At 29.9% G+C, this 57,671-nt stretch carries 47 protein-coding genes, 1 other RNA gene and 1 other annotated feature (1 of these 49 running past the window's edge); of the genes, 7 read left to right on the top strand and 41 right to left on the bottom strand.

Annotated elements, in window-relative coordinates; translation table 11 throughout:
• The 5 genes from AACQ14_RS09820 to rnpB all read right to left on the bottom strand — a co-directional run.
• Window positions 1-13, bottom strand: the 5' end (the start) of a protein-coding gene (locus AACQ14_RS09820) for a Ger(x)C family spore germination protein (RefSeq protein ID WP_339363403.1). It extends 1,163 nt beyond the left edge of the window; only the first 13 of its 1,176 coding nucleotides appear in the window; the start codon lies at window positions 11-13; the stop codon falls past the left edge of the window.
• Entirely contained in the window at window positions 3-1,100 is a 1,098-nt protein-coding gene (locus AACQ14_RS09815) for a GerAB/ArcD/ProY family transporter (protein ID WP_339363402.1), read from the bottom strand. The genes AACQ14_RS09820 and AACQ14_RS09815 overlap by 11 nt, the downstream gene beginning before the upstream one ends.
• 23 nt (window positions 1,101-1,123) lie before the next feature.
• Window positions 1,124-2,689 (bottom strand): spore germination protein, encoded by a 1,566-nt coding sequence (locus AACQ14_RS09810; protein WP_339363401.1) that lies wholly within the window; start codon window positions 2,687-2,689, stop codon window positions 1,124-1,126.
• A 127-nt stretch (window positions 2,690-2,816) separates the two neighbouring features.
• On the bottom strand, window positions 2,817-4,310 hold the full coding sequence (locus AACQ14_RS09805; RefSeq protein WP_339363400.1) for a polysaccharide deacetylase family protein: 1,494 nt from the start codon (window positions 4,308-4,310) through the stop codon (window positions 2,817-2,819).
• Between the two features lie 137 nt (window positions 4,311-4,447).
• Window positions 4,448-4,801: RNase P RNA component class A (rnpB, locus tag AACQ14_RS09800), an RNA gene on the bottom strand.
• Between the two features lie 380 nt (window positions 4,802-5,181).
• Here rnpB and AACQ14_RS09795 point away from each other — a divergent pair.
• The 3 genes from AACQ14_RS09795 (at window position 5,182) to AACQ14_RS09785 (ending at window position 7,819) form a co-directional block, all read left to right on the top strand.
• On the top strand, window positions 5,182-5,673 hold the full coding sequence (locus AACQ14_RS09795) for a hypothetical protein (protein WP_339363399.1): 492 nt from the start codon (window positions 5,182-5,184) through the stop codon (window positions 5,671-5,673).
• Window positions 5,674-5,685: 12 nt separating this feature from the next.
• Window positions 5,686-6,372 carry a response regulator transcription factor gene (locus AACQ14_RS09790; protein WP_339363398.1) on the top strand — a complete coding sequence of 229 codons (687 nt, stop codon included), beginning with the start codon at window positions 5,686-5,688 and terminating at the stop codon, window positions 6,370-6,372.
• Window positions 6,373-6,574: 202 nt separating this feature from the next.
• Window positions 6,575-7,819 (top strand): sensor histidine kinase, encoded by a 1,245-nt coding sequence (locus tag AACQ14_RS09785; RefSeq protein WP_339363397.1) that lies wholly within the window; start codon window positions 6,575-6,577, stop codon window positions 7,817-7,819.
• A gap of 43 nt (window positions 7,820-7,862) precedes the next feature.
• Here AACQ14_RS09785 and AACQ14_RS09780 read toward each other — a convergent pair whose 3' ends face one another.
• The 17 genes from AACQ14_RS09780 to AACQ14_RS09700 form a co-directional block, all read right to left on the bottom strand.
• On the bottom strand, window positions 7,863-9,527 hold the full coding sequence (locus AACQ14_RS09780) for a nucleoside kinase (protein ID WP_339363396.1): 1,665 nt from the start codon (window positions 9,525-9,527) through the stop codon (window positions 7,863-7,865).
• A 48-nt stretch (window positions 9,528-9,575) separates the two neighbouring features.
• Complete coding sequence (locus AACQ14_RS09775; RefSeq protein WP_339363395.1) at window positions 9,576-10,376, bottom strand: Nif3-like dinuclear metal center hexameric protein; 801 nt, start codon at window positions 10,374-10,376, stop codon at window positions 9,576-9,578.
• A complete protein-coding gene (locus tag AACQ14_RS09770) occupies window positions 10,367-11,056 on the bottom strand; it encodes a tRNA (adenine(22)-N(1))-methyltransferase (RefSeq protein WP_339363394.1) in 690 nt (229 codons plus the stop codon). The genes AACQ14_RS09775 and AACQ14_RS09770 overlap by 10 nt, the downstream gene beginning before the upstream one ends.
• A gap of 283 nt (window positions 11,057-11,339) precedes the next feature.
• Window positions 11,340-12,416 carry an RNA polymerase sigma factor RpoD gene (rpoD, locus tag AACQ14_RS09765; RefSeq protein WP_339363393.1) on the bottom strand — a complete coding sequence of 359 codons (1,077 nt, stop codon included), beginning with the start codon at window positions 12,414-12,416 and terminating at the stop codon, window positions 11,340-11,342.
• Between the two features lie 35 nt (window positions 12,417-12,451).
• Window positions 12,452-14,224 (bottom strand): DNA primase, encoded by a 1,773-nt coding sequence (gene dnaG / locus AACQ14_RS09760; protein WP_339363392.1) that lies wholly within the window; start codon window positions 14,222-14,224, stop codon window positions 12,452-12,454.
• A gap of 175 nt (window positions 14,225-14,399) precedes the next feature.
• Window positions 14,400-15,413, bottom strand: coding sequence for a deoxyguanosinetriphosphate triphosphohydrolase (locus AACQ14_RS09755; RefSeq protein WP_423247992.1), 1,014 nt, complete (start codon window positions 15,411-15,413; stop codon window positions 14,400-14,402).
• A gap of 239 nt (window positions 15,414-15,652) precedes the next feature.
• A complete protein-coding gene (gene feoB, locus AACQ14_RS09750; protein WP_339363391.1) occupies window positions 15,653-17,656 on the bottom strand; it encodes a ferrous iron transport protein B in 2,004 nt (667 codons plus the stop codon).
• A 94-nt stretch (window positions 17,657-17,750) separates the two neighbouring features.
• Window positions 17,751-18,014, bottom strand: a complete 264-nt coding sequence (locus tag AACQ14_RS09745; protein ID WP_339363390.1) for a FeoA family protein — start codon at window positions 18,012-18,014, stop codon at window positions 17,751-17,753.
• A gap of 102 nt (window positions 18,015-18,116) precedes the next feature.
• The gene (locus tag AACQ14_RS09740) at window positions 18,117-19,544 is read right to left on the bottom strand and encodes a DUF445 family protein (RefSeq protein ID WP_339363389.1); all 1,428 of its coding nucleotides are present in this window, start codon (window positions 19,542-19,544) and stop codon (window positions 18,117-18,119) included.
• 90 nt (window positions 19,545-19,634) lie between these two features.
• The gene (gene ppdK, locus AACQ14_RS09735; protein WP_339363388.1) at window positions 19,635-22,256 is read right to left on the bottom strand and encodes a pyruvate, phosphate dikinase; all 2,622 of its coding nucleotides are present in this window, start codon (window positions 22,254-22,256) and stop codon (window positions 19,635-19,637) included.
• A gap of 353 nt (window positions 22,257-22,609) precedes the next feature.
• Complete coding sequence (locus tag AACQ14_RS09730) at window positions 22,610-23,998, bottom strand: glycine--tRNA ligase (protein ID WP_339363387.1); 1,389 nt, start codon at window positions 23,996-23,998, stop codon at window positions 22,610-22,612.
• A gap of 67 nt (window positions 23,999-24,065) precedes the next feature.
• Window positions 24,066-24,242, bottom strand: a binding site (T-box leader).
• 159 nt (window positions 24,243-24,401) lie between these two features.
• A complete protein-coding gene (locus tag AACQ14_RS09725; protein WP_339363386.1) occupies window positions 24,402-24,782 on the bottom strand; it encodes a DUF7670 domain-containing protein in 381 nt (126 codons plus the stop codon).
• A gap of 59 nt (window positions 24,783-24,841) precedes the next feature.
• Window positions 24,842-25,645, bottom strand: a complete 804-nt coding sequence (locus AACQ14_RS09720) for a hypothetical protein (protein WP_339363385.1) — start codon at window positions 25,643-25,645, stop codon at window positions 24,842-24,844.
• Between the two features lie 32 nt (window positions 25,646-25,677).
• On the bottom strand, window positions 25,678-26,418 hold the full coding sequence (recO, locus tag AACQ14_RS09715; protein ID WP_339363384.1) for a DNA repair protein RecO: 741 nt from the start codon (window positions 26,416-26,418) through the stop codon (window positions 25,678-25,680).
• Between the two features lie 302 nt (window positions 26,419-26,720).
• Window positions 26,721-27,221 (bottom strand): gamma carbonic anhydrase family protein, encoded by a 501-nt coding sequence (locus AACQ14_RS09710; protein ID WP_339363383.1) that lies wholly within the window; start codon window positions 27,219-27,221, stop codon window positions 26,721-26,723.
• 45 nt (window positions 27,222-27,266) lie between these two features.
• On the bottom strand, window positions 27,267-29,252 hold the full coding sequence (locus tag AACQ14_RS09705; RefSeq protein ID WP_339363382.1) for a methyl-accepting chemotaxis protein: 1,986 nt from the start codon (window positions 29,250-29,252) through the stop codon (window positions 27,267-27,269).
• 304 nt (window positions 29,253-29,556) lie between these two features.
• Window positions 29,557-31,557: a methyl-accepting chemotaxis protein gene (locus tag AACQ14_RS09700; protein ID WP_339363381.1), complete on the bottom strand. Its 2,001-nt coding sequence runs from the start codon at window positions 31,555-31,557 to the stop codon at window positions 29,557-29,559.
• Window positions 31,558-31,795: 238 nt separating this feature from the next.
• On the opposite strand from AACQ14_RS09700, the gene AACQ14_RS09695 reads away from it, so the two are divergent.
• Window positions 31,796-32,386 carry a flavin reductase family protein gene (locus AACQ14_RS09695; RefSeq protein ID WP_339363380.1) on the top strand — a complete coding sequence of 197 codons (591 nt, stop codon included), beginning with the start codon at window positions 31,796-31,798 and terminating at the stop codon, window positions 32,384-32,386.
• 141 nt (window positions 32,387-32,527) lie between these two features.
• Here AACQ14_RS09695 and AACQ14_RS09690 read toward each other — a convergent pair whose 3' ends face one another.
• From AACQ14_RS09690 to AACQ14_RS09610, 17 genes are all read right to left on the bottom strand, one after another.
• Window positions 32,528-33,562 (bottom strand): tail fiber domain-containing protein, encoded by a 1,035-nt coding sequence (locus AACQ14_RS09690; protein ID WP_339363379.1) that lies wholly within the window; start codon window positions 33,560-33,562, stop codon window positions 32,528-32,530.
• Window positions 33,563-33,901: 339 nt separating this feature from the next.
• Complete coding sequence (locus tag AACQ14_RS09685; protein ID WP_339363378.1) at window positions 33,902-34,393, bottom strand: cupin domain-containing protein; 492 nt, start codon at window positions 34,391-34,393, stop codon at window positions 33,902-33,904.
• A gap of 38 nt (window positions 34,394-34,431) precedes the next feature.
• Window positions 34,432-36,438, bottom strand: a complete 2,007-nt coding sequence (locus tag AACQ14_RS09680; protein WP_339363377.1) for a DUF5050 domain-containing protein — start codon at window positions 36,436-36,438, stop codon at window positions 34,432-34,434.
• A gap of 337 nt (window positions 36,439-36,775) precedes the next feature.
• Window positions 36,776-37,813 carry a sugar ABC transporter substrate-binding protein gene (locus AACQ14_RS09675; RefSeq protein ID WP_339363376.1) on the bottom strand — a complete coding sequence of 346 codons (1,038 nt, stop codon included), beginning with the start codon at window positions 37,811-37,813 and terminating at the stop codon, window positions 36,776-36,778.
• A 63-nt stretch (window positions 37,814-37,876) separates the two neighbouring features.
• Complete coding sequence (locus AACQ14_RS09670; protein ID WP_339363375.1) at window positions 37,877-38,845, bottom strand: ABC transporter permease; 969 nt, start codon at window positions 38,843-38,845, stop codon at window positions 37,877-37,879.
• A 13-nt stretch (window positions 38,846-38,858) separates the two neighbouring features.
• A complete protein-coding gene (locus AACQ14_RS09665; RefSeq protein WP_339363374.1) occupies window positions 38,859-40,355 on the bottom strand; it encodes a sugar ABC transporter ATP-binding protein in 1,497 nt (498 codons plus the stop codon).
• Entirely contained in the window at window positions 40,342-41,544 is a 1,203-nt protein-coding gene (locus AACQ14_RS09660) for a hypothetical protein (protein ID WP_339363373.1), read from the bottom strand. The genes AACQ14_RS09665 and AACQ14_RS09660 overlap by 14 nt, the downstream gene beginning before the upstream one ends.
• Window positions 41,545-41,548: 4 nt before the next feature.
• A complete protein-coding gene (locus tag AACQ14_RS09655) occupies window positions 41,549-42,475 on the bottom strand; it encodes an N-acetylglucosamine kinase (RefSeq protein ID WP_339363372.1) in 927 nt (308 codons plus the stop codon).
• 101 nt (window positions 42,476-42,576) lie between these two features.
• Entirely contained in the window at window positions 42,577-43,674 is a 1,098-nt protein-coding gene (locus AACQ14_RS09650; protein ID WP_339363371.1) for an ROK family transcriptional regulator, read from the bottom strand.
• Between the two features lie 559 nt (window positions 43,675-44,233).
• Window positions 44,234-45,262, bottom strand: a complete 1,029-nt coding sequence (locus AACQ14_RS09645) for a sugar kinase (protein ID WP_339363370.1) — start codon at window positions 45,260-45,262, stop codon at window positions 44,234-44,236.
• Between the two features lie 25 nt (window positions 45,263-45,287).
• Window positions 45,288-45,941: a bifunctional 4-hydroxy-2-oxoglutarate aldolase/2-dehydro-3-deoxy-phosphogluconate aldolase gene (locus tag AACQ14_RS09640; RefSeq protein ID WP_212691900.1), complete on the bottom strand. Its 654-nt coding sequence runs from the start codon at window positions 45,939-45,941 to the stop codon at window positions 45,288-45,290.
• Window positions 45,942-46,010: 69 nt separating this feature from the next.
• A complete protein-coding gene (gene uxaC / locus AACQ14_RS09635) occupies window positions 46,011-47,417 on the bottom strand; it encodes a glucuronate isomerase (protein ID WP_339363369.1) in 1,407 nt (468 codons plus the stop codon).
• Window positions 47,418-47,478: 61 nt separating this feature from the next.
• Complete coding sequence (locus tag AACQ14_RS09630) at window positions 47,479-48,492, bottom strand: LacI family DNA-binding transcriptional regulator (protein WP_339363368.1); 1,014 nt, start codon at window positions 48,490-48,492, stop codon at window positions 47,479-47,481.
• Between the two features lie 187 nt (window positions 48,493-48,679).
• Window positions 48,680-48,838: a YqzL family protein gene (locus AACQ14_RS09625; protein ID WP_113674629.1), complete on the bottom strand. Its 159-nt coding sequence runs from the start codon at window positions 48,836-48,838 to the stop codon at window positions 48,680-48,682.
• Window positions 48,839-49,050: 212 nt separating this feature from the next.
• Entirely contained in the window at window positions 49,051-49,959 is a 909-nt protein-coding gene (era, locus tag AACQ14_RS09620; RefSeq protein ID WP_113675661.1) for a GTPase Era, read from the bottom strand.
• Between the two features lie 70 nt (window positions 49,960-50,029).
• On the bottom strand, window positions 50,030-52,957 hold the full coding sequence (locus AACQ14_RS09615; protein ID WP_339363367.1) for an insulinase family protein: 2,928 nt from the start codon (window positions 52,955-52,957) through the stop codon (window positions 50,030-50,032).
• Between the two features lie 43 nt (window positions 52,958-53,000).
• Window positions 53,001-53,495 carry a GAF domain-containing protein gene (locus tag AACQ14_RS09610; RefSeq protein ID WP_339363366.1) on the bottom strand — a complete coding sequence of 165 codons (495 nt, stop codon included), beginning with the start codon at window positions 53,493-53,495 and terminating at the stop codon, window positions 53,001-53,003.
• Between the two features lie 299 nt (window positions 53,496-53,794).
• Here AACQ14_RS09610 and AACQ14_RS09605 point away from each other — a divergent pair, with 299 nt between their 5' ends.
• The 3 genes from AACQ14_RS09605 to AACQ14_RS09595 are packed head-to-tail and all read left to right on the top strand — an operon-like array spanning window position 53,795 to window position 56,369.
• On the top strand, window positions 53,795-54,772 hold the full coding sequence (locus AACQ14_RS09605) for an ABC transporter ATP-binding protein (RefSeq protein ID WP_339363365.1): 978 nt from the start codon (window positions 53,795-53,797) through the stop codon (window positions 54,770-54,772).
• The gene (locus AACQ14_RS09600; RefSeq protein WP_339363364.1) at window positions 54,769-55,572 is read left to right on the top strand and encodes an ABC transporter permease; all 804 of its coding nucleotides are present in this window, start codon (window positions 54,769-54,771) and stop codon (window positions 55,570-55,572) included. Before AACQ14_RS09605 ends, AACQ14_RS09600 begins: the two co-directional genes overlap by 4 nt.
• Before the next feature lie 14 nt (window positions 55,573-55,586).
• On the top strand, window positions 55,587-56,369 hold the full coding sequence (locus tag AACQ14_RS09595) for an ABC transporter permease (protein ID WP_339363363.1): 783 nt from the start codon (window positions 55,587-55,589) through the stop codon (window positions 56,367-56,369).
• 388 nt (window positions 56,370-56,757) lie between these two features.
• Here AACQ14_RS09595 and AACQ14_RS09590 read toward each other — a convergent pair whose 3' ends face one another.
• Window positions 56,758-56,958: a cold-shock protein gene (locus AACQ14_RS09590; protein ID WP_113674624.1), complete on the bottom strand. Its 201-nt coding sequence runs from the start codon at window positions 56,956-56,958 to the stop codon at window positions 56,758-56,760.
• Window positions 56,959-57,460: 502 nt separating this feature from the next.
• Complete coding sequence (locus AACQ14_RS09585) at window positions 57,461-57,628, bottom strand: hypothetical protein (RefSeq protein WP_212691908.1); 168 nt, start codon at window positions 57,626-57,628, stop codon at window positions 57,461-57,463.
• Window positions 57,629-57,671: the final 43 nt, after the last annotated feature.

Below are 57,671 nucleotides of genomic sequence, written 5' to 3'. Positions count from 1 at the left end.
CTTTATTTCTCATTATGAACGAATCTCCTCTTAATCTTTTCTATAACAATCAAAATAGTAGGAATACCAGCTTGAACCATAGTATTATAAGGAACATTTATCAATTTAATAATTTCTTTTAATTCAGTTAAACTTCCCCATAAAATATTAGATAGTATAATAAATATTACCCCTACAGGGACAGAAAGAATACGATAATCTTTAATTTCAAATAATTGGCTTACTGCTATTACAGAACAATAATGTAAGATAACAATTTTAATAAATACTCCACCTATCCATAAGAACAGGATTATTGAATCTAACCTCTCTATGAATCCTATGGCACTTATATATCTTGCATATGATAAAACTGGATAATTCATTAATTCCACTTCTTCTCCAAAAGTAGCCACAATACTAATATTAACTAATATAATCATTATACTTACAATTATTATAGCTATATATGTCATCTTACCAATTTTCTTTGGAAGGTTAGTAAAGGGGGTAATAATTGTCAATATGATTGTCTGACTAAACCAGCTTATTTGTCTAGAAGCACCCTTCAAAACAGGTTCATACCCTTCTGCTAGAATTGGTTGTAACCTACTAAAATTCATATCCCTTATACCCAATAAAATAATTATTATAACTGCTCCTAAGAATATTGGAAAAATAATTTGAGCCGTTCTAGCTATTACTTCTATACCTTTATAGACTCCATACATTGATGGTAACATTATACCTATTGTAAAAAATAATAACGGGGTTTCTGGCATAAATGGACCAGCAAGCACTTCAGAAAATTCTCTAATAACTGTTGCATTAAGATGAATATATAAAACACAATATAAAAAGCTAATCACCTTACCACAATATTTACCAACTATTTCTTCACTATATTGAATGATTGTTTTACCTTCAAACATCTTATTAAGGCTAATAATAATATAAGCTACTAAAAAAGCATATATGGTTACTATTAAAATACTAATCCAACCATCTTGTTTAGCTTCTTTGTAAGTTATTGTAGGAAGATATAAAATAGCTGTAGGTGATATAGTCAAAACTATAATACTAATCAGTTGCTTATATGAAATTTTCCCTTGTTCAATCATTATATTCTCCACCTTAAAATATTCTATTTGCTTTTATTAATAAGTTTATTAGTTGAAGACTTGTTGGTATTCTTACTAATAACTTCTGATCTTGAATTCATCATCCATAATGGTTCACGGATTAAAGTATCTTTCATATCTTTGTTATTTCTGGGTCCCATAGGTGACATATATGGAGCACCAAAGGATCTTATGCTTACAAGGTGAAGTAATAAAAAAATAGTACCTATTAACATTCCAAAAAGCCCTCCTGCTGCACCCAATATCATAAATGCAAATCTTAGGATCGTTATAGAATCATTAAGAGAGTATATTACAAATGTTGCAATGCCTGTTAAAGCAGTAATCATAACCGCTGGATTACTAACAAATCCTGCTCCCACTGCTGCCTCACCCAAAACAAGTGCACCAACTATACTCAAAGCTTGCCCAATATGCCTGGGCATCCTTACTCCTGCTTCCTTTAATACTTCAAACAAAATTGACATGATTAATATTTCTATAAATGCTGGAAAAGGAACTCCTTCTTTAGTTGCTGCCATTGTAATAAAAAGATGTGTGGGAAGCATTTCCTGATTATATGTCTGAGCAGATATATAAAAACCTGGAAGAAATACTACAATAATAATTGATAATACTCTAATTAATCTAGTAAAAGTTGCATACCATGGTCTTGTATAATAATCTTCACTTGTTTGTATATTTTCAAGAAACAAGAAGGGTAATGTTAAAACAATTGGAGAACCATCCACTAATATTACTATTCGGCCTTCTAATAATTTACCCGCAGCCTGATCTGGTTTTTCTGTATTTCCAATGGTTGGAAACAAGCTAAAAGGTTCATCCTCAATTAATTGCTCTATATAACCTGAATCCAATATACCATCTATATCTATTTTACTAATTCTGTTTTTTACTTCATTAACTATTTTATCATTTGCAATTCCTTTTATATAGGCAATAACTATATCTGTCTTAGTATATTGACCACAATTAATTTTATCAAATATTAGTCTTGGTGTCTTAATTCTTCTTCTTATAAGAGCTGTATTTGTTAATAAAGTCTCTGTAAATCCTTCCCTTGGTCCCCTAACAACAGATCCAATTATTGGTTGATTTACTCCTCTATCTTTCCAATCCCTAGTATCCATCTTGAACGCAGTATTATATCCTTCAATCAACATAACTGATTCACCAGATAAGATACCATCAAAAAGATCATTCATACTATCGATAGTTTTGATGTCTACCATAGTTATTACGCTTTTTTCTATATATTCCATAAAATCTTCTTTCAATTTTATCTCTATATGCATTACTCTTTTAAGCAAATCATAGTCTAATAGTCGTTGATTAACCAATCCATTAATTGATATAACTACAGCTGGAATAGTTATTTTACAACCTATATTCAATTCGCGATATATAATATCATGGCTATTACCAAATTGCTTTTTAATATACTTTAGATTACTTTGTAAATCGGTTGATATCTTTTTTTTAGTATCATTACTGTTATCATTACTATTACTTTTAAATTTAGTTTTGTTCTCACTTCTATTGACTAGTTTTTTTATATATTTATTCATAACTTTCATCCTTATCATTTTATATACCTATTATTTGGAAAATCATGATAAATATTCTCTAAGTATCAAACCACAAAAAAACCTTGAGTTAGTAAAAAACTCAAGGTTTATCTTCATAATATATCTTTTATTCAAATTTTGGTCTGCTTTTATCATAAACATAATCTATATCAAATAAATCTTCTAAATATTTAGGTCCAAAATGCATCTTATAACCATCTAAATTACATCTATCCATAATTATAAAATCATCTGCGTATCTTAGAGTAGCACCTCTTCCCCCTACACCCCAAAATACTTCAAACCCATATTTTTGCAGTTCTTTAAAGCGCTCATCATCTTTTTTAACAGATGCTCCATATGGATAAATAAAAAGATTAGTCTTTCCTATTATTGGAATAACCTCATCATTCCATTGTTTTGTATCTTTTTTAACCCTAGTAATACCTTTATCTTGAAAATTGATATGTCCATAACTATGTGATGCTATTCTCCAACCAGTTTCTTTCAATCTATCTGCAATAGCCTTAGCAGTTTTAAAATCTTCTTCAAAAGTTGGTGAATCAAATAAATCTGTCCTGTAACCCATTATACCTTCATATCCAGTAAAAGCTACAACTCCTTTTGCACCTCTATAAGAAAAGTCTGGGTGTTCTTCAACAAAAACATCTGTTATCGGAACACAATCATTATCCCTCGCAACAAGTTCTCCTCCATCTGGTAACTTAGTGAAAGTTGCAACATTACCATCTTTATCTAAAACAAGTCTATCTGCAAAACCATCCTTTTCCATGTATTTATAATAATTCAAATCATCCAATGATAAAATAATTGGTTTTTTCCCTTTTGGCAAATATAAATCTTTTTTCTTGATAACTGATTTATCATCAGCATATTCTGTTTCATATAACATATTAATATCTATTAATATATAGTCTCTTTCATACATCTGTTCTAACATTTTCTTGTACTCAGAAACTGTCGTCATCCAATAATTATAACCTTTTTGCATAAAATCTCCATCGAATGCTAATTCAGGAAATACTATCAGTGAGTGAAAAAATATATTTCTTACTTCACCTTCATACAGTACAAGTTCATCTTTTTTTGTGTTGTATTCATTTAATTTTTCATTTACTGATGAATCATCTTTTGAATAGGGTGCAATCTCTTCTAGTTTAGCAATAGCTTCATCATAATAATACCCTAGTGCTAATACTTCAGCTTCATTAATATATGTACTCATAATCTCATTTTTCTTCTCTACTGCTTCATTATAATTTTCCTCATCTTCTGCAATTACATTACTTAAGAATTTGTAACTTTCCACCCACTGTTCTTGTAGATACTTTTCTTTACCTAAAGCATAATTATTCTTAGAATCATTAATACTGTTCATCCTATCTGATAATTCACTTATAGCATCGGTTATTTTATCTTCTTTAATATTTTGATAGAAATCATTACAATCTTTGTAGGATGATTCACCCTTGCTGAATGCTTCAACTAACGACTTGTATTCTACATCATAGTTCATTGCTTCTACTTTATTATTCTTACAGGACACACTAATACCCACAGTTAGAATAACTAAACTAACTAAAAAAAACTGTTTCTTCATATACTTCCCTCCAGAATAAGGATTAAAGTCCTTATAAAATATTACTTGATGACACTAATTGCTCCCGATTAACTAATTATTCTTATTAAAGCTCATTATAAAAGACTTACTTGATTAGATCAATAAGCCTTAATAATTGTATGAGCAAGCCGATGAGCCGAGTTCTGTCATGAATGGTCATCTATCTCGACTTACTGTCACCAGTAAGCTCTAGCAACCTACCCAAGAGCGTGACGGGTCACCACTATATGCTCTTCTATGCGGTTTTGCTCCAGATGGGGTTTACATATGCCCCTTTTGTCGCCAAAAGGGCGGTAAGCTCTTACCTTACCTTTCCATCCTTACCAAGTAAAAATTGGCGGTTTATTTCTGTTGCACTATCCTTGGAGTCGCCTCCACCAGACGTTATCTGGCATCCTACCCTATGGAGCTCGGACTTTCCTCACATACAGCCTTTCGGCATTAGTATGCGCGACCATTTGGCTTACTCACTCAGTAAGTTATTATATCCTTATCCATTTTGTTTGTCAAATGGCATTTTTTATAAATATATTTAATTACATAAATGCTTAATTTTTTCGTAATATGTTGTTAATAACTATCTATACGAGTTTTATCGAAAAAATAAACGTTAAACAGGTTTCATTTTCTCTTTAATTGATTTATAATATGTATAGTATTTAATACCAATTAAAATTAATTAAATTTTAATTACATGTTAAACTAATAATAATAATAATTTTTTATAATATTATTAAAATCAAATATCATGTCAATTTAAGGAAATCTATTTTTCCTGATAAAAGGAAAAGCGAAGATATTCCTATGCTGAAAATAGAACTTTCCTAAAGTATAAAAAAGGAGGTATAGCATGGTTATTAGAGATAATGATATTGAATATATTCTAAAAAAGATGAATATAAGTTATGCTGACGCAGAAAAAGCTCTTATAAAATCTAAGGGTGATTTGAACAAGGCTTTGAAATATTTGAATAAGAAGAAAAACTCATTTTGTCGAAGAACAACCAGTAAGATAAAAGATATTATCCTAGATATTTTTAAATATAAATTAATTATTACTAGAAAAAATGAAACTTTGATTAATTTGCCTGTTGTATTGATATTATTTGTTTTATTCTTTTTTCGCATGAGATATATTTATCTAACTTTAGTTGACTTTTTATTTGTATTATTAATTATTATTTTAACAGATTGTAAAGTTGTCATTCAAAAGAAAAATGAATACTCGCAAGCTGATAATTTAATAAAACCAACTAATACTCCAAAAGAAACAGACGATATAATCTCTACATTAGAGGTAACTGAAGATGATGATTATAACGAAGTAAATATAGAAAATTAAGAGGTGGTATAAATGGCTAATAAGATCTTAATAGTTGAAGATGAATCTAAGATAGCTAGATTTCTCGAACTTGAATTAAAATACGAAGGTTATGAAGTAGATATAGCATGTAACGGAAGAGAAGGTCTTGATAAAGGTTTAAAATCCGACATTGATCTAATTATACTTGATCTGATGTTACCAGTATTAAGCGGAATAGAAGTTTGCAGAAGAATAAGACAAACCTCTAACGTCCCTATAATTATGCTTACAGCTAAAGATGATGTTTCTGATAAAGTAATGGGACTTGATATGGGTGCTGATGATTATATAACAAAACCATTTGCTATTGAAGAACTTTTAGCACGAATGCGTGTAGCACTTAAAAGAAAAGTAATCAATAAGATGACAGATGATTCAGTATTAATATTCAAGAATCTGACTCTTAATAAAAGACAACGTCAAGTTAAAGTAAATGATGATGAAGTTATTCTGACTAAAAAAGAATTTGAACTACTTGTCTATCTATTAGAAAACCGTAACATAGTTCTTAGCAGAGAAAATATTTTAGAAAAAGTTTGGGGTTTTGAATACTATGGTGATACGAATATTATTGACGTATATATACGATATCTTAGGGGTAAGATTGACCAAAAATATAGTATGGACATGATTCATACGGTAAGAGGGGTAGGATATTTAATAAAAGATGATGAATAAATTTCTAGTTTTCTTAAAAAAACTGCTGATTAATATATTAATTCTACCTTATACTATATTGAAATTTATAAACAATATATTTAATAATAATATTAGAAAAGTTAAGTTCTCTATTAAAAGGAAAATAACGTTTAATTATATTATGTTGTATTTAATTAGTTGTATTTTTACGTTACTAATTGTGATTAGTGGATATCTATATTTGGAACATAAAATTTTTATACCTAAGAAAATAAATGTTGATGAAAGCTTATTAAAAGAATGTACAACTGACTTGGAAATAAAAGATACAATTAGAAAAATAGCTGTTTATAGAGATTCAGATATTATTATTGCAGAACTGGATGATAATATAGTCTATGCAAGCGATGATAACTTATTTGGTATACCTTATCCTGAGACAAAAATCCAGTTTTTTGAATTCATAAAAGAAAATAAGAAATTACCATACAAGGATATAATTTCCTTGAACAATAAGTTCCATAAGATATTTTATTATTTCAATGTCAGCTCATTTACTAATAGAACAAAAATTTTAGCCCTTCTGGTAGGTGCAGGTGAACTGTTCGGTCTATTTATCATTTGGTTATTTGGTTCTCATAAAAGTAAAAAAGTCTTAAAACCTATATATACTATGACAACAATGGCTAAGGATATAACTATATATAACATGGATGCCAGATTAAATATCAGCGAAGCCAAATATGAATTAAAAGATTTGGCATATACATTGAACAAAATGCTTGATAGCCTCAAAACAGATTATACTAAACAAAAAAGATTCGTTTCGGATGTATCCCATGAACTAAGAACTCCGATTTCAATAATTGATGGTTATGCCAGCATGTTACAAAGATGGGGTAAAAAAGATGAAGAAGTTCTTAATGAGTCAATTGAAGCTATTAAAAATGAAGCTGAAAACATGAAAGATCTAGTAGAAAATTTACTGTTTCTTGCCAGACATGATAATCAGACTCTAGAATACAATATAGAAAATTTCTATATAAATGAGCTATTGAATGAAGTCATAAAAGAAACTGGAATTATTGACAAAAAGCACATAATTGAACATACAATAACTCCAAACGTATTAATTAGCGGTGATAAAAATAGATTAAAACAAGCTATTAGAATTTTTGTGGATAATGCAATCAAATATACTCCACCATCCGGAAAAATTATCATAAAATCTTATAAAGCAGATGCAGGTATAAGTATTAGTATTAAAGATACAGGTATCGGAATCAGCCGTGAAGATTTAGGTAATATTTTTAACCGTTTTTATCGTTCAGATAAATCAAGGACTAGACAGACAGGTGGTCATGGTCTAGGATTATCCATTGCCAAAATCATTGTTTTAGGACACAAAGGTAAAATAAAAGTACGAAGCAAGCTTGGAATCGGAACTGAAATAATCATTACAATACCAACATCCATTCCAAATTAAATATAAATTCAAAGGGTTGTCGAATATTCGACAACCCTTATTTCTATCTAAAACAACTTCCACCAACAAATTCCCTAATCAAAGAATTTCTAGGAATTTTTTCACTACTAACACCTAAGAAATAATCTAAGAACTTGATTAGCCTTTTTGCTTCAATATATTCTGGTTTATCTTTTGATATACTGAACAACAATGGCTCTGCATACTGTTTTAATACTGCCAGCTCATAAACTAAAGCAGAATTAAACATCACATCTGCTTTTTCTTGATATGGAAAGATATATAACTCCTCACCTTTTCTAACTGATGGCCACATAGCTATGGTTTTCTCAGCGTTGGTTCCTCTATAAGTGTTATCTCTAATAATCCTTCTTAGCAATCTTGCATCTGTAGTCGGTATCCTATTATGATTATCAACATTCAGTTGAGTAAGAGCACTAATATATATTTTGAACATATTATCTCTTGGAATCCCCATTGATAATTTATCATTAAGACAGTGAATACCTTCAACTACTAACAAGTCATTCTTCTCTAGTTGCAGAACTCTGCCATTATACTCTCTTTTACCAACTTTGAAATTAAATTCTGGCATTTCAACTGGTTGACCATTCAGCAGGTTCATCATATCTGTATTAAACTGCTTTATGTCTAAGGCTTCCAAACACTCAAAATCATAATTACCATTTTTGTCTCTAGGTGTATCTTCTCTATTAACAAAATAATTATCAACTGATATAGGATGAGGTTTTAATCCATTAGCTCTTAATTGAATTGATAATCTATGAGCAAATGTTGTTTTACCTGATGATGATGGTCCAGCAATGAATATTATTTTCTTTTTGTCTATATCTTTCATAATTGTATCAGCAATAGCTGCTATCTTTTTCTCTTGTAATGCTTCTGCTATTAAAATAAGTTCATTAATCTTACCTTCTGATATTTTATTATTGAGTGCTCCTACTGTTTCTACATCCATTATTTCTCCCCAGTCAGAGGATTCTTTCAAGGTCTTAAATAATTTTTGCTGGTTATGGAATGGTGCAATATCCGTAGGCTTATTTCTACTTTGGAATTGTAGAATAAAACCATCTTCATATTTTAGTAAATCGTAATTATTAAGATATCCTGTACTTGGAACCATATATCCATAAAAATAATCTTCGAAATCTTCTATTTTATATAAATTAACATTTGATACTCGTCTATAGTTGAATAATCTTACTTTATCCTCCATAAAATTTTCATCAAATATTTTTATTGCCTTGTTAAGACTGACTGTTCTTTTCAAGAAAGGAACATCTTTTTTAACCAATTCATCCATTCTGTTTTTAACTTTAACTAATAATTCTTCTGTTACTTCATGATCTTTTAACTCACAATAGAATCCACGACTTAGAGAATGATGTATTATTACTTTTGCAGATGGACCTCTTCCTAAGATATCATAAATTGATTTTATCATCAAAAATGATACGCTTCTAAGATATGTCCTGTAACCATCTCTACTTGTTAAATCTAAGAATTCTAGTTTGCAATCTACATTTATATGACTACGTAATTCTTTTAATTTATTATTTGTCAATGCTAATACTATAGGTGCCTTAAATTCTTTTTGATACTTTTTACTGAGTTCTAGTAATGAAATACCCTTTTCTACATGTCTTTTTCTACCGTCTGGTAATATTATTTCCACTAAGTTTCTCATGTTAGTACCCCCTTCGTAATTTTAATTATTTGCCTCATTTTAGTTATACTATTTTATGATAAAAGGATCTTTATTAATCTTGCTGGTAATGATTTGTAGTTGTTCACCAAAACATTTTTTAATGTACTGCTCAAACATAGGCAGTACAATGTTTTCGGTACCAAAGTGTCCAGCATCTATTAGAGCCATTCCTTTTTCTTGATAATCCATTGCATCATGATATTTTATATCACCTGTTATATAGACATCTGCACCGTTTTTATATGCAGTCTCTGCAAATTCCATAGAACTGCCAGGACTCACAGCCACTTTCTTGATTCTTTTATCCAAATTACCTATTACTCTAACCCTCTCCAGATTAAGTTTATCTTTTACATAATGACTCAATTCTTCTAAAGTCATTTCTTCTAGGTAACCGATCCTACCTGTACCACATAAATCTAGTACATCAAAGTTATTGTTAGGTTCTAGAATATCACTATCATTCAATTTTAATTTGTCAGCTAATAAAACTGATAATCCCTCACTAGCTGAATCAAGATTAGTGTGAGCTGAATATACACAGATATCATTCTTAATCAATTTAATAAGCTTTCTGCCAATAACAGTTGAAGTGTTTATATGTTTAACACCTTTAAAAATAATTGGATGATGAGTTAATATCATATCTACTTCATTTGAAATTGCTTCGTCGACAACATCTTTCGTTGCATCTAAAGATATCAATATTTTTTCAACCCTCATATTACTGTCACCAACTAACAAGCCAACATTATCCCAGCTTTCAGCTAATTTGGGTGGTGCTAATTCTTTCATTTTGCTAATTATTTCAATACATTTTACAGACATCCTAACACCTCTTCTAAAATGTTCAATTCTGATAGTATCTCTTTTTTTCTTGCTATTGCATTCTCTGTATTTTGTCTATTAAGAATTTCTAACACTTGTGTATACTTACTTTTCTCTACTTGTAGCTTTTCTTTAAGTAAAGGTACTTTCTCTTCAATTAATATTTTACCATATTTATAGCCTATAGTATCATATTTTTTTTCTTTTCCTTTCTCAGCGCATATTATGTTATAATATTTTCCTTCATCTTTGATTAATTTTTCTTTAGTTATTGTGAAATAGAGTTCATGTACTTTTTTTCTGATACACTGGGTATCGGAATGTGGTGACAATATTAATTTATGAACACTACATACTATATTAGAACCATCATCTAAAATTCTTTCTATAAGTGTTCCACCCATTCCTGCAATTATAATAGTATCCACTTCATTTTCGTTTATTTCTTTTAACCCATCAGATAATCTAGTCTCGACATAGTTTTCTACATTATATTCTTTAATATTCTTTTTAGCCTTTTCTAAGGGTCCTTTATTTATATCTAGTGCTATGGCATGCTTTATTCTGTGTTGTTTTGCCAAATAAATGGGTATGTATCCATGGTCTGTGCCTACATCTCCTATGACTGAATTATTATCTACCATATCACTAATAGCTTTTAATCTATTTGATATTTCCATAGTGCCTCCTTATGGACTGTGCCTAACAGTCGCGGAGATAGTATAGGGAAATATTCCGTCAGTCGATTAAACGTCCATGTTTAAACGACTGAGTTCGCCGTCCTTGGCTCACTGCTCCATATTCCCCTATACTATCTCCACTCGGTATTTTTCATATAGCTTTTGTATTTGTGTATTGTACTTTTCTGTACCCTATATTTCATGTAGTTTTCTTTTAGTAGGAAATATTATAAAAATCACCACTAAAGTACAGGATATCTTATACTTTATGTGGTGAATGGAATTACTCTAGATAATCTTTTAATTTTCGGCTTCTGCTTGGATGTCTTAGTTTCCTTAGTGCTTTTGCTTCTATCTGTCTTATTCTCTCTCTTGTAACGTTGAACACTTTTCCTACTTCTTCAAGAGTTCTTGCTCTTCCATCATCAAGACCGAATCTTAGTCTCAGAACTCTTTGTTCTCTATCCGTTAATGTATCAAGTACATCTACTAACTGCTCCTTTAAAAGAGTAAATGCAGCGGCATCTGCTGGTATAGGAACATTTTCATCTTGAATGAAGTCACCAAGATGACTATCTTCTTCTTCACCTATAGGTGTTTCCAAGGAAACTGGTTCTTGAGATATTTTTAATATTTCTCTTACCTTATCTACAGGCATATCTAATTCTTCAGCAATTTCCTCTGGAGCAGGCTCTCTTCCTAATTCTTGCAATAATTGTCTTGATACTCTTATTAGCTTATTAATTGTTTCAACCATATGCACAGGAATTCTTATTGTTCTTGCTTGGTCAGCTATAGCTCTTGTTATAGCTTGTCTAATCCACCATGTTGCATAAGTACTAAATTTATAACCTTTTCTATAATCAAATTTCTCAACAGCTTTAATAAGTCCAAGATTACCTTCTTGAATAAGATCAAGGAATAACATACCACGTCCAACATAACGTTTAGCAATACTTACAACCAGCCTTAAGTTAGCTTCAGCTAATTTTTTCTTAGCTTCTTGATCTCCATTTTCCATTCTCATGGCCAAATCTACTTCTTCTTCTGCTGATAATAATGGTACCTTACCGATTTCTTTTAGATACATTCTTACAGGGTCATCAATATTAAGTCCCTCAGGTAAAGATAAATCCAATTCTTTGACTGGTTCATCATCTTCTTCAATTAATCCTAATACATCAATACCTGCTTTTTCTAAGATATCATATACTATTTCAATTTTATCAGCATCATTTACTAATTCACCAAAATGGGCTTCTATCTCTTTATATTCAAGAACATTCTTCTTTTTTTTGGCCAAATCAATTAAGGCTTTCATTTTTTCCTCAAACTTACTTAAATTTTCTTCATTCGCCATAACGCAGGATCCATCCTTTCCTTGTGTTTACTAGTCTAACCATCCTTAAGAGAAATATGCAATCCTTGTAATTCTCTTTTTGCTAAAATAAGTTTTTGTAGTTCATTTGTGTTATTTATAATACGCGAATTAGCATCAATATTAGCAGCTTTTATTAGTTTGACATTTTCATTTATTATTTTTTCTAATTGGAGTTTATTCTCAAACAATATCTTCTTATTGAAGATTCCAGCTACTTTCTTTTGGTCCTCTAATTCCATAAACTTATTAATAATAACTGCATATTCCACTTTTTTGCTATTTTCATAGGCTTCGTAAACTTCCTTGGCAACCTTTCTATAAAACTCATCAAGAAACTCTGTCACCTTTAAATATTTTTTTACTATTTTATAGATATCATAATTATTAGCAACTAATGTTAATATACTCTTTTGTGCCAATATTATACCATCTTCCGAATTCTTGTTTTTTTGGCTATTTATTTTTTTTATTTCTTGCCTAGAGGATACAATCCCCGTATTTTTACCAGTCTCTACAACTAATTTTTCTAATAGTTGTTTTTTGGTATTATATATTTTAGCTATTGCTTCTAGATAATTATCTCTTTCTATTTCACTATCTAGTTCTAAAAGTTTTGTAGCAACTTGTTTATGAAACTTTGTTCTGTTATCTGGATCTTCTAAATTGAATTTATTTCCTAATTCTTCAATTTCAAACATAAAGCCTGATGTAGCATTATTAATTAAATTTATAAATGCTTCACTTCCCTTATTTTTTATGAATTCATCAGGATCTTTATAATCTTTTATTCTCAGTACTCTTACTGATAACCCTTTTGATTTTAGTATTGGAATAGCTCTAAGTGCAGCTTTTATTCCAGCTGTATCACTATCATATGATATTACAACATTATCTGTATACCTCTTAATCAATGCAGCCTGTTCAATAGTAAACGCCGTTCCCAAGGAAGCTACTACATTAGTGATACCAGCTTGATATAATGAAATAACATCCATATATCCTTCAACAATAATGATATTTTCTTTCCTTGAAGACCGAGCTAAATTAAGACCATATAGATTACGTCTTTTATCAAACAACTTTGTTTCGGGAGAATTGAGATATTTTGGATTGAAGTCACCTAATACACGACCTCCGAACCCTATAATTCTATTATGTACATCAAATATAGGAAACATAACACGATTCCAAAAACGATCAAAATATTCTCCTGGAGTTTTTTTCTCTGGAATAACCAAACCTGATTCATTAAGCACTCTTTCATCATATTTTTCACTAAGATATCTATATAAATCATTTCTAAAAATATTAGAATAACCTAATCCAAATTTTTTAAGTGTTTCTTCACTGATTCCTCTTTTTTGCAGGTATTCCAAAGCATATTTACCTTTTTCGGATTTCAATTGATAGTAAAAATATCTAGCAGCTGTTTTATTAACCTCTACTAGTTGATGTTTAAAATCCATCCGTTTCTTAACTTCATCAGAAACTTCCACTGTTGGTAAAGTAATATGAACTCTATCAGCTAAGAATTTTACAGCTTCTACAAATGAAAAATTCTCATATTCCATGACAAATGTATAAACATTGCCTCCAACGCCACAGCCAAAACAATAATACATCTGTTTATCACTGCTAACAGAAAATGATGGAGTCTTTTCATTATGAAACGGACATAACCCAAAATAGGTACTACCCTTTTTATTTAATTGTACATACGATGATATGACATCTACAATATCATTTTGTATTCTTATTTCTTCAATTAATTCTTCTGGATAATACATATAGAATTAAAACTCCATTTCCTTAATTGTAATATCTTATTAATATTGTATTGTATTTTGCACACCCTATTATTTTTCGACATACTTTTTAAGATTCCTTTAATTAATTTTATTTTTGTTAAAAATGTTTAATTATTTATAAATTTTTATTAAATCATCGACAAACTACACAAAGCTACATTTCTTTCCAAGAAGCAGGTATAAATAACTTTGAGAAGATGTTAATAGAATATCTATCCGTCATTCCAGCTATATAATCACATACAACTCTTTCAATAGGTTCATTATTAATATCAATCATATCTTGATACTCCATAGGTAACAGTTCCTTATTGATTATAAAATATTTATATAACTGTCTTAACATATTATGGGCTTTCAATTCATGCTCTTTTGCTTTTGAACCCACATATACATTTTCAAACATAAATTTTCGAAGACTGCTCATTGACTTTTCCATGTCTTTGCTCATAATAATATCATTCTTGTTCATACTATTTTTCACAATATCATGTATCATATTATTGATTCTAGATCTAGAAGTTGCTCCTAGAACCTTAGTATATTCTGATGGCAAATCCTTTTCAGATAGAATTCTAGCTCTTATAGCATCATCAATATCATGATTTATATACGCTATCTTATCTGACAACCTTACTACCTTACCTTCTAGAGTACTTGGCTTTCCTGCTGTTGGATGATTAACTATTCCATCCCTTACTTCCCATGTTAAATTGAGTCCTTTACCTTTTCGTTCTAATCTCTCTACAACTCTGATACTCTGCTCATTGTGTTTAAACCCATAGATACACACTTTGTTCAGTGCAAATTCTCCAGCATGTCCAAAAGGTGTATGACCCAGATCATGTCCCAATGCAATTGCTTCTGTGAGATCTTCATTAAGTCTAAGTGCCCTTGCTATAGTCCTTGAGATTTGGGCTACTTCCAAAGTATGGGTCAATCTGGTTCTATAATGATCTCCCTCAGGAGATATAAAAACTTGAGTTTTATGTTTTAACCTTCTGAATGCTTTTGAATGTATTATTCTATCTCTATCTCTTTGAAATTCCGTTCTAATATCACATGGTTCTTCTTCTATTTCTCTCCCTCGAGTATTTTTACTCTTCATTGCGTATTTATCTAAAATAATGTCTTCCCGCTTTTCTTGTTCAATTCTTAGACAATCTATATAAAACGCCCCCTTCTTTTGTATAACGTATATTATAATTAAGTCTCTAAAAAATCATTATAATTATTATATACTGCATTTTTTATTAAAATCCTCTTATTTATGTGTTTTTTCTTTTTGGTACAATTTTGTAGCACATACAGCAAATTAGGCTATCTCATAATATCTTTTATGCCAATATCCAAAAGATAAACATAAAATGCATATTATGAAACAGCCTATTTTTATAACATTGCTTTTTATATAAACATACTTCCGATTTGATATACAATCATTGCCACTATCCAAGCTACTACCAATTGATATACAAATGAGAATATTGTCCATTTCCAGCTATTGGTTTCTTTCTTTATTACTCCTAATGTAGCAACACAAGGTGTATATAATAATGAGAAAACCATAAATGAATATGCACTAAGGCTAGTAAAACCAGCAGCTATCAGTTTAGTTGACAACTGTAACATGTTACCATCAGAAGCTACATCTCCTATACCATAAATAACAGTCATAGTACTTACAACAATCTCTTTACCCATTATTCCTGCAATCAATGATAAAGCCCCTTGCCAATTACCGAATCCCAGAGGTTTGAATACTGGTGCTATAACTTGTCCAATAGACGCTCCCATACTAGTTGTTATATCCGCCTTGCCTGATAAATTAAATTCTAGTAAAAACCATATTACTATAGACGCAACAAATATTATTGTTCCAGCCTTAATTATATATCCTTTTACCTTTTCCCATACAAATATGAGAATAGTGCCTGGAGAAGGTTTCTTATACGCTGGTAGTTCCAATATTAATGGAGCAGTTTCTCCTTTGGATAGGGTTTTCTTGAATATTAAAGCAATCAATACTGCTACAACTACACCAAGAAAGTATAATGAAAATGCGATTAATATTTCATTTCCTGGGAAAAATATATTTGAGAATAATATATAAATCGGTAATCTTGCACTACAAGACATAAAAGGTGTTATCAGTATAGTTGTCAATCTATCTCTTTCATCTTCTAGAGTCCTAGCTGTCATAATCGCAGGAACTGAACATCCAAAACCAAGAATCATTGGTATGAATGCCTTTCCACTAAGTCCTAATTTTCTCATGAATTTATCCATTATTAGGGCAACTCTTGACATATATCCACTATCCTCTAGTATGGATATGGCTAAAAACAAACAAGCAATATTAGGAAGAAAAATAAGTATTCCTCCTACTCCTCCTATAATACCATCAACTATTAGTGATAGTAACCAGTCTGCTGCACCTATGGATGTCAATAAATCCGTAATCACGTTACTAAAGCCTTGGAATCCTATATTAAGCAAATCAGCTAAAAAGTTTCCTACTTTAAATGTGAAAGCGAACACAAGTAACATCATAGAAATGAAAATAGGAAGTCCAGCCCATTTATTAGTCACAATTTTATCCACTCTATCAGAAAACGTCTCATCTTCCTCATAAGGGTTAGTCAAAATATTATTAATGAAATCAGTAATATAATCATATTTCCTTTTTGCAATCTCTTCTTCATAATTAAATTCATTCTTTATATTTAGCTTATTACATATTTCCCTGTCATTTTCAACAACTTTTAATTCATACCATCTTAATGTATTATGGTGAATGTCTTTTCCTGAAAGTTCTTTTTCTACTTTATCTATTTCTTCTTCAATCTTATTACCATAATCTAATTTAATTGGTTCATAATCTTTTTTATTACCAGCTGTATGGATAATCTTTTTCAATAAATCATCTAAACCTGTCTTTTTAATAGCTACAACTTCTACAACAGGTACATTCAGTTGTTCTGATAATTTGGAGATATCAATTATAAATCCCCTGTTTCTAGCAACATCCATCATATTAAGAGCTATGATAACTGGCTTACCAAGTTCTATTAATTGAAGTGTTAAATATAGATTTCTCTCTAGATTAGAGGCATCAACAATATTAATAACTACATCTGGATCATTTTCCAATATATATTCTCTTGTAAGAATTTCTTCCATCGAATAAGGAGATATACTATATATCCCAGGTAAATCAACAAGTGTTATCTTATTGTCATCATATGTAATTGTTCCTTCTTTTTTTTCTACAGTAACTCCAGGCCAATTTCCTACTTTGTGTTTAGCCCCTGTATATGCGTTAAACAATGTAGTTTTCCCACAGTTAGGATTTCCTACAAAAGCAACTCTTATATCACCATTCATTGTCATATCCCTTTCTGTAAACATACAAAAAGACACTTATAAAAGTATCTTTATAGACTATCAAGTTATCTTTCATTAACTCATTTTATGGTAAGCTTTGCTTTATAATTCAATAATTCTAACAGGCATTACCAACAGCTTTTATATCATAAGCTTCATGTTCACTAGGTTGAACATGTATTTTTTCTGCAACTGTTTTGCCAATTACAACTCTTGAACCTCTAATATTAAGAATAAAAGAACCGCCTGTATTATTAGATAGAACCTTTATTCTAGTTCCTTTAGTCAATCCCATGTCTTGAAGACGTTTTTTCATTCTTTGTTCTTGCACAATATCATTTACAATAAATATTTGTTTATTCTCCGCTTTATCTAATGTCATATAATCAACTCCATCTAGTGATAATGATTATCACTTGTATTAATTATATCTTACATATACTCAAAAGTCAACATAAATAATAAATTGATATCTGCAAAAAATCTATAATAAAACAGCGAGAAAAGAAATGATAAAGCCTAATAATCCGCCTAGTAAAGTAATCGCATTGAGCTCTTTTCTGGCAATGGATAATATGATGTCTTCCAGCATTTTGATATCAAACATGTTAAGCTGCTTTTCTATGATAGAACTTAATTTTACATCTCTTATCAGTTTAGTCATGTGCTTATTAACAAATGAACTATATTTATCAAGGATAAAAGTATCTATCTCCTTCTTATCTTCATCTGTAACCTTAATATTAGTGGGTAGCACTCTATCAAACAAAGTATCTACAATTTTTTCAATACTTTCACTAATATCTTTGTCTCTCAGCATTTCTTCATAATTGTCATTAACCATATGGTTGATTTTATCTTCTAGACTATCATTTACCAAGTTATTAATTAATGAGTATAGATCATTATTCTTCAAGTCAATGGCACTAGTAATATCTAATTTTGAAAGATTTTTTGGTATGTAATAAGCTAACCATCCAATCAAACTCTCTCTTGTGTCATTAGATAAAATCTCTCTTAAAGGTCTATTAGTTACTTCATCTATTTTTTCTATTACAAATGTATATATTTCATCTTTTACTTCTTGTTCTTGTAGTTTTTCTTTTGATTTTTCTGCTATGGTTTGATAAATACTCTCTCCATTAACAAACATAGCACCGAAAGCTCCAACTTTTTCTTTTATAGTTGCATCAATCAGACCTACTACTCTTTCTTTCAGCTTTTCATTTTCAAATATTTTCAAGTCACTTGTTAATGTATCAATATAATCAATAAAAAATCTTTTTACATTATTAATCATCTCTTCATCAATTATCTCATTGATAGTGGCCTCTTCCTTGATTATGCCAGATAAGAAATCAGTTAATATTGCTCTGGTTTTTTGATTGTATATGATATCTTCATATTTATGATTAAGCTCTTCTTCACTTACTATATCTGTCAATTTGACTTTTTTTAGACTTGTACTTATTCTTTCACTTATTGCTTTTTGCAATTGTTCTTTTGTATTTTTATCTTGTATAAGGTCATATAATCTTCTAACCAGGATATCTTTCAATTTATCAAGTACAGGTTTATTATCATTAGATAATAGTAATTGTTCTAAATCAATATTTCCTTCATCATTGTACAAATTATGGTTTATTAATTCCAGTACATGATCTTTTGTTGAATCTTCTAGTAGTTCGTTTACTATAATTTTATCTGTCAATAAATAATCTTGAATAACTTCACCAATTGATTTAGCTACTCTTTCTCTTTCTTTTGGTATTAATCCTGGTGTAAAGGGCAGTCTGATACCCATGACTCTTTTTTCAGTGTAAGGTCTAAATAACATCTTGATTGCAATCCAATTAGTAGAATACCCTATTCCTGCACCTATGATAGGAGCAAATATTATTTTCATATCCATAAAAACACACCTTCATTCTTAATTCTATAATATAACAAAAAACCGTCAGTCAAACTGACGGCTTTTTCACGGAATATAAATTCCTATTTATTAATTATTTAAAGCAGCTTGAGCCGCAGCTAAACGAGCGATAGGTACTCTAAATGGTGAACAAGATACATAGTTTAATCCTACTTTATGACAGAACTCAATTGAAGCAGGGTCTCCACCATGTTCTCCACAGATACCTAATTTAATATCAGGTCTTGTAGCTTTACCTTTTTCAGCTGCCATCTTAACTAATTGACCAACGCCAGTTTGATCTAATCTAGCAAATGGATCTGATTCAAATACTCCCTTATTGTAGTAATCTTCTAAGAAAGCACCAGCATCATCACGAGAGAATCCAAATGTCATTTGAGTTAAGTCATTTGTACCAAATGAGAAGAATTCAGCTTCTTTTGCAATTGCATCAGCAGTTAATGCAGCACGTGGAATTTCAATCATAGTACCAACTTTGTATTCCATCTCAACACCAGCTTCAGCTATTACAGCGTCAACAGCTTTAACTACTACATCTTTAACATATGCTAATTCTTTAATTTCTCCAACTAATGGAATCATGATTTCAGGAACGATATCGTATCCTTGTTCTTTCTTAACTTCGATTGCTGCTTCAACAATAGCTGTTGCTTGCATTTCAGCTATTTCTGGATATGTTACAGCTAAACGACAACCTCTATGACCAAGCATTGGGTTGAATTCATGTAATGAATCAACAGTAGCTTTTAATTCTTCAAAAGTGATACCCATATCTTTTGCTAAAGCAACGATATCTTCTTCATCATGAGGTAAGAACTCATGTAGTGGTGGGTCAAGAAGACGTACAGTCATTGGCATTCCTTTTAATGCTTCGTACATACCTTTGAAGTCACCTTTTTGAATTGGTAATAATTCGCTAAGAGCAGCTTTTCTTTCTTCTACTTCTTTAGCAACGATCATTTTTCTCATTTTTGCAATTCTATCTTCTTCGAAGAACATATGCTCTGTACGACAAAGTCCGATACCTTCAGCACCAAACTCAACAGCTTTCTGAGCGTCTCTTGGAGTATCAGCATTAGTTCTTACTTTTAATGTTCTAACTTCGTCAGCCCATGACATGAACTTCTCGAAATCACCTGAAATTTCAGGATCAACTGTTTTAATATCTTCAATGTAAATATTTCCTGTTGAACCGTCTAATGAGATATAATCTCCTTCTTTAACAGTTTGTCCAGCAACAGTAAATACTTTCTTTTCTTCATCAATAACGATGTCTCCACAACCAGATACACAACAAGTACCCATTCCACGAGCTACAACAGCTGCATGTGATGTCATACCTCCACGTACTGTTAAGATACCTTCTGAAGCGTACATACCTTCAATATCTTCTGGTGAAGTTTCTAATCTAACTAATATAACTCTTTCGTTTCTCTTAGCAGCTTCAGCAGCATCTTCTGCAGTAAAGTATACCTTACCAGCAGCAGCTCCTGGAGATGCAGGTAAACCTTTAGCTACTACAGTTCCAGCTTTTAATGCAGCAACGTCAAAGTTAGGGTGAAGTAATTGATCAAGTTGTTTTGGCTCAACTTTCATTAAAGCTTCTTTTGAAGTTAATAATCCTTCTTCTACTAGATCAACAGCTATTTTTAATGCAGCAGCTGCTGTTCTTTTACCATTACGTGTTTGTAAGAAATATAATTTACCTTTTTCAATAGTAAACTCCATATCTTGCATATCTTTGTAGTGGTTCTCTAAGTTAGAAGCGATTTCCATGAATTGTTTGTATACTTCTGGCATATCCTCTTCAAGTCTTGTTATAGGTTCTGGTGTTCTAATACCAGCAACAACGTCTTCACCTTGTGCATTTAATAAGTATTCTCCATAGATTCCTTTTTCACCAGTTGCAGGGTTTCTTGTGAAAGCAACACCTGTTCCTGAACTTTCACCCATGTTACCAAATACCATTGTTTGAACATTAACAGCTGTTCCCCAGTTACCTGGAATATCATTCATTCTTCTGTAGATGATAGCACGTTCGTTGTTCCATGAACCGAATACTGCTTCTACAGCTGCCATTAATTGCTCTTTTGGATTTTGTGGGAAGTCATCACCTAATTGTTCTTTATATAAATTTTTGAAAGCAGTGATTACGTCTTTTAAATCATCAGCTGTTAAATCTAAGTCACTTGCGTATCCTTTTGCTTCTTTGATATCGTCTAATACTCTTTCGAATTTTGATTTTGGAAGACCTTTAACAACGTCTGAGAACATTTGAATAAATCTTCTATAAGAATCGTATGCGAATCTTGCATTTTCTGTAGCTTTTGCGAATCCTTCAACAGATACATCATTAAGTCCTAAGTTAAGAACTGTATCCATCATACCAGGCATAGATACTCTAGCACCTGAACGAACAGATACTAATAATGGTTGGCTATTATCACCAAATTTTTTATCATTAATTTCTTCAACTTTCACTAAAGCTTCTTCGATTTGTTGTTTAATTTCATCAGAAATACTTTCACCATTATCATAATAATTAATACAAGCTTCAGTTGAAACAGTAAATCCTTGAGGGATTGGTAAACCAAGCTTAGTCATTTCTGCTAAGTTAGCACCTTTTCCACCAAGAAGGTTTTTCATTGATGCATCAGCTTCACTAAACATATAAACATATTTCTTGCTCATTAAATATACCTCCTGATAATCTTTTCTTTAATTATTTATATTAAAAACTTAAGGCTTAAACCTCTTAGTTTTTATGTCATTAGTACTTGATAAAGATAAATAAGTTAATTAATGACCTTATAATAAATTATGACCAAATTGTATAATTCTAACAACCATTTCATCAATATAACTGTAAATTATTTATCTGATGCTATTTGCTAAAATTTTACTTATATGTCAGTCCGACATATATTATAACACAAAAACTTAAAATAAGTAGATTTTTTTTTGTTTTTTTCTACTAATATATAGATTTTAACCAATTCACTAATAAAGTAACTGTTTAATATTTTTTTTTGTGTAATTTTATGCTAAAATGTTATTCTTTGTCCTAAATAATTTAGCAAGTCATCAATTTTAACTCTTTCTTGTTCCATTGAATCTCTATTTCTAATAGTTACAGCTCCATCTTCCAAAGAATCAAAATCAAATGTTAAGCAATAAGGAGTTCCTATTTCATCTTGTCTACGATATCTTTTTCCTATACTACCTCTATCGTCATATTCAACATTATAATGTTTACCTAACATAGCATATATTTTCTCTGCTTCTTCAGATAATTTTTTAGATAATGGAAGAACAGCAATTTGTACTGGAGCTATTATTGGATGGAAACGTAGTACTTTTCTTACATCACCATTCTCTAATTCTTCTTCATCATATGCCTCACATAAAAATGCAAGTGTTACTCTATCTGCACCTAGTGAAGGCTCTATACAATATGGAATATATTTTTCTTTTTTCATATCATCAAAATATGTCAAATCAGCACCAGAAGTTTCTTGATGTTTTCTTAAGTCAAAATCTGTTCTATCAGCAATACCCCATAGTTCACCCCAACCGAATGGGAATAGGTATTCTATATCAGATGTTGCATTACTGTAATGAGATAATTCTTCCTGGCTATGGTCTCTCAATCTCATATTCTCTTCTTTTATACCAAGAGATAATATCCAATTGACACAATATTTTTTCCAATACTCAAACCATTCAAGGTCTGTTCCTGGCTCACAGAAAAATTCTAATTCCATTTGTTCAAATTCTCTAGTTCTAAATGTAAAGTTACCTGGTGTAATTTCATTTCTGAAAGATTTACCTATTTGACCAATACCAAATGGAATTTTCTTTCTTGACGTACGTTGTACATTTTTGAAGTTAACAAAAATACCTTGTGCTGTTTCTGGACGTAAATAAACAGTATTTTTAGCATCTTCTGTTACACCTTGGAAAGTTTTGAACATCAAATTGAATTGTCTAATATCTGTAAAATTTTTCTCTCCACAAGAAGGACAGACAATACCATTTTCTTCAATATAATTTTTCATTTTTTCATTGGACCATGAATCAACAGCATCTTCAATTTCAAGATTATTTTCTTTCATGTAGTTTTCAATTAATTGGTCAGCCCTAAATCTTTCTTTACAGCTTTTACAATCCATTAATGGATCATTAAAACCGCCTACATGACCAGAAGCCACCCATACTTGTGGATTCATTAATATAGCACAATCAATACCTACATTGTAAGGACTTTCTTTAATAAATTTTTGCCACCAAGCTTTTTTTACATTGTTTTTAAGTTCAACTCCAAGAGGACCATAATCCCATGTGTTAGCTAATCCTCCATATATTTCTGATCCTGGATAAATAAAACCTCTAGCCTTTGCAAGGGCAACTACTTTTTCCATAGTCTTTTCCATCTTAAAACATCCTTTCTATATATCTATATTTATATTTTTTCACAAAAAAAGACATTCTTCTATCCCTAGAAGGGACGAAAGAACATCTTCCGCGGTTCCACCCTAATTGATGTAATATAGCACATCCACTTAATTATCTGTTCAAAAGTGCCATTCATTAATTATATTCTATTCAGCTCACACCACCCTGAACTCGCTACAAGAATTTATTTAATTAATTACTTCTCTTTGTCATTACAGAGTCATTATATAATTCAACATAATAATATTTAATTACAATATATTTTATAAAATATCTATATATGAGAAAAAGTATAACAAAACAGCCTTTCTATGTCAAGGTTAATTATTAGATAATAACACTAAAAGATAAATTTCATTAAATTTTTTATAGATATATTAATCACATTTTTTTGTTATCACCTATTTTATATCTGATTATCAAGAATAGAACCCCAGATGTCCAAAAAGGTGAACTGATTAACGTTGATGCTAAAATCCTGTTTGTTCCTGCTGTTAAGTAAATAAATATTGCAAATATAACACCACTAATTATTAAAATAATTCCACCAATACCTTCTTTCCACCAAGAAATTAAAACTCCCACCATCAATACAACTGCAAAACCTGCTATCATTACTCCTTCTAGTGTCAAAGGACCAAAATTAGATATACACTCTCCAATAAATATAAAGAGAAAAAATGCTATTGATAACGAGCTTATGACACGAGCAATCCAGCGTACAATATGTAGTTTTCGATAATGCTTAGAAATAGAACTCATTTACTTCCACCTCATTTTAGCTTGTATGAACATTAAACTCAAAACCAAATCACTAACAATTAATTATTGCTATCTTTTATCTCTTGATTAATCTTATTCCCACATATTTTACAATATATTGCATCATAATCATTCTTCTGACCACAGTAATAACAGTTAACAGAGCTTTTCTTGTTAGATTGCCATTTAATACCTAGGTAGATAGCGTAACCAACTATTAATATCAACAACGCCCATAAAACCCATTTGCTTATTCCAGTTGAAGGCTTATATAATAGATAATAAGTGCCATAGTTTTTAAAATAAATAGTGTCTTTCTTTATGATTTCACCTTGCTTGCTTGCATATATTATATCTCCATCAACTTTTATTTTAGAATTATTACAATCTAGTCTGATTAAACTATATTTTTTATTATCTTCTAACTGTTGTTCAGTTATTTCTTCACCACTTAATACATTATATAATACATCCTTATCTTCAAACTGGTCATAATTAATATTATTATCATCTAGATAATCTTGTAGAGAATCATGAAAAATATTTGTTTTAAGAACTCTATCCAAATCATATAATTCTTCAAAACCAAAAGTAATTCTTATATTTTCTCCATACAATTCTATGTTCTTAATCTTAACATCTATCTCTTTATGTTCCTTCAACTTGCTCTCTACAAAATCTTTATATTTTTCTTTATCATAATTTTTATCATTTTTCTTAATGAATGTAACTTCTACATCATCATCATTTATTTCATAAAGGAATTCACCAGCAATAAAATCTATTTTCTTAGAAGTGCATCCAGACAAAAAAATACAGATAAAAATACTAAATATGCATATAAAATATTTTAATACTTTCATAATAATTCTCCTTAAAATAATTTTTTATCATTCTATAATTTTAATAAAAAATCTAAAGATTTGAATTTGTGGTTAAGATGATATTCAATATATTTTTTCATTATTAATGTCAATTCGTATTTGATAGTTTCATTAACCTGAAAGCTAAATAATTTTTCAACGGATGTAGCAAGAATATATCTCATGGTATAAATAGTACTGTTATCTATTCTAAGCACATATTTGTGCTCATTTGAGCAGTTTTTGCAAATAATTCCTCCTAACTTAATGCTGAAAGAATACTTATCACATTTCTCACCACAGTTGACACAGTTTATTACATTAGGGGTATAACCTATATAACTCATGGCTTTCAATTCAAATATTCTCATTATCAAATCATAGTCAATGACTTTCTTAACTAATATCTGCAAAGTTTTTAACATAAGTTTCATAAGGGATTTATTAGGTACATTTTCTTGGGTGATAAATGCCGCAAACTCTAATACGTATAACCCATAAGCTAATAATTCTATATCTTTGCGTATACCATGAAAAGATTCTATTATTTGTATTTGTTTAACATTATAGGATGAGGATTTTCCTTTATATAATATGTATTCTCCATAACAAAATAATTGAGAACCAGCAAGAAACATACTATTTGTTTTTCTAGCACCTCTAGCAAAAGCTGTTATCTTACCTTTGTCTTTTGTAATAATAACTATGCGTTTATCATTTTCTCCTATAGGCATTTCACTTACAACAATGCCTTTTGTCTTTATGTCATCCATTTTATTACTCCTATAATACATCTCTCTTATTCTATGATATTATAACACTCCATCTGTATCAAGTAAATTACTACAAGCCATATATTCTACTAAAATGCCTTCTTAATATTTAACACAAGAAAAATTGATGCCATCAAAGAGTTTTAATGAAATATGAGTATATTATAATATACTTTCAAATATGTTACAACTACAAGACGAACATCTGCTCCTTCTTCTAACAAGATACATTAAATGATATTAGTCATCAATGAATAAAGCAAGAGGAACTATTGCCGATTTGTAACAGTTCCTCTTGCTTATTATTGAATTTTATATTCATTTGCAGTATCAACATAATGGTTCGCTGATTGTTTTAATTTGTTTATTTCTTCTTCAGTAAGTTTTCTTCTAACCTTTGCTGGTGAACCTAATATGAGTACACCAGGTGGAAATATCTTATTACCTGTAACTAGGCTTCCTGCTCCAACTATAGAATATTCACTTATAACTGCACCATCCAATATTATGCTGCCCATACCTATAAGAGAGTAATCATTTATTTTACAGCCATGTATAATACAATTATGACCTATAGTAACATAATCACCTATCTCTGTACCAGCATCCTCTGATACATGGACCGTACTATTGTCTTGTACATTAGAACATTTACCTACTGTTATCTTATTTATATCTCCTCTAAGCACAGCACCAAACCATATACTTGCATTTTCTTTCACCTTAACTTGTCCTATAACATCAGCACTTGGAGCAATATAAGCACTTTCATGAGTTTCCGGTTTATATCCTTTATATGTCATATTATTAGCCACCTCATTTATTATTAAATTTCAACATCAACAATATTATAATTTGAATTGGGATGTAGTTTCATCCAATTCATTTGCTAGATTAGATAATTTTTCACTAGTGGTTGCTATCAATTGCAATGATGCAGATTGTTCTTGCGTAGATGCAGCAACTTCTTCTGTACTAGCTGCATTTTCCTCTGCAATGGTAGATAGATTACCTATAACATCTAGTATATTAGATTTTTTTATTTGGAGTTCTTCGCCCAATTTATTCAGTTTCTCAACACTTCTACTTGAATCGTTAATAGCAAGAGAAATATCTCTATATTTATTTTCTGTTACTTTAACACTTGTAACTTGCTGTTCAACGATATCAGAAACCTCTTTTATTTTGACTACTGCTTCTTGAGCATTATTAATTAATTCGTTAACTATGTTATCAATTTCTTTGGTTGAATGAGTAGATTGTTCAGCAAGTTTTCTTATTTCATCTGCAACTACTGCAAATCCTTTTCCTGCGTCTCCTGCTCGAGCTGCTTCTATTGCTGCATTTAAAGCTAATAGATTAGTTTGTTCTGCAATAGCCGCAATCATAGTACTTGCTTTGCTGATTTTTTGTGTACTTTTGTTTGTTTCTGCAACAACTCCAAAAATATCTTTTGCTGATTTACCACTCTCTTCAGTTTTATTAATTAACTCATCTATCTCAATTAAACCTGATTTTATTAACTCACCTACTTTATCAGAGTTATTATTAAGTTCTTCCATGACAGTTTTCTCATCTTCTATCAAATTACCCAGCTGATATATTGAATCTGAACCCACTTCTGTATTATGTGCTTGATCTGAAGCACTTTTTGCAATTTCTCCCACAGTTACTGCTACACTATTGGCAGCATGTGCACATTGTCCAGTAATATCTGTCATAGAAAGAGAAGAATCTCTTACTTCTCTTGATGCGTCAGTAATTTTTTTGATTAGATCTATAAAATTGTCTTGCATCTTTGATAAAGAATTAGAAATGATTCCAATCTCATCTCTTCTTTTAAAATATCTGCTGATATTCTCATCATTTTTACTTAAATCATATCTAGATAATTTGTTTAACACTTTTGCTAATTTTCTTAGAGGTCTAGCAATCATTGTTCCTAATATATAAACTATTATTAAAGTTATCACTAAAGTTGTAAGTATGGTTTTAAAACTGCTTGATTTCATCTTATCTAGTTCACTTAATACTTCATTTACTGGTGCCACAACCCCTAGTGACCAATTGGTATTTAGTATTGGAGCATATCCCATAATATTATTAACATTATTGAAACTATATTTTCCGCTGCCACTTTGTCCTTCTATCATATTATTGACAATCTCATTATATTTACTAAAGCCCTTTGACTCTTCTAATAGATTGACACTATCAACAACTCTTTCAATACTTTTATCTGCTACCAATTGACCATTTTTATTAACTATGAATGCAAACCCACTTTCTCCAATAGTTATATCAGAGATCATATCAATAAATGTATTAATATCTCTAACTCCAATTAAAACACCACATACTCCTCCACCTCTCCAAATTGGAGTAGCATATGTTACCACTAGAGAATCTTCAATTATAGTAACATCTGAAATTATAGTTTCTCCTTGTAAAGCTTTCTTAAAATATTCTTTTTGTGATATATCATAAGCTTTGTTGTCATTGGAATAAGCTTGTCCATCAATATTAGCGATTAACATCTTAGAATACCCATATTTTCTTATTTCGTTATTAAGTGCTATCATTTTTTCTCTTTTAGTTACATAAGTTTCAACAATTTTTTCTTTGGATGCAACAGATTTGAGTACTTCTTTTTCGATATTAATTCTTTCAGAAATTACTTGAGATGACTTTTCTGATATAACAACCAGATTATCTTCTGTCTTATTTAATAAGACTCTGCTTCCATATGTATATGATATTATTGATACTCCAACACATGATATTAACACAATGACTGATATTGCTAAAATCAACTTCGTTTTTATACTTTTCACTGCTGTATCCTCCCCCATTTATCATGTGATAATTCTAACTCTTTCACCAAAAAATGTCAAATTGTACAATTCAAATAATTTGTAAGTAATGTTTTTTTCTTTATTTATTAAAGAAAATACTTATGATATCATAACAAAAGCAAGTCTGTTATTACACAAATTACTTAATACAATTATAAAAAGAATACCATTTGAAATATCTAATAATATTAATACAATGCCCAATAAAATAGTATAAAAACAAAATAAGGTTATCTCATAATACACATAAATTTCTTATGTATTATTGAGATAACCCTTATATCTATAGCTGGAATTTAGAAGCTTCTTGATTTAATTCTGCTGCTAATTCTGCGAGACTTTCACTAGTACTTGCAATTTGCTGTAAGGATGCAGATTGCTCTTCAGTTGAAGCTGCTGCTTCTTCTGTACTAGCTGCATTTTCTTCAGCGATTGCTGATAGATTCTGTATAACATCTAGAATATATTCTTTTTTCTTTTGTAATTCTACACCTATACTACTTAATCTTTCTATACTATCATCTGTGTTACTTATAGCATCAACAATCTGCCTGTACTTACCTTCTGTAACATCAACACTACTTATTTGATGACTAACTATAGTATATACTTCTTCCATTCGTTTAACTGCCTGACCTGCATTAGTAATTAATTCATTCACTACCAAATCAATTTCTTTAGTAGATTCAGTAGATTGTTCAGCCAGAGTTCTAATCTCATCTGCTACAACCGCAAATCCTTTACCTGCTTCACCTGCTCTAGCAGCCTCTATAGCAGCATTAAGTGCTAGCAGATTCGTCTGTTCTGCAATAGATGCTATCATGGTACTTGCCTTTGATATTTTTTTAGAACTTTCATTGGTTTTTTTGATTACATCAAAGATTTCTATTGATGCTTCCTTGCTAAGATCAGTCTTTTCTTTTAATTCATTAATTTCAATAAGTCCTTCATCAGCCAGCTTTATTACTTTATCTGAATTAGTACTTACTTCCTCCATACATTCATGTTCTTTTTGTATAAGATCACCTAATTCATAAACAGTCTCAGAACCTTTTTCAGTATCTTTTGCTTGATCCGTAGCTCCCTTGGCAATCTCACTTATAGTAGTAGCAACTTCCTCAGCAGCTTGCGCTGATTGCTGAGTTGTCAAACTCATACTAGATGATGACTCTGTTATACTATTTACCGTATCTGTTATTTTCTTAATCAAGCTAACAAAATTATTCTGCATAACACATATTGAATTGAATATAAATCCAATCTCATCTTTTCTCTTTTTGTGCTTAGAAATTTTGTTGTCATTGTTTTCTCTTAAGTCAAATTGAGCCATGATATCTATATTTTTTGATAGATCAACAAGAGGCTTAGTGATGAATGCTCCCACTAGATATATGAAGAATAATGATATGATTAATATTACTCCTGATATCATTAACGTACTACTTCTTAATCCATCTAATTCTGATAAAACTTCACCCAAAGGAGCTGTTATTCCAATTGACCAGTTAGTATTATTAATTGGTGAATATCCAATCATATACTTTGAATCATCATATGTATATGAACCACTACCCTGTTCTTTTGCAATCATTTTGTCTAGTAGTTCTTTATATTTTTTAGATTTCTTATCACTTGCTGTTTCTTCCAATAAATTGACATTATTAACTCTGTTAACATCTTTATCCGCAACAATCATACCCTGATCATTTACTACATATGCATAACCACTTTCTCCAACTGTTACATCTTTTATAACATCACTGAAAGAAATTGCTTCTTTTACTGCTACTAGAACTCCTGTTATATCTGTATCAGATTTTATAGGTGTAGCATATACAACAATCAGCGAGCCATCCTCAGCACTAACTAATAAATCTGAAATGGTAGATTGTCCATTCATTGCTCTTTTAAAATATTCCCTATGGCTTAGATCATATGTTTTATTACCTGTAGAAACAGCCTGCCCATCAGTATCTACTAAATCCATCAGCTGATATCCATTTCTCTTGATTTCCTCTCTTAAAGCATCTAACTTATCTTCTGTAGTATTATCTGGATCTGTTATCCTTGTTCTGCCAGCAATGACTTCTAGTTTACCTAACTCTTTATTAATTCTTTCTTCTATTAATTGTGATGATTTTTCAGCAATAGTTATGAGATTATTTTCTACAGAATCTACCAACGCCTGCTTACTAAAATTATAAGAGATTAACCCTAACCCACTACATGAAATCACAATTATGACGCACAAAATTAAGATCAATTTTGACTTGATACTCTTCATAATAAATCAGCCCCTTTCTAGTAAATAACAATTAAAATATTACACTTTTTTGTAAAAATTGTCAATGATTTCTATTTAATTGATTGATATATAATAATTATATAATATAGTTGTTTAAGCTTATTACTATATATAATTGTTATTAGTAATTGATTTTTTTTAATATATATATATAATAATATTAAGTAGTTTATTTACAAAACTTATATTTCGACAAAATAATGCAAGGAGGGTAATAATGTCAAAGATAAATTGGAAGCCTGGTAATATGATATATCCTTTGCCAGCTGTATTAGTCACATGTGGAAATTGTAAAGATAATTACAATATAATTACTATTGCATGGACAGGAACGATTTGTACCAACCCACCCATGACATATATCTCTGTTCGTCCTAGTAGACATTCATATAATATCATAGAAGAAACAAAAGAATTCGTTATTAATTTAAGTTGTGAAAAATTAGTAAGGGCTGTTGACTACTGTGGAGTTAAATCAGGTAGAGATATTGATAAATTCAAAGAAATGAATCTGACAATCGAGAAAGCTAGAGAAGTTGAAGCACCTTTAATAGCAGAAAGTCCTGTGAACATTGAGTGTAAAGTCAAAGAAATAATAAAACTTGGTTCTCATGATATGTTTATGGCAGAAGTGGTTGCAGTTAATGCAGATGAAAAATATCTAGACAATAACAATAAATTCCATCTTGATAAATCTAATCCCATATGTTATTCACATGGTACTTATTTTGGACTAGGTAAAAAATTAGGTACTTTTGGATATTCTGTAGCAAAGAAATCCACTAAAAACAAAAGATCAAGAAAGTAAAGTTATCTCTGTAAATTAGCTTTTTATGATAAATGAACTTACACTATATAATAAAAGTCGGAATGTCATTATCTTGGCATTCCAACTTTTATAACTTTTCAAGGAATGATTCAAAATACTAAGGTTATAATTGATTATGTTTTATTTATTCTGTAGCATTTCAACCTTCTTCTGTAATTTTAATATAGTATTTTGTTGCTCGTGAATAGCCTTAACAAGTGGTGGAATAAATTCTGTGTATCCTAGAGTAAGCACATCTTCTCCACCTTTAACTTTGTGATCTTGATATCCTGCAAAATCAACTCCTAAGCTATCCATCAAAGCTTTTACCTCTTGTGCTATAAAACCTTGATGTAATCTTTTTCTTTTTTTGGAACCATCTTTAGGAATTTCTTTTAAATCAGTATAACCATCTTCGTTAGTAGTTTCTTCAATATAATCTTCCCGATAATCCCATCTGAATTCTACAGGTTTTAATCCCATTATAAAATCTAAGCCTAATTTTGTATCTTGTATATCTGTTTTATCTCGTTTATCAGAACGATTCTGTACACTACCATAAGCATATGTTGTTGTGTCACTATTACCTAATTGTATTTGATTATCTCCTTTAACGCTTGAATTATAACCAATTCCAGAACAATTATTATATCTAGTAGTGAGTAAAGCTCTATGACCTACAGCGGTATTATGATTACCAGTATTTGTAAGTAATGCTTGAGTTCCTATAGCTATATTATAATCATGCTTGTTACTACTTAATGCACTACGACCTAATGCGATATTTTCTCTACCTTCTTCATTATTTACTAAAGCCAAATAACCTATACCAATATTATTAATACCAGTAGTGTTTTTATATAAAGTACGATTACCTATAGCAGTATTCCAGTTACCACTACTATTATTTTCAAGGCATTTATATCCTACAGCAACATTATAATCACCATCATAATTATTAGTTAAAGCTTGATAACCTACAGCAGTATTACTCTTACCATCATAATTGTTGGTTAAAGCTTCACAACCAACAGCAGTGTTGTAATTACCTTCATAAGTTTCATATAAAGTTCTATGTCCAAAAGCTGTATTACCACCATCTTCATTTGGACCGCTTACTCCTGAATCTGTTCCTACAAATGTACTATTACCCATAATAAATCCTTCAATTGACATTTTATTACTTCCTTTCGTATTATAATTTATTTTGTAACCGCGACTACATTTTCATAGAGATAATTTATTATTGCATATATTTTATATATTATCTCTAATACGTACGTTAAGCCTTATTTGTTATTGGCTTGATATAATATTAACACCATATAACATGACATTACCACGACATTTACAAAAAAATATATTAAATTATTATTTAATAACCTTTTTTATTTTAGAAGATAATTAAAATAGCCTCCTATGATTTTATTTTTATCATAGGAAGCTATTCTATAAATAGTATTTACAGACATTTATTTACAATCCGAATAAAACCTAAATATAAGTAGATTTTATTCATCCATTGAGTTTATATATTATTTCTTTATGTTCTGGATATTCATTAATCAATTCATCACTGGAATACATTCGAAAGTCTTTGAAGTCGAACCCTGGAGAAACCATACAACTAACTAATGTAAAAGTCCCTCCTTCAACAACTTCAGCACCAAAAATAGTATTCGCAGTTACAATCAGCTGTGGTAATTCTCCTTTTTCTATATTTAATCCTAATACTACTTTACTATATTTTCCTTCTATATCAATCATATGTATCGTCAGGGGTGAACCATAATGATAAAACCATATTTCGTCAGATTTTAATTTATGGAATTTGGAAACCTGTCCTAGTTTTAGGAGGTAATAAATAGTTGTTGACAAAGACCTTTTACCATCATAATCCTCAATACCTGTTTTATGAGATTTATCATTATATATCTCTCTGTAATATCCACCTTCTATATGTGGAGCCAATTGTAATTTTTCAATAAAATACTCAGGGGTATACATAACCTACTACTCCTTCCCATTAGTAATATTATACATTCCTATTTTCTTCTACTTCCTTTAACATATAGTCTCTCGAACTCCAGATTATTTATATTAAGTGATTGTATAACATGATTATCTTTATCATTATAATAGAGATATAATTTTTCTCCATCAGTAAAATAATCCTTTATATCAGCAGTTAAAATTGTATCAATCAATTCACTTGAACCATTATTATTATTAATTCTGTATAAAGCATTCCTATCTTCATTATCCATATAGAATAATTCATTATTGATGCCAATTAATAATTCAGTAGAAGAATCATTAATCTTCTCTTTGTCAGTACCATCAATATTAATTCTATATAAATACTTGTCCACATAATATATTTTATTACCTACTACCTCATATTCTTTTATATTACCTTCAACTACCTTTTTGTGTCTATTATTCTTATAGCAATATAGTGTTCTATCGTCTATTGAGTAATAGAATATACTATTGTTTATAATTCTTAAATTATTGATATTGCTAGTTTTTAGACTTTTTTTCTCTTTTGTGTATCTATTGTAATAATGTAGAATTCCCGTTTCATCAACATATACTATAAATTTATCATTATAATCATACCAGTCACTATTACTTAAGTTAAGTTCTTCTAATGCCTTTTTATTGGATTGTAGACTTATTAATCTATGTGAGCTGCTAGGATAATAAGTATTTTCATTAAGATGAACCAATGCATTATAATTTTCTACTCTGAATACATTATTATCTTTTTTATTTTTAACTTGATATATATAAGAATTATCATATTTTCTAGTAGTTTCAATATGAGCAAGGGTATGTTTATTTATCTTACTAATGATTCCCTTATCATCAAATAAATAAATACAGTTGTCACCTATAAAATAATCTGAAAAATATTCTAGATTATAATTATTGACTGTTCTACCTTCAAAATCGCTTTTGCTTATATAACCCTTGTTACGGTTAATTTCATATATCATATCTTCTACGATATCTATTTCATTACTTGTGTCCAGATATATATTTTTATTAACTAATCTATCTTGATCTATGTAATATATCATAAGCTGGTTACCATAAAAGTAAACTTTACCATCTTTGATTTCCAATAAAGTGTTTTCACTGGAATATGTATTGACTGTTTTTATTGAGTAATCATTAGTATCAAGAATATATAACTTATCACTTACGTAATATATCTTATCATTATAATATGATATTTTATTTTGACTTGGATAAGCTCTCAATGATTCTTTCAACTCATCATTATCATAAACCATTATTTTTTTATTTGATTCGTTATATAGAAAAAATTTATCTCCTATACTCATTATATTACTACAAACTTGGTCTTGTAATATAATTTTATTTTCATTATTCCTAATATTATAGGTATTTAATTGAATCCTGTCATCTATCTTTATAGAGTACATAATATGATTGTTATTAGAAGCAGCCGATAGTGTTCCATCAGCCATTGAATCCTTAAAGGTAGTAAGAATACTTTCGGTATTGGTATTAGTATTAAAATAATAGATGGCATTTGATGCTATATAGACATAACCATTTTCAATTTTTTCATATTGGTCTATGTGTCTGTTGAGTAAATTAATATATTGATTGTTATGCAGCAACTTAATACCTGTTTCATTAATATAATGCACCTTATCACTCATAAGGGTTTTCTCAACTATTTTACCTTGACACACTCTTACTTTATTACCAGTCTTTATATTGAACCTATATATATAAGGTTTATTTTCTTTTTCATATTCAGTATATAACCACCAATCTTCATAATTCATATTTTCATCTGATAGATTTGCGTATTTCTTAGTTATAGACGTATTGTATAACTGTTTTTGTTTATGATTATTTTTATTATCTCTTATTTTAGTGTTTTCATTTTTACTGATAGTTTCAATAGCTGATATCTTAAAACTTTTTTTCTGATTCTGAGCTTTATTACAACCAACTAATAATACTATTAAACCTATTATGATAGTACATTTTATGTATCTATAATCCATTTATCATCCCCCGCACTTAATTATGTATTAAACACTTCCATAATATACCTTATGTGTAATAATTGCAAGTATTTATACTTTTCAACTATGCTTGTAATACTTCACAGTCCCATTAAAAACAGCATAGATAATCTAATTTAGTAAAAGATCACACAATGATTCTTCGAATCTTTAATTATGATACAAAAATAGTGAACCACCTATGAATATATAAAAGAACTTAGGTAGTTCACTTGCTTTTGTAATTAGAGACTTATCGTATTAAAGTTTCAGTGAGACAGCCCCTTGATAATATTACAGTATTGTAAAATGACTTATTTAATTCCTTCGTTCCTATTTACCATTCTCCCTCAAATTCATCTACATTATCTTTATTAACTTCCACTTGAATCATTTGAGTAACTTTTTCCACTTCTTCTCCGTTAAGATATTTTACAGCTGTTTCAATAGTTTTATACCCTTCTTCTGTTGCTGACATATATGTTGTTCCATCTAATAAACCATCTTTAACAGCTTGTAATCCGTCAATACTTCCACCTAATCCGATTACAAATATATCATCTTTCATGCCTGCCTCTTCTAGTGCCTTTCCAGCTCCTATTGCCGAATTATCATCTTGGCAGAAAATTAAATCCATCTCTTGATTTTTTTGTATTAAATCTTCTACGATTTTCATAGCTTTCTCTTTTTCCCAATTACTTGTTTGTGTATATACAACATCCATATTTTCTTGTGAATCTATTGCATTAACAAAACCTTCTCTTCTATTTCTTTGTGGAGATGTTCCAGGGCTACCTTCAATCATAACAATTTTACCGCCTTGTTCTCCTAACAATTTCTTAGCAATTTCACCACAGACAGCTCCTGTATGTATTTCATTTTGTCCTACATAAGTAACTAATCCTTCGTATTCACCTGTAGGGTTAGTTCCTATAGCATTAGTAAATGCCATAATAGGTACTTTTGCATCATTAGCAAGTTGAATAGTTGGTACAACCGCCACTGCATCTGCAGCACATATTGCAATCATATCAACACCTTTAGTAATAAAGTCTTCTACCTGTGATAATTGTTTTGAAGCATCCCATCCAGCATCAGCATATTCAACTTTTACACCTAACTCTTCAGCTGCTTCGTCGATTCCTTTTCTAACAGCTACAAAATAACCAACTGGTCCAGGAATTAATACTGCAATTGTTTTTTGTTCATCTTCTGTTATTGTTTCTTTATCTTTAGTGTCTTCTTTTGCATTTTCCTTTGAATCTTGTACATTATTTTCTTTTTCTGGAGCTTTGTTCTGAGAACAACCAACATTGGTAAAAATAACTGTTAATACAATCATAATACTTAACATAGATTTTAATAATCTTTTCATATTCTTATCCTCCTAAAATTTAAATTTTTATATCATTAATTATTAAAAATATAATGATCATAACTATTTTTCTCTTTTTTTACTATAACTATCAAATCCAACAGCCACTAGTATAATAAGACCTTTGAAAATATATTGAAAATGAATATTTACACCTAATAAGTTAAAACTATTACTAATAACACTCATTAGTAAAACTCCTATTATCGTTCTTAGGATATTTCCTTCGCCGCCTGTAACACTTGTTCCTCCAATTACTACAGCAGCTATTGCATCTAAATCATACCCTTCTCCTGCTACAGCTGTAGCTGTACTTAAACGGGCTGTTAGAACAATTCCTGCTAATCCAGCCATTAATCCATTTATTACAAACACAATGATTTTATAAAAATCCACATTGATTCCAGATAATAAACTAGCCTCTTGATTTCCTCCTACAGCGTAAATATGTCTTCCAAACTTTGTCTTTGAAAGGATAATATGTCCTATTATAATTGCTGAGAAAAAGATAATTACTGGAATTGGTATACCTAATAAATATCCATTACCTATTTTAGTTAACTGTTCATTTAAATATGATACTGGATATCCTCCTGTATATACTAATAATACTCCACGACAAATAGTTACCATTCCCATAGTAGCAATTAACGAGGGAATATTAATTTTTGATACTAAAAATCCATTTACAGCACCAGCTATAGATCCTACTACTAGTGCAATAATAATACTTAGAATTAAACTATGACCATTGGTAAGTGATGTCATCAAAAACGCACCACTTAAAGCTGCTATAGCTCCTACCGATATATCAAAGTTTCCAGAAATAATTACAAAAGTCATACCCGCAGCAATAATTCCAATAATAGACGATTGTCTTAATAGATTCAATAGATTTGATACTGTTAGAAATTTAGGTGTTGCTAGGCTAATCGCAAAACAAAGAACAAAAAAACCTAAAATAACACCATACTGTTTCCAATTTATTTTCTTAATTTTCCCACCGAAACTTTTACTTCTTTCTAGCACCATTTCATATGCCTCCCTATCCATTTAATGTCTGATAATTTATTTGTTCGATAGTAATATCTTTACCTCTTAATTCTTTTACAATCCTGCCTTTTCTCATTATTAAAACTCTATCTGAAAGTCTCTCAACTTCTTCTAAATCTGAAGAAATAAATATTATACCATAACCTTTCTCTGCAAACTCTACCATAATTTTAAAAATATCTTCTTTTGCCGATACATCAATTCCCTTTGTTGGTTCATCAAATATCAATACCTGCAAATCTTTATCCATCCATTTGGAAACAACTACTTTTTGCTGATTTCCTCCACTTAAATTAGATGCTTTAGTTTTAATACTTTCTACTTTTATAGATAAATCTTTTATTGCTTTTTCAATAAAGTTTTGTTCTTTTTTCTTACTTAAAAATCCAAACTTTTTCATTTTATCAAGTTGTATAATTGTTGAATTTTTATATACTTCATGTTTTAGAATAAGTCCTAAATGTTTTCTATCTTCTGGAATTAAACCTATTCCATTTTTTATAGCATCTATAGGTGAGCTAATTTTAATTTTTTTATTATTTAAGTAAATATCACCACTATCGTAAGCATCTATCCCATATATTACTTGAGTAAGTTCAGTTCTTCCTGCTCCAACTAATCCACCAATACCTAATATTTCGCCTTTATGGAGTTTGAAACTAATATTATCTAAAACTTTATCACGAACGATATTTTTAAGTTCTAAGACAACTTCTTCTTTACTTTTATCTTTTTTAGACGAATTAACAGTTTTATTAATATTATCTATACCTGTCATATAAGATATTAGAGTATCTTTTGGAGTCTTATCTGTTATATACGTACCTATATATTCTCCATCTCTTATTACAGTCATCCTATCACAAATACGATATATTTCATCCAACATATGTGATATATAAAGTATTGTTTTCCCTTTTTCTTTTAACTGTCTGATAGTCTCAAATAAAGAATCCTTTTCGCTCTCTGATAACGAAGTTGTCGGCTCGTCCATTATAATAATTTCTGCTTCATTAGAGATTACTTTCATTATTTCTATTACTTGCTGTTGAGATATGCTTAATTTTGAAACCTTATCATAAGGCTTTATATTAAATTTTAGTTCTTTGCAGATATCAAAATACTTTTTTTCCATATCTTTTTTATTTAAGAATCCTCTTTTTACATCCTCTTTACCTAAAAAAACATTTGATATAACATCCAAAGTCTTTACTATACTTAACTCTTGATATATAATTCCAATACCTTGATTTTGAGCTTCAATGGGACTATTAAAAGTTACTCTTTTTCCTTTATAAATAACATTACCCTCTGTGGGTTTATGAACACCACTAATAATTTTCATTAAAGTGGATTTACCAGCTCCATTTGCTCCTAAAATCGCATGAACTTCTCCTTTTTGTATTGAAAAATTAATGTCACGAAGAACACTAACACCTGAAAAAGCTTTTGATATATTTTCAAGGCGTAAAATTTCATTTGCTGTCAAGGCTTTTCACTCCTTTATAATCATTTGAAACTGCATAAATATTCTCCATCGGAGCACTCATAATATCCCATGAAAGAACTATACCCGATGCTTTTGACTTACTAATTGTACCTACAGAACTTTGTATATAATTCATATCTATCTCAGCAATATTTTTTTTAAAATTTATCTCTATTCCTGGGTATATATGGCATTTATTTTTTTCACTTAGTTTGTTAAGCTGTTTCATTAACAAGCAATTGCTATAAGTATATCTACTTTCTTTTTCAACGCCACAAATATTAAGCAGAGTATCCTTTACTCCTTTTTTATCTATATTATTTGAAAAATACTCAGCATATTTATCAAATTCAAAAGGTATCCCTGCAGGAGCATTTGTTTTTCTATAATACATAGGTTTAACAAAATCAGCTAACTCCATTAACTCAAGAATATCTTGTCCAGTAAAGTAAGCTATAGGAGGTGCAAAAATATCTAATCCTACTTCTTTATATATACCTTTAAAATACTTAGTAATATTCTTCAAAGAGTTATATACCGATTGTTTTTTGAATTTATAAAATTTCTCAATAATATCATTTTTAAATTGAATTTTTAAATCATGTGAACTAACTATCCCAAAAGGATTTATTGTATTATCTTTTGTAATTCTAACTATTTGTTCTTTTAATTCTTCTACATCAATCCCTTCTTGTTCCATTTTCTCTTTGCAATCTTCACAAAAGCATGTAAAAATTCCTTTATCTCCATTTGAGAAAGAAGGGTATCTTATTTTATCTAAAAAAATTCCATCAGCTGGTATATCAATAAAATGTTCATTATAAATATCTTTTACAAGTTTAATATTATCTTTGCAATTAGGACAATAAAATGTAAAATCTTCACCTTCTTGAAAATTATAATTTTCTATTGTCTCTCCTGTATAATCAACTACCTGCTGGAACTTTTTGTAAAATCCTAATTCAGAAAAAACTGGAAACCAATAATACATTTTTATATTTTTTTCAGTTAAATAATCTTTCACTTTAGAATACAGTTCTTTATTATCTGCCCAACCGATAATCACACCGTAGATATCTATATTCTTTCTTATAGACTCAATTCTTTGAATAATTTCAGCACTTTCAATAATATTACCTTTAAACCCACCTGTAAAAATCTGTATCATTACTCTTTTGTCATTATCCACTAAATCACCTCCCCTTTCTTAACAAATCTATTCCTATATTAATACCACCATCGACAGGTTTTTTCTGAGCAACAATAAAACTAATATTTTGATATGTAATCTTTCTTCTTATTTCTTTAATAAATAATTCCGAAATAATTGGATTAGTAACTACACTTCCTGACATAACAATGCTACATTTTTTCTCTTTGCTTAAAGACAATTGTATGTATATTTTTTCTACCAATTTTACAAGATAATCTACTGCCTGTTCTACAACTCTTTGTGCTAACATACTATTGTTCATATTAGTAACTATTAACTTCGTCATTGCAGCTATATCTTTTGGTGAATTAATAGTATTACTTAAATAAGAAGGTATCTTTCTATATTCTGATATCTGTAAATGTTCTTTAATAAGACTAAATATATAATCAAAACTATATAAATCTTCACAATATAAAACTAGTTTTTCAAGAATCTGCCTACTTATCCAATACCCTGAACCTAAATCACTAATCTGGCAGCCCCATCCTCCAACTCTCATTTCATTATTACAACCATCTATTCCATAGGCAATGGAACCTGTTCCAGATATAATAACAATTCCTGGATCTAGGGTATATGTTCTTAATGCTATTTCTGCATCATTACACACATAAGTATTTTTTATTTCCAATTCACCAATTATATTTTCTAGTTTTTTTTGATCATCTTCTGTATCATTTCCAGAAAACCCAAAAACAGCTGCTTCTATTTGTTTTAAATCTATTTTACCTTCATCAATAATCTTATTTATTCCTTCTTTTATTTTTTTCTTTGCCAGTTTCAAACCTATGTTTTTATAATTGGAACTACCTATTGTAGTATATATCTTTTTATTATTTATACTGTTGTAAATACATAGACAAGTTTTACTGCCTCCTCCATCTACTGATAATATATATGCCAAATTAATCCCTCTTTCTTTTACTGTTGCTAATCTTTAAATATCTAAAGTCCTATAATTAAGTCCTATTAAAGATTTAATATAATAAAAAAGTAGAACTTTTTCTAAAGTATTAGATGTATTTGAGATTCCAAATTCAGCAAGCCCAATCTTATTGCACCTTTCAGACCTATATTCAAATCATCAATATATTTTATTAAAGGACAATTCTTTTCCCCTATGTAATTACAAACATTATTTTCCAACAACTTTAAATCTTTTGATTCAAAATACGGACTTCTTATTACGACTATTTCAGTATTTAGTAATGATATTGCATTTACTAAGGCGTATGTAACTTTATTTAATAGGAGTCTTTTTCTTTCCTTTTCATTCAAAGTACTATTTGTATAGATTGCAAACCATTCTTTTTCAAAACACCCTTTATATAATGTTTCTTTTTGGTCTTCCATTTTATGTTCTGTAATCATATAACTAATTTCACCTGCAAAACCGCTTTTGCCTTTATGAAGTTTACCGTCTATAATTATACCTGCACCAATCCCTTCACCTAAATACATATATATCAGATCGTTATAATCTTCTTTATAATTTTCATAGTAAATACCAATCGCAGTTAAATTTGCATCATTTTCAATATATGCGTTAATGTTAAAGAATTTTTCAATTTCAGACTTAATATTTATTCCTTCCCACTCGGGGATATTTGGTGTTTCTGTAACGATTCCCTCTTCATCAACTACTCCCGGCATACCTACCGCAATAGCTTTTATAAGCTCTTTGTCTTCTACTCCTTCAATGAGTTCCAAAATATAATTATAAAAATCATTTTTTCTATCAAGATTTACATTTTGCATCTTATAAAGTTCTTTTTGCAAACGTATACCTCCTGTAGCATCTACCAAGCATCCTTCAACTTTCCTATCCTCAATATATAGAGCTATTATATAGGCATTTTCACTATTTATCTCATAAAAAATTGGACGTTTACCGCTTCCTTCAACTTTAATATCTTTTTGAGATTTTTTAACAACACCTTTATTTACTAAAATATCTACTGTTTTATTAACTGTGGGTAGGCTTAAATTACATATTTTTGAAATTTCAGGTTTTGAAATTGGTCCTTGTTGTGAAATAACATTCTTTATTAAACTTTGATTTACTTTTTTTATAAGTTTGGGCTTTCCACTATACTTCTCCATAAAATACCACTTCCTTATTAATTAATAAACTTTATTTATTAATTAAATTATACTTTAATTTTTTTTTACTGTCAAGTCATATTTTATATTTATTTTGTCTAAAAACACTACTTTATTAGTGAAATTGAATAATGATAATTCTTTTCTAATAAAATAAATGGATAATCTCACAATAAAAAAAACATAAAATTCATTTTATGTTCAATATCACTTTCAGGGTTGAAATTGGGAAAGAGAATTGTGCAGTTTTTGATTTGTTTGGAAATGATTACAAGTTATATAATAACCGAGAATATCATTATCGGGAAGGAGTTCAGTAATAATCAAGAGCTAGCAATTTACTTTAATAAAGATAATTTAATCACAGCAATTATTTACGATAATGAAAAAGGCAATTCTCATAGTAAATAATAGTATGAAAGGTGACAGTTCCTTTTGTTTAGCAAACAAAAGGAACTGTCACCTACACAGAATTAATACTTCCAAATTATAAGGCAAGTATTAATTCTTTTAAAGAAATATATTTAATGTTTATATGTTTAGCAATTTTAATAAGAAATTATCTTTGTACCCTACCTGAAGCATCACCATTTATAAGTGTTTCTACTTCATCTACAGTTACTAAGTTAAAATCTCCTTTTATAGTGTGTTTTAATGCAGAAGCACCTACAGCAAATTCTAGAGCATATTTGAAGTCATCATTGCTTGATAGTAAACCATAAATAAGTCCACCAGCAAATGAGTCTCCTCCACCTACTCTATCAACTATTCTTATATCATATTTTTTGGAACGGTAGAATTCATTACCATCATATATAAGAGCTGACCATCCATTATCTGATGCTGAATAGCTTTCTCTTAATGTTGTAACAACATATTTGAAACCGAATTTTTCTTTCATTTGTTTGAATATTGTTTTGTATCCATCAAGTTCAAGATTTCCTGAAGTAACATCTGTTTCACCAGGTTTGAATCCTAATACCTTCTCTGCATCTTCTTCATTACCAATACATACATCAACATATTGCATTAGATTGGTCATTACTTCTTTTGCTTCTTCTGGTGTCCATAATTTTTTTCTATAGTTAAGGTCTACACTAACTGTCACTCCATATTTTTTAGCAGCTATTAATGCTTTTTCAGTAAGAACTGCTGCTTTTTTACTTATTGCAGGTGTAATTCCTGAGAAATGGAACCACTCTGCATCCTTAAATATTTCATCAAAATCAAAATCTTCAATATCAGCTTCAGCTATTGCAGAATCAGCACGGTCATAAACTACTTTTGAAGGTCTCATTGAAGCACCTGTCTCTAAGTAGTATATACCTACTCTATCTCCACCTCTAGCAATATAATCAGTATTTACTCCAAATCTTCTTAAGTGATTAACAGCACTCTGTCCAATTGGATTTTCTGGAAGTTTAGTTACGAAATGAGCATCAAAACCATAATTAGCAAGCGAAACAGCTACGTTAGCTTCTCCACCACCATATACTACATCAAAAGACTCAGCTTGTGTAAATCTTTCATATCCCTTAGTTGAGAGTCTAAGCATAATTTCTCCCATAGTAACTACTTTTTTACTCATCTATATTCAATCCTTTCTTATATAACTATTTATTTAAATTTTTTCTAGCTTCTTTTACAGCATCAACAAATTTCTTAGCAGTTTCAGTTACTAGTTCATAATTACCTGTTTTAGCTCCTTTAGTAAGAACGCTTCCTGTTCCTACAGCTACAGCACCAGCTTCAATCCATTCATGAACATTGTCAAGACTTACACCACCGGTTGGCATGTAATTACCTTGAGGCATAGGGCCTTTGAATGCTTTGATAATAGAAGGACCGAATGCATTACCTGGGAATACTTTTAAGATTTCTACACCAGATTCAAGAGCAGTTAGAGCCTCAGCAGGTGTCATGATCCCTGGCATAACAGGTACTCTATAACGATTACATAATTTTACAGTTTCTGGATTAAAACTTGAACTTACGATATATTCTGCTCCTGCAAGAATACAAGCTCTAGCAGTTTCTGGATCAAGAACTGTTCCTGCTCCAATGATTACATCTTCGTCTTTGTATAAATCAGTTAATTCTTTTATAATATCAACTGCACCTGGTACTGTCATAGTAATTTCAAGTGCCTTGATTCCACCAGCTTTTACAGCTTCAATAATTTTCATACCATCTTCTTTTGATTCTGCACGGATAACTGCAACAACACCGCTATCTACGATTTTTTTAATTGTTTCCATTCTTTTCATGTGAATGCTCATTCCTCTCTTATAATGTATTTTTATAATATCGTCTTTAATAACGTATTAAACTATTTTCTATAATTCTATATCAAAATATTCTTTTGCATTGTTAAAACTGATATTCTTAACTATATTACCAAGCAGATTCATATCGTATGGGAATTCACCATCTTCAACCCACTTACCTATAAGGTTACATAGAATCCTTCTAAAATATTCATGTCTCGTATATGATAAGAAACTTCTTGAATCCGTTAGCATACCTACAAAATTACTTAGTAATCCCAGATTAGCCAGGTCAATCATTTGTTTAATCATTCCATCTTTATGGTCATTGAACCACCAACCTGCACCAAACTGTATTTTACCTCTTGCATCCGAGTTTTGGAAACATCCTATAAGGGTTCCTAAAACATAATTATCAGAAGGATTAAGGTTATATAAAATAGTTTTTGGTAATTCATCAGTTTCATCCAATGCATTAAGGATTCCTGCTAATCCCTCAGCAATACTATAATCACCAACTGCATCAAATCCTGTATCTGGTCCTAACAGCTTCATCATTCTTGAATTATTATTTCTGATACAACCCATATGCAATTGCATAGCCCAATTGTATTTCTTATATAATCTTCCAAAAAACACAAGCATGAAGCCTTGATATTTTATTGTTTCTTCTTCTTCAATATTAGTTTTTGATAATTTCTTAAGTAATATATCGTTAATCTCATCTTTATTAGCTTTTATGTAATTAACTCCTTCAAGACCATGATCAGCTATTCTGCAGCCAGCCTTTTGGAAAAATAGCACTCTTTCCTCCATAGCTTTTAATAAACTATCAATATCACTAATTGGATAACCAACTATTTTTTCCAATTCTCCCATCCAAGGTAAAAAAGTATCTTTATTAATATTGACACACTTATCAGGTCTAAAAGCTGGTAATACTTTTGCATCAAAATCTTTATCATCTTGTATTATTTTATGATAATGCAAGTCATCTATTGGATCATCAGTAGTACATATAACTTTTACATTGGACCTTTTAATCAAACCTTTTGCACTAAAACCATCTTCTTTTAACTTTTCGTTACATGCATTCCATATATCTTCAGCTGTATCTAGACTTAATTGTTTAGTTATATCAAAATATCTACAAAGCTCTAGATGTGTCCAATGATAGAGAGGATTACCAATACAATAGGATATGGTTTCTGCCCATTTAAAGAATTTATCTTTGTCAGAAGCATCGCCTGTTATGTATTTTTCTTCTATACCATGACTTCTCATAGCTCTCCACTTATAATGGTCTCCACCTAGCCATAGTTCTGTAATATTGTTATATCGTTTATCTTCTGCAATTTCCTTCGGATTTAAGTGACAATGATAATCATAAATAGGCATATCAGCCGCATATTCATGATATAATTTCTTCCCAACTTCATTATTAAACATAAAATCCTCACATAAAAACTCTTTCAAAACATCATCCTCCCGCACAATGTACACGTGTGCAATGTTTTTAAAATGAATATATCACATTTTATTGATTTAATTGATGTACTGACTGTCTTATTTTTAATATACAGTCAACTTTTGTATGATAAAACTCTTTGTTACTGTTATTATCGAGCATATCGAACAGAAGTTCTGTACCACTATATGCTATTTTTGATATTTCTCTCCTTACTGTTGTAAGTTCGGGTGTAATATACTTACACATCTCAATATCATCAAATCCTACAACAGATATATCTTCTGGAACTCTTAGCCCTTTTTCTATTATTGCTTTTATAGCACCAAATGCCATCTCATCATTAGAACAAAACATAGCTGTAGGTAATTCAGTGTTATTGTCCAATATCTTATTCATTCCTTTGTACCCACTGATTACGTCAAACTTACCACTTGCCATCAAGTTCTTATCAACTATAAGGGAAGCTTCATTCATAGCCATTTTATATCCTTCTAATCTTTCACTACTATTCAAGAATCCTTCTTTACCTTTGATTAATCCAATTCTCTTATGACCTAGATTAGTCAAATATTTTACTGCTTGGTATGCACCATCTCTATCTTCGGAATAAACACAAGTTGTTCCTTCTATGTTTATTTTTCTATTAAGAACTACTACAGGTATATTCAATGTACCTATATATTTTATAAATTCATCATCTTGTATTTTCTGACTAACAACCAAAATTCCATCATAATGTTTACTATTTACAATACTATAATCTCCGTTTAGATCATCTATTGCTTTAACTACCAAGTTATAATTTCTTTCCTTCATCAGTCTATTTACACCTTTGATTGAGCTATAGAAGAAAGATGGGCTGGTACCTTCAAGAGCTGATAGAAATACTCCAATATTATATGACTTATCAAGTTTTAGACTTTTTGCACTATAATTAGGAATATAATTATTGTCTTTAGCAATTTTCTTAATTCTATCCTTGGTTTTATCACTTATCAAAGGACTATCATTAAGAGCTCTTGAAACCGTAGCATGGGAAACACCTGCTAACTTAGCTATATCTTTAATAGTAATACTCATTACAATCTTCCTTTCAAAAACATTCTATCATATTATGTACACGTGTGCAACTATTTCTTGTAAAATTTATTTTCAGTTAGCATTTTTAACTAGAAAAAGCTATTATCAGATATATTTTTCTATAGTTATATAGAAAAAATATCTTAATAACAGCTTTTCATGATTAGTAATACATTAATGTGTATCATTACACTATATCACTATTGGCACATTTCTTGTTTTCATATGTTCTGTTTATTTCTTTAGATGAATAAGTACTACCCCTGGGTTCATATTGTTTATAAATTAAATAAACATCAATTCTGCCAGTATTTTCAAACAAATTCCATAATATATTCTTAAACATTTTTGTTACCCCCTAAAAATATATTTTATTATATCTATAGGTTTACCTGTTAAGAATTTTATATACTGCTCAAATATTCCCATGAATAAACTGATTTTTAACCCTTGACAAAATTAGTGTATCATTCAACATGGCATAAAATCAGGGTTTTGATTCCTATTGTTCTAGTACTTTAGTCCTAGACATTATATATTTTTTATAATCCAAAAGTTTTAATCCATATCTTTTTTATTGAATCCATAATTTTTAAGTAAGAAATCACTATCTCTCCAATTTTTCTTGATTTTTACCCATATTTTCAAATTAACTTTTGAACCTAGAAGATTTTCTATGTCTATTCTTGCCCTAGTTCCTATTTTCTTGAGCATTGCACCTTGTTTACCAATTATAATACCTTTATGAGAATCTCTTTCACATATAATTGTTGCATCAATATCCACTATATCTTTATTAGACCTATCCTTCATCCTATCAATAACAACAGCTATTCCGTGAGGTATTTCCTGTTGTAATAGATGAAGTGCTTTTTCTCTGATTAACTCAGCAACAATCTGACGTTCTGGTTGGTCAGTTATCATATCACCATCAAAGAATTGAGGACCTTCTTCTAGATATTGAAACAATATTTTTGTGATATCTTCAGTGTTTTCACCTTTCAATGCAGAAATTGGAATGATTTCAGCAAAATCATAAGCATCCTTATAAGCAGCTATTACTTGTAATATCTCATCTTTTGATATTTTATCTATTTTATTGATTACTAGGATAACTGGTGTTTTAACTCTTTGCAGCTGCTCGATTATATATTCATCACCTTTACCAACTTTCATATCAGGTTCGACCAACCATAAAACAACATCAACTTCTCTAAAAGTATCAAGAGCTGTCTTATTCATGAATTCACCCAACTTATGCTTTGGTTTGTGAATACCTGGTGTATCAATAAAAATGATTTGACCTTCCTCAGTTGTAATAAATGTCCTGATCTTATTTCTTGTTGTCTGAGGTTTGTCCGACATAATAGCAATTTTTTGCCCTATTATTTGATTCATCAATGTAGATTTTCCTACATTAGGTCTACCTATAATTGTAACAAATCCTGATTTAAAATTATTCAAAATCTTCCTCCTGTAAGTAAAATGCTTAACGGTCAACAAGTGACCGTCAGCATTAGTATAATATTAATTTTAATTAATTGAATAAATGAACTAATTCATTAAATATTTCTCTGTTTTTCTCTAACTTATTCTCATTACCCACTACACAGATATTATCTTGTTTCAATACTGATTTGACTAGATCAGCTGTACCTCTAATATCTTCTTTGGTAGTACTTAGAACTTCTTTTCTTTCATTTAATATATCTTCATAAGAGACATTACTAATATATGAACCAATAGCTCTATCTCCTTTTAAAGCAGGTGTCAGTGGTCTATCCAGATTACTGATAGTACCAATGATGTACTTAGTCATTTCTCTATCATCTGTATCAAAGGTAGAGATAAATCCATCTATATTATCATAAGTGTCTAGAGTCTTTTTAAGATTAGGGTCTCTGTATGATGTGAAATATACATTACCATTTCTCGAAAATGCATTCATACATCCATAAGCTCCACCTTTAACTCTTACATTATTCCATAAATAATCTAAACTAGTTATAGTCTGCAATACCTTAAGAGTACCAGAGTAATGATATCCTTTTTTAATGAAGTTTCCTGCTTTTGCTACATATTGGATTTTATCTGATGTCAATAATCCTTCATTTGTTTTATTGAAGTCGAATTTCACATCATCCAGTTCCAATAATGAATCATCCAATTTATCAATAAAATGTTTAGCCTCCCCATTAAATAATCCATAAGCATCTTTCTCTGAAGTCATAGTTATAACTAGATTCTCAGGTTTAAACATATAACTGATAGTTTTTTTAATGTCACTTATTATTTCCTCTGACATTTCTTCAAAATTGATTTCTAGTTTATCCAAGAAATGATAGAAGGATATTCCACTTGTTAATTCTTTGTATAATGCAGTATTAGCAAAATAACTTTCCGCTCTTGTAGCAGCAGCTATGTGTCCACTACTTGTCAACATCATTTGTATACGTGATTTTGCTTCTGCTATTACTTGCAATAATCTATTTTTATCTGAGAAATCAGTATTAAACATGATTTCACCAAATAACTCAAATAACTGTGGAATCTTTTCATAAAAGCATTTACCATACACTTCAAATTTTGGTAAGAATACATCTGGTTCATTATTCTGTCCATATATATTAATATTGAAAGAAATACCACCAGTATTTATATTAATGACATTGGATAATTCACCATAACTATAATTTTCAGTATCCATATTGCCTAGTACTTTTGTTATCAGACCTATATAAGGAATAAGATCCACTGGTATCTTTTTAGTGTCAAACAACAACTTAATATAAGCTATATTATTAGTGAATGCAGGATGTAATAATACCTTGATATTTTCTATTTCCCCTTCTTCTAATAAAAGATGTTCAGGTTCTTTACTAATATCATTCAAGTTTAATAAAGGTATTTTCAGCAATGTTTCCTTAGCTTCTGGTTCACTTTGATATTCTTCAAGATGAATAGTATCTTTTACTAACTTATTAAGTTCATCATTTGATAAAGAGTCTTTATACGCCTTAAGTTTATCTTCTAATTCTTTTTCACGTTTCGCTAATATACCTTTTTTAGGTTCTACCATAAGTAAACTTCCGTGAGTATTGTTCAACAGATTCTCTTTAATCAATTTTTCGTAGAAATCAGTGTTAAGTCCTTCTTTCAAGGCTTCAAAAGTTTCATCATATGATAAATGCATAAAAGGATCATTATCGTATAACCAGCTGTCCATACACATCATAGCATAGATAATTCCTTTTGGATATCTTCCATAATCAGCTTCTCTTACTTTGAATTCAAAATAATTTATTGCAGCTTCTATTGTTCTTTTATCAATACCTTTCTCAACTATTTCCTGTAAGGTATTTCTAATAATTGAAATGAACTCTTCTTTTTTACTTGTATCTGAATTCTTAGCCACTATACTTAATGTTGGCTGTAACAAAGTATTGTCATATGAACCAAATACATCTTTTCCTATTCCAGCATCAATCAATGCTTTTTTAAGTGGTGCTCCTGGTGCTTCTAGAAGTATATATTCAAGTATCTCAAATGACCTATAATCTATTTTGTTAGTTGCATTACCAACAACAACATTATAACTAAGATAAGTCTTACCTTCTTCACTCTCATTAGAAGAGATAGGATAGTATTCAACTTTTTCAATAAACTCACTGAAAGGTTTTTGCAAGTTGATACTAGAATCTATGTCTATACTATCAAACTCTTTCAAATAATTGTCATCCAGCCATTCTAACATCTTATCAACATCACTATCTCCATATAAATATAGATAACTGTTAGATGGATGATAATATTTCTTATGGAAATCTAAGAATTGTTCATTTGTAAGCTCAGGTATATAATCTGGGTCTCCACCAGATTCATAAGCATATGGAGTATCAGGTAATAGGGATTGCTGAATCTTTCTGAACAATACTTGTTCTGGAGAAGAAAAAGCTCCCTTCATCTCATTGTAAACTACACCTTTTATAGTAATATCTTCCTCCACATTAGCTAAATCGTAATGCCAGCCCTCTTGCCTTAGAATCTCAGGTCTATCATATATATTAGGATAAAAAACTGCATCCATATAGACATCCACAAGATTAAGGAAATCTTTGTCATTAAGACTTGCTACAGGATACATAGTCTTATCTGAAAATGTCATAGCATTAAGGAATGTATTCAAAGAACCCTTAACCAATTCAACAAAAGGGTCCTTCAAAGGAAATTTCCTTGATCCACATAGAACTGAATGTTCTAGTATATGAGGTAATCCTGTATCATCAACAGGTGGAGTTCTAAAATTCACTGAAAATACTTTGTTGTTGTCATCATTATTTATGGATACAAGTCTTGCACCACTTTTCCCATGATGAAACAATCTTCCAATAGAACCTATTTCTCCTATATTTTGTTCATCAACTAATTTGAAACCATGGTATAACTTACCTACTTCAAAAACCACTTAGTAACATCTCCTTATCAAAAAAATTATTATAACTTATTTATTATTCATTCCAATCACAACTATCAGTAATAAGTGAAGCCAACTTATTTAAGTATTCACTATCAGTAACATCAAATCTATTAGTAATAGGACTATCAATATCCAGAACACCTATAAGTTTATTATCTACTACTATTGGAATTACTATCTCTGAATTAGTGTCGCCGTCACAAGGAATATGTCCCTCGAATTGGTGTACATCAGGTACTATTTGTGTTTCTCTTAATTTCGCCGCAGTACCACAAACACCTTTTCCAATTTTTATTCTTATACAAGCAGGTTTTCCTTGAAAAGGCCCAAGAACTAGCTCATCATTTTTATACAAATAAAATCCTGCCCAATTTATTTTCTCCATTGTATAAAATAATAATGCAGATATATTAGCCAAATTTGCAATTTTGTCTCTTTCTTCATACATAAGTCCTTTTGCGTTACAAATTATATTATCGTAAAATTCCTTTTTTGTATTAAATGAAAAATCATCAATCTGAAACATTTCACTAATCCTTTCCTTATTTTGCCTTAATACTAATAATATATACTTTCTAACGCTATATTACAAGCTTTTTTCCTAATTTTACTAACAACTTTCATCTCATGTAATTATCATTTTCAATTGTATTTACATATTATCTTTCTACAATAGAATAATATATCTTTTTTTCATAATCGGTTATTGTAACAATAATATAATATTAATTTAATTAAATACAACTTGACTTAGTTAAGTTATAGGAGTATACTATTTTTCCTTGCAAAAAATTGAATATATTAGATTACGTTAGGAGGTTCATTATGATTGAAGTAAATGGATTATGCAAATCTTTCAAAGTAGCCAAACGTTCAGCAGGTGTAAAAGCATCTATCAAATCCCTTTTTCATCGGGAGTATGACATAGTTAATGCTATAAAAGATGTTTCTTTTACAATAGACACTGGTGAAATTGTTGGGTACATAGGACCTAATGGAGCAGGAAAATCTACCACAATCAAAATCATGAGCGGCATACTGGTTCCTGATTCGGGTACTTGTAATATTTTAGGTCATATCCCTTGGCAAGAAAGAGTTAATCATGTAAAAAATATTGGCGTAGTTTTTGGTCAGCGGTCCCAGCTGTGGTGGGATGTTCCTGTTATTGACTCTTTTGAATTGTTGAAAGACATATATAAAATACCCCCAAAAGAATATGCCAACAATCTAGATATGTTGATAGAAACCTTACAACTTAATGATTTTATCAATATTCCCGTTAGACAGCTAAGTCTTGGGCAACGTATGAGATGTGAGATAGCAGCATCATTATTACATTCACCCAAAATCTTATTTTTAGATGAACCTACTATTGGTCTTGATGCTATTTCCAAAATTGCAGTTCGAAAATTCATTAAAGAAATAAACAAAGAAAAAAATGTAACCATCATATTAACAACTCATGATATGAGTGATATAGAAGCTCTGGCTGATAGAATTTTATTAATAGGAAAAGGAACTATTCTATACGACGGAAACCTTTCAGCACTCAGAAATAAATATTCTAATGATAAAATCATCACTATAGAATATGCTAGATCAAATAAATCAATCAACATACCAGGTGTTACTGTTTTATCCTATATGGAAGAACGTGCTGTACTCTCTATAAATACCAAGATAATCTCCGTATCAGAAGTTATATCATCTTTAGTGAATTCATACGAAATTACTGATGTTACAGTAGAATCACAACCAGTAGATGAAATCATTGTAAAATTATATAAGGAGTATGCAATATGAGAGCTTATCTATCTGTTTTTAGATTGCGATTGATAAATGGTATGCAGTATAGAGTTGCAGCGTATTCAGGTGTAGCTACACAATTTTTCTGGGGATTCATGTATCTAATGATTTTTGAAGCTTTCTACTCCAGCAGTACTAATATTCAACCAATCTCTTTTAGCCAAACAGTTTCTTATATTTGGCTGCAACAATCTTTTTTAGTTTTTATAATGCTTTGGTATAGAGATGGTGAATTATTTGAACTAATTACTAGCGGTAACATAGCTTATGAATTATGCAGACCAATTAATCTATATGGCTTTTGGTTTTCTAAGCTTATAGCCCAAAGAGTATCAGGAGCAATTCTTAGAAGTGTACCAATACTGATTATTGCTTTCATTCTTCCAAAACCTTATAAGATTTCATTACCACCAGATATAGTAACATTTTTTATATTTATATTTTCCCTTATACTAGGATTGTTTGTTGTGGTCTCTATATCCATGTTTATATATATTTCCGTTTTCGTTACAATGTCACCTGTAGGGTCAACTTTGATATTTGCAGTTCTTGGAGAATTTTTTGCTGGTTTGGTTATTCCTATACCATTTATGCCAGTATGGATGCAGAAAATCGTATATGTCCTTCCCTTTCATCTAACCTGCGATATGCCTTTTAGAATATATTCTGGACATATACCTCAAAATGATGCACTCATAGGAATTCTAGTACAAATGATATGGCTGGCAATCCTTATAATATTAGGGCAAGTCAGCATGAAAAAAGTATTAAAAAAAGTAATAGTACAAGGTGGTTAAGATTGGAGGTTGTTATGAAATTATTCTTGAAATACCTAAAAATATTATTGAAGTCTCAACTGCAATATCAGACTTCATTTATACTGTTATGCCTGGGTCAATTTTTTGTACCCTTTTCCATATTCGCCGGTATGTATTTTATGTTCCAAAGATTTAATAATATTGCTGGTTGGAGCTTCTACGAAGTCATGTTGTGCTTTGGTATAATACATATATCTTTTTCGTTAAGTGAATGTTTTGCTAGAGGATTTGATAGTTTCTCTAATCTTATCCGAACTGGAAATTTTGATAGAATACTTGTAAGACCTCGTGGAACTATCGTCCAAGTAATAGGCTCCAGATTTGAATTTACTAGGATAGGACGTCTATCCCAAAGTGTCATAGTTCTCATATGGGCATTAGCCAATGTTTCTATAGACTTTAATTTACCAAAGATTATTATTCTCATTTTAATGATTATCAGTGGGATTTTTATTTTCTCTGGTATATTCATTTTGGCAGCTACCTTATGTTTTTGGACTATCCAAAGTCTAGAAATTGCCAATATCCTAACAGATGGTGGTAGAGAAATGTTCCAATATCCTCTGGGTATCTATAAGAAATGGGTAAAAAACTTTTTTACATTTGTAGTACCTTTCGGCTGTGTTAACTATTATCCACTTATGTACTTACTAGACAAGAATAACTCAAATAATATATTATATATTATTTCACCTATATTCGGGATATTATTTATTATACCTTGTCTATTAGTTTGGAGAATAGGTGTTAGACATTACAAATCAACGGGGTCATGATAATTATGTATAAACTCAGATTGTCGCTAAAGTATGAAGCAAAGAACTGACAACAGTTGTGTATTGAAATCATATATAGTGATAATACTCTCGTTACGTTTGTTGCCTTCTATCTGTTTTTAAGGATAGCAACAAGCCGTAAAAGTTCGTTATTATCACTATATATGATTTTCTCTGTACTTACCACTCTTAAACCAGTTAAAAGATGTGACTTTAGCCTATAGAATCTTTACTTGTTACAAAGTTATTGCGTTAATGTAATGCTATATGGTAAAAATCTATCAATAGATTTTTTTGACAATCTAAAAGGGTTATCTTATTGGATAAGATAACCCCTTTTGTTTATACCTTAATTAACAGCTTACTTACGTTAATCTATAATATCATATTATAATTTGCTCACATTAGCTGCTTGAGGTCCTTTTGCACCATCAACAACTTCAAATTGAACAGCGTCGCCCTCTTCTAAGCTTTTAAAACCTTCATCTTGAATAGCTGAAAAATGTACAAATATATCGTCGCCATCTTCAACTGAAATAAACCCAAAACCTTTTTTTGCATCAAACCATTTAACTGTACCTTGATTCATTTTTAAATCCTCCTAAATATATAAAATTACATTTTTACACTAGCACAAACACTGAAAATTGTCAACTTATAAATCTTTATAGGTGAAAATTTAAATCAAATCACCCCTAATTTATCAAGTAATTTAACACAATCCTTATATCCTTGAAGATATAAACAATCATTTGCACAAGATACTTCATATACTTGTTTTGTGATATATTCTTTCACAAATTTCTTATCCTCTTCATCAAGTGACTCTATTATTGAATTAAATCTATCTTCATACTTATGTAGATAACACTCTATTTACTGATATTCAAAATTAGTTAACTGAAACTCTTTAGTCGCATGTTTTACCATCTGAGCAGTAAAATTCTCAAAATGCCATCTAATATCGTTCATTAATTATACCTCCTATATTGAATTACTATCAAAAATTGGGTATAATAGATTTACCACTATTTTTGATAGTGTGTTTGTAGAAGTGGTGTTGTTACTTGTTGGGTAGAACGCCACTTCTCTTATTTATTTTCTAGGGCATTAATACCATCTCTAACCCCTTGAGCCCTTGTTTTATTGTTTTTTTCGCAATAATTATCTAGAGTCTTAAGCTCTTTGTCGTTAACTCTCACATGTAAGCTATGAGGTTTTGGGTCTGTAGTAGGTCTGCCCATTTTTTTCTTAGACATTCCACACCTCCTTTTTGTGTCCAATATTATTATATGACTTTTG

It is taken from the genome of Vallitalea maricola, from assembly GCF_036985595.1.
GTDB classification, from domain to species: Bacteria; Bacillota; Clostridia; order Lachnospirales; family Vallitaleaceae; genus Vallitalea; species Vallitalea maricola.
Note: the sequence above shows the minus strand (reverse complement) of the source record. Positions and strands in the feature narration are given on the sequence as shown.

Coding starts and splice junctions, on each gene's coding strand:
- AACQ14_RS09695 (WP_339363380.1), top strand. CDS start 31,796: ATGTCAAAGATAAATTGGAAGCCTGGTAATATGATATATCCTTTGCCA.
- AACQ14_RS09780 (WP_339363396.1), bottom strand. CDS start 9,527: ATGAGAAACTTAGTGGAAATAATATTACCAGACGGTAGAAAAAGACAT.
- recO (WP_339363384.1), bottom strand. CDS start 26,418: ATGGATGACATAAAGACAAAAGGCATTGTTGTAAGTGAAATGCCTATA.
- AACQ14_RS09585 (WP_212691908.1), bottom strand. CDS start 57,628: ATGTCTAAGAAAAAAATGGGCAGACCTACTACAGACCCAAAACCTCAT.
- AACQ14_RS09645 (WP_339363370.1), bottom strand. CDS start 45,262: ATGAGTAAAAAAGTAGTTACTATGGGAGAAATTATGCTTAGACTCTCA.
- feoB (WP_339363391.1), bottom strand. CDS start 17,656: ATGTTTACAGAAAGGGATATGACAATGAATGGTGATATAAGAGTTGCT.
- AACQ14_RS09630 (WP_339363368.1), bottom strand. CDS start 48,492: ATGAGTATTACTATTAAAGATATAGCTAAGTTAGCAGGTGTTTCCCAT.
- AACQ14_RS09605 (WP_339363365.1), top strand. CDS start 53,795: ATGATTGAAGTAAATGGATTATGCAAATCTTTCAAAGTAGCCAAACGT.
- AACQ14_RS09730 (WP_339363387.1), bottom strand. CDS start 23,998: ATGGAAAAGACTATGGAAAAAGTAGTTGCCCTTGCAAAGGCTAGAGGT.
- AACQ14_RS09720 (WP_339363385.1), bottom strand. CDS start 25,645: ATGAAAGTATTAAAATATTTTATATGCATATTTAGTATTTTTATCTGT.
- AACQ14_RS09625 (WP_113674629.1), bottom strand. CDS start 48,838: ATGTTTAAGAATATATTATGGAATTTGTTTGAAAATACTGGCAGAATT.
- ppdK (WP_339363388.1), bottom strand. CDS start 22,256: ATGAGCAAGAAATATGTTTATATGTTTAGTGAAGCTGATGCATCAATG.
- AACQ14_RS09670 (WP_339363375.1), bottom strand. CDS start 38,845: ATGGTGCTAGAAAGAAGTAAAAGTTTCGGTGGGAAAATTAAGAAAATA.
- AACQ14_RS09725 (WP_339363386.1), bottom strand. CDS start 24,782: ATGAGTTCTATTTCTAAGCATTATCGAAAACTACATATTGTACGCTGG.
- AACQ14_RS09685 (WP_339363378.1), bottom strand. CDS start 34,393: ATGTATACCCCTGAGTATTTTATTGAAAAATTACAATTGGCTCCACAT.
- AACQ14_RS09795 (WP_339363399.1), top strand. CDS start 5,182: ATGGTTATTAGAGATAATGATATTGAATATATTCTAAAAAAGATGAAT.
- AACQ14_RS09680 (WP_339363377.1), bottom strand. CDS start 36,438: ATGGATTATAGATACATAAAATGTACTATCATAATAGGTTTAATAGTA.
- AACQ14_RS09690 (WP_339363379.1), bottom strand. CDS start 33,562: ATGTCAATTGAAGGATTTATTATGGGTAATAGTACATTTGTAGGAACA.
- AACQ14_RS09610 (WP_339363366.1), bottom strand. CDS start 53,495: ATGTTTCAGATTGATGATTTTTCATTTAATACAAAAAAGGAATTTTAC.
- AACQ14_RS09600 (WP_339363364.1), top strand. CDS start 54,769: ATGAGAGCTTATCTATCTGTTTTTAGATTGCGATTGATAAATGGTATG.
- AACQ14_RS09810 (WP_339363401.1), bottom strand. CDS start 2,689: ATGAATAAATATATAAAAAAACTAGTCAATAGAAGTGAGAACAAAACT.
- AACQ14_RS09770 (WP_339363394.1), bottom strand. CDS start 11,056: ATGGAAATATCAAATAGATTAAAAGCTATTAGTGATATGGTAGATAAT.
- AACQ14_RS09595 (WP_339363363.1), top strand. CDS start 55,587: ATGAAATTATTCTTGAAATACCTAAAAATATTATTGAAGTCTCAACTG.
- AACQ14_RS09650 (WP_339363371.1), bottom strand. CDS start 43,674: ATGGAGAAGTATAGTGGAAAGCCCAAACTTATAAAAAAAGTAAATCAA.
- AACQ14_RS09675 (WP_339363376.1), bottom strand. CDS start 37,813: ATGAAAAGATTATTAAAATCTATGTTAAGTATTATGATTGTATTAACA.
- rpoD (WP_339363393.1), bottom strand. CDS start 12,416: ATGGCGAATGAAGAAAATTTAAGTAAGTTTGAGGAAAAAATGAAAGCC.
- AACQ14_RS09590 (WP_113674624.1), bottom strand. CDS start 56,958: ATGAATCAAGGTACAGTTAAATGGTTTGATGCAAAAAAAGGTTTTGGG.
- AACQ14_RS09775 (WP_339363395.1), bottom strand. CDS start 10,376: ATGTCTGTAAAATGTATTGAAATAATTAGCAAAATGAAAGAATTAGCA.
- AACQ14_RS09815 (WP_339363402.1), bottom strand. CDS start 1,100: ATGATTGAACAAGGGAAAATTTCATATAAGCAACTGATTAGTATTATA.
- AACQ14_RS09710 (WP_339363383.1), bottom strand. CDS start 27,221: ATGACATATAAAGGATATAAACCGGAAACTCATGAAAGTGCTTATATT.
- AACQ14_RS09745 (WP_339363390.1), bottom strand. CDS start 18,014: ATGACATTAGATAAAGCGGAGAATAAACAAATATTTATTGTAAATGAT.
- AACQ14_RS09640 (WP_212691900.1), bottom strand. CDS start 45,941: ATGAAAAGAATGGAAACAATTAAAAAAATCGTAGATAGCGGTGTTGTT.
- dnaG (WP_339363392.1), bottom strand. CDS start 14,224: ATGTATTATCCAGAAGAATTAATTGAAGAAATAAGAATACAAAATGAT.
- AACQ14_RS09805 (WP_339363400.1), bottom strand. CDS start 4,310: ATGAAGAAACAGTTTTTTTTAGTTAGTTTAGTTATTCTAACTGTGGGT.
- AACQ14_RS09740 (WP_339363389.1), bottom strand. CDS start 19,544: ATGGATATGAAAATAATATTTGCTCCTATCATAGGTGCAGGAATAGGG.
- AACQ14_RS09700 (WP_339363381.1), bottom strand. CDS start 31,557: ATGAAGAGTATCAAGTCAAAATTGATCTTAATTTTGTGCGTCATAATT.
- AACQ14_RS09790 (WP_339363398.1), top strand. CDS start 5,686: ATGGCTAATAAGATCTTAATAGTTGAAGATGAATCTAAGATAGCTAGA.